This window comes from Streptomyces sp. NPDC050997 (genome assembly GCF_040660135.1).
GTDB lineage: Bacteria > Actinomycetota > Actinomycetes > Streptomycetales > Streptomycetaceae > Streptomyces.
Genome location: NZ_JBFAGK010000004.1, coordinates 152821 through 210491, shown reverse-complemented (window position 1 = coordinate 210491; position 57671 = coordinate 152821). Strand labels below are relative to the sequence as shown.

The window sequence follows — 57671 nt, the reverse complement described above, 5'->3', positions numbered from 1 at the left end:
GGGTTGCGCACCCGCCCCTTGTACACCGCGAGCGATGTGACGCCCGAGCCCGGCTTCCCTGGTTTTCCCGGGTTCCCCCCGTTCGTACGGGGCGGCCGGGCCGAGGGAAGCATCACCGGCGGCTGGGACGTCCGGCAACGGCACGCCGCGACCGGCGGCGACGCGGTGCTCGGGGATCTGGAGAACGGCGTCACCTCACTGTGGCTGATCGTCGGGGCGGGCGGCCTCCCGCTCGGCTCCCTCGGCCGCGTCCTCGACGGCGTCCACCTCGACCTCGCGCCCGTCGTCCTGGACGCGGGGAGCGATCTCGACTCCGCCGCACGGGAGTTGCTGGGCCTGTACGAGGAGCGGGGCGTCGCCAAGCACGCGGCGCGCGGCAACCTGGGCGCGGACCCGCTGGCCCACGAGGCCCGTACCGGCGATGCGTTCGACTTCGCGCCGGTCGCCGCTCTGGCGCGGCTGTGCGCCGACGAGTACCCGGGGCTGCGGGCACTGACCGTGGACGCCCTGCCGTACCACGAGGCCGGTGGCTCGGCCGCGCAGGAACTGGGCGCCTCCCTGGCGACCGGCGTCGCCTACCTCCGTGAGCTGACCGAGGCGGGTCTCTCCGTCGAACAGGCTTGTGCGCAGCTGGAGTTCCGGTACGCGGCCACCGCCGACCAGTTCCTCACCGTCGCGAAGCTGCGCGCGGCCCGCCGGCTGTGGGCGCGGGTCGCCGAGGTGTGCGGGGCGCCCGGCGCGGGGGCGCAGGTGCAGCACGCCGTGACGTCGCCGGTGATGATGTCGCGCCGCGACCCGTGGGTGAACATGCTGCGCACGACCATCGCCACGCTCGCCGCGGGGGTCGGCGGCGCCGACTCCGTCACCGTGCTGCCCTTCGATCACGCCCTGGGCCTGCCGGACGCGTTCGCGCGCCGCATCGCCCGCAACACCTCGACGATCCTGGTCGAGGAGTCCCATCTGTCGCGGGTGATCGATCCGGCGGGCGGCTCCTGGTACGTGGAGCGGCTGACGGACGAACTCGCCCATGCGGGCTGGGAGTTCTTCCAGTGGATCGAGGGCATCGGCTGTCAGGCCGCCGCCCTGCGCTCGGGCCGTCTCGGCCAGGACCTCGCGAAGACCTGGGAGGCGCGCAGCGCGAAGCTCGCCGAGCGGCGCGAACCCATCACCGGGGTCAGCGAGTTCCCGCACCTCGCCGAACGTCCCGTGGAGCGCGAAGCGGCTCCCGAGCCGCCGTCCGGCGGACTTCCGCGGGTGCGGCGCGACGAGGCGTACGAGGCCCTGCGGGCCCGCTCCGACGCCCACCTCGCGGCCACCGGAACCAGGCCGCGCGTCTATCTGGCCACGATCGGCCCCGCCGCCGCGCACACCGCGCGCGCGACCTTCGCCGCCAACCTCTTCCAGGCCGGCGGCATCGAGCCCGTCACGGAGGGCGCCTTCGAGGACAGCGGCGCCACCGAGGCCTGCCTGTGCTCCAGCGACACGCTGTACGAGGAGCAGGCCGCGAGCACCGCCCAAACCCTCAGGGCGGCCGGTGCCCGCCAGGTGTTCCTGGCCGGCCGTCCCGGGCAGTACACCGGTGTCGACGCCTATGTCTTCGCGGGCTGCGACGCCGTCGCCGTGCTCTCCGCCACCCTCGACCGCATGGGAGTGTCCTGATGGGAATCCCCGACTTCACCGGGATCGAGCTGGGGACGCCCACCACCGACGGCAGCGCCGACGAGTGGCGCAAGGCCGTCGAGAAGGCGACCGGCGGGGACGAGGCGTTCTGGGAGACCCCGGAGGGCATCGCGGTCAAACCGCTGTACACCGGCCGTGACCTGGAGGGCCTGGACTTCCTGGGCACCTACCCCGGCGTCGCCCCGTATCTGCGCGGCCCCTATCCGACGATGTACGTCAACCAGCCGTGGACGATCCGTCAGTACGCGGGTTTCTCCACCGCCGAGGAGTCCAACGCCTTCTACCGCCGCAACCTCGCGGCCGGCCAGAAGGGCCTGTCGGTCGCCTTCGACCTGCCCACCCACCGCGGCTACGACAGCGACCACCCGCGGGTGACCGGCGATGTCGGCATGGCGGGCGTGGCGATCGACTCGATCTACGACATGCGGCAGCTCTTCGACGGCATCCCGCTGGACCGGATGACCGTGTCGATGACGATGAACGGCGCGGTGCTGCCCGTGCTCGCCCTCTACATCGTGGCGGCGGAGGAGCAGGGCGTACCGCCGGAGAAGCTGGCCGGGACCATCCAGAACGACATCCTCAAGGAGTTCATGGTCCGCAACACGTACATCTATCCGCCGAAGCCGTCGATGCGGATCATCTCCGACATCTTCGCGTTCACCTCGCAGCGGATGCCGCGCTACAACTCCATCTCCATCTCGGGCTACCACATCCAGGAGGCGGGTGCGACGGCCGATCTGGAGCTGGCGTACACGCTGGCGGACGGGGTGGAGTACATCCGGGCCGGGCGGGAGGCCGGTCTTGACGTGGACGCGTTCGCGCCCCGGCTCTCCTTCTTCTGGGCGATCGGCATGAACTTCTTCATGGAGATCGCCAAGTTGCGGGCGGCTCGACTGCTCTGGGCCAAGCTGGTCCGGCAGTTCGACCCGCAGAACGCCAAGTCCCTTTCCCTGCGCACCCATTCGCAGACCTCGGGCTGGTCGCTGACCGCGCAGGACGTGTTCAACAACGTGACGCGTACGTGTGTGGAGGCGATGGCCGCGACCCAGGGCCACACCCAGTCGCTGCACACCAACGCCCTCGACGAGGCCCTCGCGCTGCCCACCGACTTCTCGGCGCGCATCGCCCGCAACACGCAGCTGCTGCTCCAGCAGGAGTCGGGCACCAACCGGGTCATCGACCCGTGGGGCGGCAGCGCGTACGTGGAGAAGCTGACGTACGACCTCGCCCGCCGGGCCTGGCAGCACATCGAGGAGGTCGAGGCGGCGGGCGGCATGGCCAAGGCCATCGACGCCGGCATCCCCAAGCTGCGCATCGAGGAGGCCGCGGCCCGCACCCAGGCGCGCATCGACTCCGGGCGCCAACCGGTCATCGGCGTCAACAAGTACCGCGTCGAGACCGACGAGCAGATCGACGTGCTGAAGGTCGACAACTCCTCGGTGCGTACCCAGCAGATCGAGAAGCTACGGCGGCTGCGGGCGGAGCGCGACGAACGGGCCTGCCAGGACGCGCTGGACGCGCTGACCCGGGCGGCCGGGGGCGACGGCAACCTGCTGGAGCTGGCGGTGCGCGCGGCCCGCGCGAAGGCCACCGTCGGGGAGATCTCCGACGCCCTGGAGAAGGTGTACGGCCGGCACGCGAGCCAGATCCGTACCATCTCCGGCGTGTACCGAAACGAAGCAGGCGAGTCCCCGTCCGTGGACCGCACCCGGGCCCTGGTGGACACCTTCGCCGAGGACGAGGGGCGGCGGCCGCGCATCCTGGTCGCCAAGATGGGCCAGGACGGTCACGACCGCGGCCAGAAGGTGATCGCCACCGCCTTCGCCGACCTCGGTTTCGACGTCGACGTCGGCCCGCTGTTCCAGACCCCGGCCGAGGTGGCCCGCCAGGCCGTGGAGGCGGACGTGCACATCGTCGGGGTCTCCTCGCTGGCCGCGGGCCATCTGACCCTCGTACCGGCGCTGCGCGAGCAGCTCGCCGAGGAGGGCCGCGAGGACATCATGATCGTCGTCGGGGGTGTCATCCCGCCGCAGGACGTGCCGACCCTGCTGGAGATGGGCGCCGCGGCCGTGTTCCCGCCCGGGACGGTGATTCCGGACGCGGCCCACGACCTGGTGACGCGGCTGTCGGCCGGCCTCGGGCATCCGCGGTGATCGATCTCGACGCGTATGTGAAGGGCGTGCTCGACGGGAAGCGGGCGATCGTGGCCCGTGCCATCACACTCGTCGAGTCCACCCGCCCTCAACACCGGGCGCTGGCACAGGAGTTGCTGACCGAGCTGCTCCCGCACAGCGGCCGGGCGCGGCGGATCGGGATCAGCGGGGTACCGGGCGTGGGCAAGTCGACCTTCATCGACGCGTTCGGCACCATGCTGACCTCGCTGGGCCACCGGGTGGCCGTGCTGGCGGTCGACCCCTCCTCCACCCGGACCGGCGGCTCGATCCTGGGCGACAAGACCCGTATGGAGCGGCTGGCCGTCGACCCGGCGGCCTTCGTCCGCCCCTCCCCCAGCGCGGGCACCCTCGGCGGGGTCGCGAAGGCCACCCGCGAGTCGATGGTGGTGATGGAGGCGGCGGGCTACGACGTCGTCGTGGTGGAGACGGTCGGCGTCGGCCAGTCCGAGACCGCCGTCGCCGACATGGTCGACTCGTTCCTCCTGCTCACCCTGGCCCGCACCGGGGACCAGCTGCAGGGCATCAAGAAGGGTGTCCTGGAGCTGGCCGACGTCATCGCCGTCAACAAGGCGGACGGCCCGCACGAGCGCGACGCCCGCGCGGCGGCACGGGAGTTGACGGGTGCGCTGCGCCTCATGCACGGCAGGGACGCCGCCTGGACCCCGCCGGTCCTCAGTTGCAGCGCCCGTGAGTCGACCGGGCTGGACACCGTCTGGGAGCGCCTGGAGCAGCACCGCACCCTGTTGGACTCCACCGGGCGGCTGGCCGCCAAGCGCAGCGAACAGCAGGTCGACTGGGCGTGGTCGATGGTCCGCGACGAGTTGCTCGGCCGACTGCACGCCGACCCGGCCGTGCGGGAGATCGCACCCGGTCTCGAACAGCAGCTGCGCGACGGCGCGTTGACGGCGACGCTGGCCGCCGAGCGCATCCTGAAGGCGTTCGGCGGCTCGGGCAGCTGACGGCGCTTTTTCTTGAGGGGGCCCGGCCTCAGGTCGCCGTGGCCGCTGCCGCCGCGCGGCCCGCCTGGCGGCCGGAGAAGAGGCAGCCGCCGAGGAAGGTGCCTTCCAGGGAGCGGTAGCCGTGGACTCCGCCGCCGCCGAAGCCGGCCACCTCGCCGGCCGCGTACAGGCCGGCGACCGGTGTGCCGGAGGCGTCCAGGACGCGGCCGGAGAGGTCGGTCTGGAGGCCGCCCAGGGTCTTGCGGGTGAGGACGTTCAGACGGACGGCGATCAGCGGGCCGGCCCCGGAGTCCAGGATCTTGTGCGCCGACGCCGTACGACTCAACGAGTCCCCGGGATAGTTGAGCGCGTTGCGGATGCCCATGACCTGGACGTCCTTGGTGTACGGGTTGTCGATCTCGCGGTCACGGGCCTCGATCTGCCGCTTGAGGGCGGCGAGTTCGACCAGATTGTCGCCGGTCAGCTTGTTCATCCCGGCGACGAGGTCGGACAGGGTGGTGGCGACCACGAAGTCCTCGCCCTTGTTCTTGAACCTCTCGATCGGCTCGGGGGTCTGCCAGATGCGGGACAGCAGCATCCACACGTTCTTGTCGGTCAGATCGGGGTTCTGCTCGGAGCCGGAGAGCGCGAACTCCTTGGCGATGATCTTCTGGGTGGTGACGAACCAGGAGTAGTCATAGCCGGTGTCGGTGATCGACTTCAGGGTGTGGAGGGTGTCGTAGCCAGGGATGTCGGGGCTGGAGAAGCGCTTGCCGGTGGCGTCGAACCACATCGAGGACGGGCCCGGCAGGATACGGATGCCGTGCCCCGGCCAGATCGGGTCGTAGTTGCGCAGGCCCTCGGTGTAGTGCCACATCCGGTCGGGGTTCACGATCCGGCCGCCGGCCTTCTCGGTGATCGCCAGCATCCGGCCGTCGACGTGCGCGGGCACACCGGTGACCATGAACTTCGGCGGGGTCCCGAGGCGGGCCGGCCAGTTCTGCCGTACCAGATCGTGGTTGGCGCCGATGCCGCCCGAGGTGACGACCACGACGGGGGCGCGCAGTTCGAACTCGCCGACGACGGTACGGGAACTGGGCTTCCCGCGGGCCGCGCCGCTGGGTTCCAGGATCGCGCCGCGGACACCGGTGACCGCGCCGCCGGTCGTCACGATCGAGTCGACCCGGTGCCGGAACCTGAAGGTCACCTTCTTGTCCGCCACCGCGGCCCGGACCTTCTTCTCGAACGGCTCGACCACGGCCGGTCCGGTGCCCCAGGTGACATGGAAGCGGGGTACGGAGTTGCCGTGACCGTCCGCGAGACCGCCGCCGCGTTCCGCCCAGCCCACGATCGGGAACCACTGCACGCCGAGCCCGGACAGCCACGACCGCTTCTCGCCGGAGGCGAAGTCCACGTACGACTCGGCCCACTTGTACGCCCAGTGGTCCTGGCCGGCCGGGTCGGTGACCTCCCGGTCGAAGCCGGCCGTGCCGAGCCAGTCCTGCCAGGCGAGTTCCCGGGAGTCCTTGATGCCCATCAGGCGCTGCTCGTCGGAGTCGACGAGGAACAGTCCGCCGAACGACCAGAAGGCCTGGCCGCCCAGACTGGCCTCGGGTTCCTGGTCCAGGAGCAGTACCTTGCGGCCGGCCGCGGCGAGTTCGGCCGTGGCGACCAGTCCGGCGAGCCCGTGGCCGACCACGATGGCGTCCGCGTCCTGCGACTCGGCGGCGAAGGCCGGGAACGCCTGTGCGGTGAGGGCGGCCCCGGCGAGCGCTCCGCCGGCCACGGTGAGCGCGTGTCGCCGGGTGATCCCGGCGGGGGGTACGGAGTTCGCCATGGGCTGCCTTCCGGAGGAGGTGCACAGGGTGCGGGAGACACCAGGGATGTCCCTGCGACGACTGCACTGTTACCGTCGGTAGCCCAGAGGGAATCAGATCGTCATGACCATGTGGTAGTGGCCGGTCGCCAACGTGATCACCCCTTCGTTGTGGCCCGGCGACAGCGCGGACGGAGAACGAGCTCATGACTGTCGTCCAAGAACGCGAGCCGGTCACCGAGATCCTGCGGACGATGGCCGTCGACGGGGAGGTGTGCGGCGAACTCGTCCGCGCGGCACGGACCCACTCCCCCGAAGTCGCGCGGCTCACCGAGGCGGAGAGCCTCTCCCACGTCACCTCCCTGGTACGGGCCGCCGGTGAGTGGTTCGGCACCTTCGACCGGGTCGAGCAACAGGACTTCACCGCCGCCCTGCTGCTGGGAGCCGACCGTGCGGACCAGGGTGTTCCGATGACCGCGGTCCTGCGCGGTGTCCAGGCCGGCCTCACCCGCACCGTGGAGATCACCCTTGACCGCTGTCGAGCGGCCGGGGTGCCCGACAGCGCCCTGCTCACCGTCGTCCTGCGTCTGAAGGAATACGGCGACGCGGTCGAGCGGCACGTGATCAACGGCTACCGCGCCGCGGAACGGGCCACGCCGCACGAGACCTCCGAGGTCCGCACGAGCGTGCTGCGGCGGCTGCTGGTCGGCGGCGTCGTCCCGTCCCCGCTGGAGATGGCCCGGGCCGGGATGCGGCCGAACGCCCAGGTGCCTCACCACTGCCTCGTCGCGGACGTCGCCGATCCCGCGGCCACGCGGCTTCTCAAGGACGGGCTGTCCGGGCTTCGCGCCGGTTTAGGCCTCGTCGAGGGGCGGCCAGCCGGACTGTGCCGGCGGATGCCCGGGCCCGAGGAGGTGGGGACCTCGGCCCTGGTCGTGGTCTCGCCGGCCGCTCCGCTGGAGGACATCCGCCCGCTGTACCGGCTCTGCGTCCGCGCCCTGGACATCGGCGTACGGCAAGGGCGGCACGGGCTGTACGAACTGACCGACTTCGCCGCCGAGATCGCCCTCGCCGACCAGCCGCTCATGGGATCACATCTGAGTGACCGGCTCCTGGGAGCCCTCGACCGGTCGGACGACTTCCATCGGCAGCTCGCGCTCACCGCGGTCACCTTCCTCGACAACGGCCGACGCCTCGACCAGACCGCGACGGCCCTGTTCACCCACCCCAACACCGTCCGCTACCGGCTCGGCCGACTCCAGCAGATCACCGGCCGCTCACCGAACGACCCCTCGTCGGAGAACCTCTCCGAACCGCTGAGCACCCTGCACTGGTGGTGGGCCCTGACCACCTGGCTCGGCCAGGACCGCGGGCCGTCAGGGCACTGACTCCCCCACTTCCGCTTAGGGAAGCCTTGCCCATCTTGTCCGGTTTTCGGAGGGTGGCCGGTGGGATCCGACCTCGATCACCTGAGGGACAGGGCCCAGGTCGGAGCGGTCGTGAGCAGCGTCGGCCGGCCGCGGCACACCGCCGGCGAGGCCGCGTCCCACCGCGGTCCGTACCTCGTCCGTGGCTTATTCCGTCTATCGTGGAAAATCACGTAATCACGACCCGTGTCGAGGCAGAGAGCACATGAGGAAACCGCAGATCGACTACGCGGCGGTCTTCCGGGCCCTGCCCGGCATGGTGGCGCTGCTCACCCCTGATCTGGTGTACGCCGACGCCAACGAGGACTTCCTGCGCCTGGCCCGCCGCACCCGCGAGCAGCTGCTGGGCCGCTACATCTTCGACGTCTTCCCCGAGAACCCGAACGACCCGGCCGCGGCGGGCATGCAGGAGACGCGGGCGTCGATGCTGCGGGTGGTGGACACCGGCGAGCGCGACACGATGGCGCTGATCCGCTACGACATCGAGGATCCCGCGCGCCCGGGACACTGGCGGGAGCACTACTGGAGCCCGGTCAACGCGCCCGTCCTCGCCGCCGACGGAAAGGTGGCGCTGGTCGTGCACCGGGTGGAGGAGGTCACGGAACTCATCCGCGCCCGCGGCGGCCCGGTCGGCGACGACCGGGCCCGCGTGCTGGAGGCCGAGCTGTACACCCGCGCCCGGGAACTGCAGGACGTCAACGAACGGCTACGCCACGCGCACGCCCGGGAACGCGAGGTCGCCCTCGCGCTGCAGGCGGCGATGCTGCCCGCGCCCGGCCCGATCGGTCCGCACGAGGCGGCCGTACGCTACCGGCCCGCCATCGGCGCCCTGAACGTCTGCGGCGACTGGTACGACCTGGTCGACCTGCCCGGCGACAACCTCGCGGTCGCGGTCGGCGACGTCGTCGGCCACGGCCTGGCGGCGGCCTGTGCCATGGGGCAGCTGCGCAGCGCACTGAGCGCGGCCTGCCGTGTCGCCGACGGTCCGGCCCTGGCCCTGGAGGCCCTCGGCCTGTACGCCCGCTATGTCGAGGGCGCCGAGTCGACCACCGTCGTGACGACCTTCATCGACTGGGACAGCCACACCGTCACCTACAGCTGCGCCGGCCATCCACCGCCTGCCCTCGTGGACCCCGAGGGCACCGTCACCTTCCTGGACCAGGCCACCGATCCCCCGCTCGCCGCCCGCCCCGAACACCTCCCCCGCCCCCAGGCCAGTACCTCCTTCACGGAGGGTTCCACCCTGGTCCTGTACACCGACGGCCTCATCGAACGCCGCGACGAGGACATCGACGCCGGTCTGGCCCGTCTCGCCGACTCCCTGACCCGCCACCGGCACGCCGACCCCGAGCCGCTGTCCGACGCCCTCCTGGCCGACCTCCTCCCCTCCAGCGGCAACACCGACGACTCGGCTCTGATCGTCATCCGCCTGTGACCCGTTCCCGCACCTCCGCGTCTCCCCACGTCTGCGCATCCCTGGCGGCTCGTTCGTCACCGCTGGTGACCGGCAGGCACTGACCGCCATCGGTGCGCGGATTCCCCTCCGGTTACCCGGCCCGACGACGGACGCGGACGGCCTGGGCGCGGTCGCCGGAGTGAGCCTCGGGCCAGACCGCGGACGTGCGCACGGGCCGCTGTCCGACGCCTTCCTCGACGGACCGCGGCCGTGCCCGGTCATCGCCGCCGTGCCGACGCTGTCCGACGGCGGTCGTGGGCGCGGTCCCGCTGCCTCGCGGCCGCCGGACAGGCCGTAGCCTCGGTGGTGTGATCCGTTTCCCCGCGCCCGACCGAAGCCCGCGATGAGCGTCGTCGACTCCTTCCCGCTCGGTGCCACGACCACGCTCGCCGAACTCGCCGGGGATCCGCATCCGCGGCTGGCGCTGCTCCGCGCGCGCGAACCGGTGTCCTGGCTGCCCGAGTTGGACGGCTGGCTGGTGACCCGTCGCGACCTCGCGGTCAGTGTGATGCGGGACGCCGCGACCTTCACCGTCGACGACCCCCGGTTCTCCACGGCGCGGGTCGTCGGCCCCAGCATGCTGTCCCTGGACGGAGACTCGCACACCCGACATCGCGAGCCCTTCACCGCCCCGTTCCGCCCCCGGGCGGTACGCGACGGCTTCGCCTCGTTCATCGAGCGGGAGACCGACCGGCTGATCACCGCGTGGGAACCGGCCGGCGCCGTCGAACTGCGACGCACGTTCGCCGGGCCGCTCGCGGTCGCCGTCATGACCGAGGCGCTGGGGCTGGCCGACACCACCCCAGACACGGTGCTCTCCTGGTACGACGCCATCGTGCGCTCGGTCTCGGACATCACCGCCGGACAGCCGGCGGGGCCAGCGGGCGCCGCGGCGTACGCGCGGCTGCGGACCGCCGTGGAGGCCACCGTCGCCGACCGGGACACCGCCTCGCTCCTGGTCTCGGCCGCCGGGCAGTTGGCGGTGCCGGAGGTGGCGTCCAATGCCGCGGTGCTGCTGTTCGGCGGCATCGAGACGACCGAGGCGATGATCACCAACGCGCTGTTGCACCTGCTGCGGCACCCCGGCCAACTCGCCCTCGTCCGGGCCGATTCCGATCTGCTGGACGGCGTGATCGAGGAGTCGCTGCGCCTCGAACCCGGCGCGGCGGTCGTGGACCGCTACGCCACCCGCGACACCGTCCTCGGCCCGGCCACGATCCGGCGGGGCGACCTGGTCACCGTCTCCCTGACCGGCGCGAACCGCGACCCCGCCGTCTTCCCCGACCCCGACCGGTTCGACGTCCGCCGCGAGAACGCGCGTCTCCAACTGGCCTTCGCACACGGCCCGCACCACTGCATCGCCGCGCACCTCGCCCGCCTGGAAACCCGAATCGCCCTCCACCGGCTGCTCGAACGCCTCCCCGCCCTGCGCCTGGACCCGGACCGCCCCAGCGCTCCGGACGGTCTGGTCTTCCGCAAACCCCCCACCCTGCATGTGCTGTGGGACGTCCCTGCCTGACTCCCCACCGGGGGCGGGCGGACGATGTCACTCCGGCTGAATTCCACACGGTCGGACATCTGAGCCAGGTCGTTGTATGTGGAAAAGGACTACGGAAGACGACTGAAGACAGCCGAGGGACAGAAGAACATCGGCCGTCGGGCCGTACCGGCGAAACACGATTCCCCCAATGCTTCCCCGCGCTCCCGTGCGCCCCCACGAAGAAAGGGTTCGGCACATCGGCAGGCAGGTTGAACTGGGCAGGACATGGGTCAAGTGCCACGTCGGTGGAACATCACCGAATTCCGCCGCCGGTCCAGACGGAGGTATTTGATGAACGCCTTTGTTCCCGAACCAGAGCGAAAATGGACTGTGGGAATTGCTCCCAGCATATTCCCCTCCCTCGCTCACGGTATCGCCTTGTTCCGTCGCCCGCTGCAGTTTCTGAATTCCTTGCCCGCACACGGTGATCTGGTGGAGATTCGGCTGGGTCCGCTGCGCGCCTGGATGGTGTGCCACCCGGACCTGGTCCACGAGATGCTCAGGGACACCCGCACGTTCGACAAGGGAGGCACGCAGTACGACAGGCTGCGGCTGCTGATGGGCAACGGCGTCGTCACCTGCCCGCACGCGGAACACCGCAGGCAACGCAGGCTGGTCCAGCCCGCGTTCCGCCCCTTCCAGGTCGCCGAGCACACCCGACTGATGCTGGACGACGCCGAGTTGGTGTGCCGTGAGTGGCGCCCCGGCCAGGAGGTCGACGTCAGCGCGGCCATGTTCGCCATGACCACCCGGGTGATCAGTAGAGTCCTCTTCTCCGACTCTCTCGACGCCACGGCGACCGCCGAGGTGCGCCACTGTCTCGCCGAGGTCGTACGGGGCCTGTTCCTGCGCACGGTCGTACCGGTCGACGCCGTCTTCCGCTTCCCCACGCCCGCGAACCGCCGCTATCGGCACGCGATCGCCCGTCTGCACACGATCATCGACGGCGTGATCGACGAGCGTCGCCGACGCGCTCCGGACGCTCCCCGCGACGATCTGCTGGAGACACTGCTGGACGCCGCACGAGGTGACGGCGACGCGGTACCCGCGGTCAGTGAGCAGGAGATCCACGACCAGCTCATCACTCTTCTGCTGACCGGAGTGGAGACCACCGCCCTGTGCCTGGCCTCCGCCTTCGACCTGCTGGCCCGGAATCCGGAAGCAGAGGAACGCCTGCACGCGGAGATCGACACCGTGGTCGCCGGGCGCCCACGCCTGACCCCCGAGGACCTCCCGCGCCTCGTACAGACCCGCGCCGTCATCACCGAGACACTCGCCACTCCCCGCCGGGCTGGCTCTTCACCCGCGTCACGACCCGCGACACGAAGCTCGCCGGGCACCGGCTCCCCAAGGGATCAATGGTTCTGTACAGCCCCTACCTCCTGCATCACGACCCCGCGTCGTTCCCCGACCCCGGCCGGTTCCTGCCCGAGCGATGGCTGCCCGCACAGGAGCCGGCCGGTTCACGGACCGCGCTGATCCCGTTCGCCGCGGGGAGCCGTAAGTGCCTGGGCGACGCGTTCGCCGTCACGGAGGCGATCGCAGCCGTCGCGGTCATCGCGGGCCGCCGGCGGCTGCGGCACCTGGCCGGTCCGGTCGAACGGCAGCGCCCGGTGGTGACGTTGGGGCCGAGGTCGCTGGTGATGATCTGTGAACCACGTGCGCGTCGTACGACTGACGCACCGACACGTGGGGACGCGCCCGCACTCAGGGCCGATGCCGCACTTCGAGTTCCGGATACCCGAACGGCAGGTGACAACGGTGTCGACGACGCATGAGGAGATCACGATCGCCCCGCACGGTTCACTGCACCCCTCGACCCTCAAGGAGTTGGTCGACGCCCACCTCCGCATGCCCTTCGGGTTCCTCAGGAATCCCCACGAGTCGGTGGCGGTGGCAGGCGTCGAGGAGTGGCTCCGCGCGCAGGGCCTGAGCCGCGAACCGGGTGTGCCGGAGATGCTCCGCTCCACCCGCCCCGCCGAGCTCGCGTCCTATACCAGTCCGGGTGTGGACGCGGACATCCTCCAGATCGTGGCGAACCAGATCGCCTATCAGTTCGTCTTCGACGACCGGGCGGAGGAGGTCGGCCGTCGGTGGCCGGACCGGCTGCTGCCCATGCTCTGCGAGAGCGTGGCGATCCTGCGGGACGGTCAGCCGCCCACCACCGTCCTCGGGGCCGCCCTGGCCGACCTGTACCGCCAGGTCCAGGAGCGGTGCACCCCGGCCCAGGCGGCGCGCTGGGCCTGGACAAGCCGGGAGTACGTCCATGGGCTGCTGTACGAATCGGTGGCCCAGAACGGCTCCTTCCCGCTGGCGACCGGACTGTGCACCTCCATCCGTTCGCTGACCGCGGGGGTCGAGCCCTTCTACCCGCTGTACGAGGCCGCGCGGCGCGGCGAGTCCGCCCCCGAGGAGCTTCATCATCCGGTCATGCGGCGCATGCGGCGCCTGTCGGTCGACGCGGCCGTATGGACGGCGGATCTGTTCTCCGCGGTGAAGGAACAACGAGCGGGGGACATGATCAATCTGGCGCTGGCCCACCAGCGCGCGCAGGGGTGCTCCCTGCCGGTCGCCATCACCCTGGCCATCCGTCAGATCAACAGCGCCATCAACGAGTTCGAGGGGCTCTACGCGCAGATCGAGCCGGTGCTGAGTCCCGCGGGACGCGACTGTGTGGAGGGCATGGCCGGCTGGATCGGCGGGTGCTACCACTGGTCCCGCAACGTGCCGCGCTACGCGGACACGGCGAGGGTGTCCGCGTCGTGAGACCGTCCGTCGCCGCGCCATAGGGCGGCACATTCAGTCGACCGTACCCATGAGGCGAACGTGGCAAGCCACGAGAGCGGGTGATTCATCCATACTTGGCCTGCTCGTTCGCGAATTCGTCCATACCGCATGTCGTGGGGCGTACGCTCTCGCTGCCTCCCGGTGGTCGAACGACAGGAAGCGGTAGGGCACATGGCACATGGGTCACGGCAACCGATCACCCAGTCCCGGCAGTTGCTCGAACGCAAACAGGAGCTCGATGCGCTCGACGCGGCGCTGTCGGATCTGCGGGCCGTCGCCGACGGCGGCCCGTGCACCCGGCACAGCGGTCTGCTCGCCTTCACGGGACCGGCGGGACTGGGCAAGACGGCGCTCATGACGGAGGCCCGCGCCCGCGCCACGGCCGACGGGTTCAGGGTGCTCTCGGGCAGGGGCGGCGAGGCGGACCAGGAGCTGGCGTTCCACGTGGTCCGCCAGCTCGTCCAGCCCACGCTGGCGTCGATGGACGAGGCGGAACGCCAGGCGTTCCTGGGCAGTTGGTACGGCATCGTCGCCGCCGCGCTCGGCCTGGAGGCGGCTGACACCTCGCAGGCGCCGGATCCGACGGGTGTGCGCGACGGGCTCGACTGGGTCGTGACGCGCCTGACGGTGATGAAGAAGGCGCCCGTCGTACTGCTCCTGGACGATCTGCACTGGGCCGACATCGAGTCCCTCGGCTGGCTCGCCTCCTTCGCTCCCCGGGCCGCGGACCTGCCGCTGCTGATCGTGGTCGCCTACCGGCCCGACGAACTGCCCTACGAGGCAACCGCGTTCCGCGCCCTGGTCGACGGTCACGGCACCCGCCCCCACCCCCTCGCACCGCTCACCACCGCGGGCGTGGCGCGGATCGTGCGGGAGCAGGTGGGGGACCGCGCCGAGGACGCGTTCTGCGCGGAGTGCTGGACGGTCACCGGCGGCAGCCCGTTCGAGACCGTGGAACTCGCCATCAGGCTCGGCCAGCGCGATCTCAAGGGCGCCCGGAACGAGCTGCCGACGATGCGGGCCCTGGCCGCAGCCGTGAAGGGTCCCGGGCTCATCGAGCGCCTCCATCGGCTCGGCACGAGCACCGTCCGCTTCACGTACGCGGGGGCCGTCCTGGGTGCGCCGTTCTCCGCGGACCTCGCCGCCACCATCGCGGCGATCGGCCGCGAGGCCGCCGCCGAGGCGACCGAGAAGCTGCGCGCCGCCCGCATCCTGGCCGACGACGACGGGCCGGGCGGCGGCCTGGGTTTCGTCCATCCACTGATCGCCACCACGATCTACCAGTCGATCCCGTCAGGTCTGCGGGTCGGCATGCACAACGCGGCCGCCGAGTCCCTCCGCGCGGCCGGGTTCGGTCCGACCGCGTCCGCCCGGCACCTGCTGGAGGTCCCGTGCGACGGCAAGTCCGAAGCGGTCGACTGCCTCCGAGAAGCCGCCCGTGAATCCCTGCGGGCGGGCGCTCCGGAGGCGGCCCGCCGCCTGCTGACCCGGGCGTTGCAGGAGCCGCCCCTGCCGGAGGAGCGCGCCGCCCTCCTGCACGAACTCGCGGGCTCGACCTTCCTCCTCGAACCCACGGCCACCGTGAACCATCTCCGTGCGGCCCTGGCGGAGCCCGGGGTCGACCCCGAACTGGGCGCCTCCATCGTCTACCGGCTCACCCAGGCACTCGCCCACACGGACCGGACGGCCGAGGCCGCGAAGGTGGCCGCCGAGGGAGCCCGGACGGCCGCCAACGCCCGGGTCCGGTTGCGGATGCAGGCCGATCACTTCGCCTGGAGCATGTTCCGCACCGACGAACCCGACTCGTCCGCCCGCTCCCGCAGGCTGACCCGGCTGGCCGCGCAGCTGGCGAGCCGGGGGCGGCCGACCGGCCGCGGACTGGAGGAACGCTGCATCCTGGGGCTGCGCGCGTGGGACGCCCTGCTGCGTGGCGAGCCACGGCGGACCGTCCTCGAACACGCCGAGAGTGCCCTGCGCGGCGGGATGAGCTGGACCGACGAGAACCGTGGTTTCGAGGTTCCGGTCTCGGTGGCCCTGGCCTTCATGTACTGCGACCAGCCGCGACGGGCCGAGGAGTTGTTCACCAAGGGGATGGCCGAGTGCGAGACCAAGGGGTGGCGGGGCTCTCATCTGGCCGTCGGCCAGACCCTGTTCGCCTACATCCGCTACCGGCGGGGCTGTCTGGCGGAGGCGGAGCACTGGGTGCGCGAGGGCCTGCGCACGGCCGAGCGGGTCGAAGGGGCGGTGCCCGCGCAGTGGTTCGCGATCGGCATTCTCATCCAGACGCTGCTGGCCCGCGGGCGCGTCGGTGACGCGCGCCGGCTCGCCGACCGTCACGACTACGGCGAGGTCGTTCCGAACGCCGTCATCTACCCCGATCCCCGCACGGTGTATGCCGAGTTGCTCCTGGCGGAGGGGCGCCCTGCCGAGGCGGAGCGCCTGTTGACCGAGGTCGGGAGCTGGCTGGACGGGCGGGACTGGCGCAATCCCGCCTGGTGTCCCTGGCAGCTGCGTCTGGCGTCCGCCCTGGCTCGCTCCGCTCCCGACCGGGCCGTCCGGCATGCCCAGGACGCCCTCGAACGTGCCCGGGACTTCGGTGCGGCGTCCGTGATCGGACAGGCGCTGCACACCTTGGCCGAGGTGACCGGCGGAAGGGCGGCGCTCGCTCTGCACGCGGACGCAGTGGACCATCTGGAACGGTCGCCCGCCGCCTACGACCTGGCCCGCGCGCTGGTCGGCCACGGTGCCTCGTTGTCCCGCCACGGTCGGCTCCACGACGCCGCGGACCGGCTCTACCAGGGACTCGAAGGAGCCGTGCACTGCGGTGCCGAGGCGCTTGCGGCCCGGGCCAGGGCGGAACTCTCCGCGGCCGGACTGCGCCCGCTGCCGCTGCGGTACGCGCAGACGGACACGCTGACGGCCCACGAACGGAAAGCGGCCGAGATGACGGCTCAGGGCCACCAGGCAGCCGTGGTCGCGAAGGATCTGCGGCTCACGGAACAGGGTGTACGACAACTGCTCTCCTCCGTGTACCGCAAGGTCGGCACCGATCCGGCGGGCCTGGCCGAGGCCCTGGAGACCTTCCCGCGTCCCCGGTCGTGACCCCGCGTTCCCGGTCGTGATGCCGGCCGCCGGGCCAGGACCGGCGGTCGCTCGGTCATCATGGGGAGGTCACGGGGCCCCTTGGTTCCTTTCGGTTCCCCTTGGTTCCCAACGGTTCCCTTGGTTCCCCTCGGTCCCCGTACACAGGAGGCAGCTTGCGGCCGCAGACCTTCCGTCCCGACGACGCCGGAGCACGGTTCGACTGGGGTTTCCCGGGTGCCGGCCCGGGGGCCGGGATCCTCGGCGACCTCTCGGGCCGGCGGGTGCTCGACCTCGGGTGCGGCACGGCCCGGCACGCCGCGTATCTCGTCCACGCCTACGGCGCCTCGGTGGACGCGGTCGACTCGGGGCCGCACGAGCGGGCTCGTGCCGAGCACGGTGCGCTGCCGGGACTGCGCCTGGTGCGGGCCGACGCGGTGGAGTACCTGAGCACCACGGAGCCGTACGACGTCATCTACTCCGTCGACGCCGTCGCGTCCATCGATCCCCGCCGCCTGCTGCCCGCCCTCGCGTCGGCGCTCCGGCCCGGCGGGACGCTGTGCTTCGGCGTACCGCACACGGACTCCCGCGGCGGCGGCCCCTCGTCGGTCGTCGAACCGCGCCGCGCGGACGGTGTCCGGACGTGGGTGCTCACGCCGGACCTCTGGACGGACCTGCTCGCCGAGCAAGGGCTGCGCGTCGAACACGTCGAGGTCCTCGACGCGCCGGACGAGCCCGGCCACGCCTCTCACCGGATCCTCCGCGCCACCCGGCCGCTGCGAGTCTCCTCCCGTCCGCGCGGCGCCGGCCCGCCGGTCCCGCACGGGGCGCTCGGCGTGGGCGCCATCCTGCACGGCCCCCGGGGCCTGCTGCTGGGCCGGCACCGCCGGGGAACCTGGGAGCTGCCCGGCGGCACGGTGGAACCCGGTGAGTCGCTCCAGGAGACGGTGGTGCGCGAGCTCGCCGAGGAGACGGGGATCGAGGCGAGCCCCGCCGACGTACGCCTCCTGGGCACACTCCTCGACCATGTCGGTGACGTCGTACGGGTGACCGTGCCCGCCCTGGTCACGGCATGGCGGGGCGAGCCGGCCGACCAGCCCGGCGAACGCGTCGGCGACTGGCGCTGGTTCGCCCTGGACCGGCTGCCGGAGAACCTGTTCGTGTGCAGCGCCCAGGGCCTCACCGCGTGGCGCTCGGACCTGCCGATCGACCACATGCCCGCCCACTTCACCCCGTACGCCCCGTGACCGCGAAGGCGCGTGCAACCCTCTCGCAACCTTGCCCGTGCTGCACTCGACGACCATGGACGAGGAATCCGCACGCGCCGTGTACGACGAGGTCCCGCGCGTCGAGCTGACCCCCGCGGCCGCCGACCTGCTGCGCCGACTGCGTGAGACGCACGGCCCGCTGATGTTCCACCAGTCCGGCGGCTGTTGCGACGGCAGCGCTCCGATGTGCTTTCCGGCGGGCGAGTTCCGTACCGGTGGCTCGGACGTGCTGCTCGCGGAGCTGGTCGTGGAGGGGGTCGAGGAGCCGGTGACGTTCTGGATGTCGCGCAGCCAGTTCGAGGTGTGGAGCCATACCCGGCTGATCGTCGACGTCGTCGAGGGCCGGGGCAGCGGCTTCTCGCTGGAGGCACCCGAGGGGGTGCGTTTCCTCACCCGTTCGCGGGTCCTCGGCGCATAGACACCGTACGGCTCACGACCGTCTGGTGCACTTCCCCTGAGTCCTGGGACAGTTGACGAGACATCAGGGGGGACAGTGACGCGTCGTCAAGGACGGTTCGGAGCGGGCGGAAACGTACTGGCGTTGCTCGCGGCGCTCGGCACGCTGGCCGGTGCGACCCTGGTGGGAGCGGCACCGGCCGGCGCCGTACCGGACGGGACCGCGCTCGCGCCGGGGGTCTCCTACCGGGAGTTCGACGTCCCGGCGGCCAAGGGGGTCGCACACGCCCATGTGCTGACCGTCGACCTGCGCGATCCCCGGGTCCGCCTGGACCTGCTGTATCCGGGGGCGGTGGCCGCGCGTTCCCCCGTCTCCGGCATGGCCGACGCCGCCGGGGCCGTGGCGGGTGTCAACGGCGACTTCTTCAACATCACCGAGACCCAGCACCCGGGTGTCGAGGCCACAGGCGCGACCGTGGGCCCGGCCATCACACGGGGCCATGTCCTCAAGGCGGCGGTGCCGGACGGCCAGCGCTTCGGCCCCGCGCTGCCGCCCGGCACCGGCACCGAGGACGTGTTCGGCGTGGGCGTGGACCGGCGGGCCCGGCTGGACGCCCTCGCCCTCGACGGGTCGATCCGCACGCCGATGGGACGGCTGCCGCTCGGCGGGCTGAACCAGTACGCGCTGCCTGAGGGGTCCATCGGCGCGTTCACCTCCGACTGGGGCAGCGCCTCCCGGGTGCGCGCGATCTGCGGCACGGACACGGACCGGGCCGCTCCGTGCGGCACGGACACCTATGAGGTGACGGTCCGTCACCATCGGGTCGTGTCGCTGTCCGACACCCCAGGCGGTGGCCCCATCGCCGCGGGGACCACGGTGCTGGTCGGCCGGGAGGCGGGCGCGCGGCAGCTGCGGACGTTCTTCCAGGGCGAGTCGGTGACGGTGCGCCACCGCCTGGTGTCGTCCTCGACCCGGATCCCCTACCGCTTCGCGCTCGGCGGCTACCCCGTCCTGCGGGGCGGGCTGCCCCTGCCCGGCCTCGACGCCAGGACCTCCGCCGTGCGTACCGCCGTGGGTGTCGCGGACGGCGGGCGGCGCCTGCTGCTGCTCGCGCTGGACGGCGCGCCCCAGTACCGCACCGGGCTCACCATCGCCGAAGTCGCGGACACCATGCGGGAGTTGGGATCGGTCGACGCCTTCAGCCTGGACGGCGGCGGCTCCACGACCCTGGCCGCCCGGGTGCCGGGCGGAAGCGCCGTCACCGTACGCAACCATCCCACGGAGGGCGCGGAACGGCCCGTTCCGAACGGCATCGGGATCTTCACGACCCGGTGACGCTCACGGCCTGAGGCCGCTGACGATGTCCGCCGTCGCCTCCAGACCACTGTTGATGCTGGGTGCGATGTTCGTGCCGGCCAGGTAGAAACCGAGCAGCAGGCACACCAGCGCGTGGGAGACCTTCAGCCCGCCACTGCGCAGGAAGACCGTTGCCAGGATCACCAGCAGCAGCACCACAGAGATGGAAATCGCCATCGTCAACCTCCTCCGCCACGTCCGCTTCGCGGCGTTCGGCCGCAAGTGTGGCGTAGCGGAGGGTTCGTCCGGGCGGCTGACCTGTCCGCCGAACGTGTGATGTCCGGCGGGTTGTGGCTACGCCGGCCGGTGGGCGTCGAGGAACGTCTCCAGTCCGGCGAGGTCGTCCGTGTTGATGTGGTCGACGCCTGCGGCGAGCAGTTCGGTCCATACGGCGTCCCGCGCCGGGCCCGCCAGGTCAGGCGTGGCCCACAGCCGCACCGTCTGACCGCGCCGGTGCGCCGTCCCGACGATGCCGCGCAGCTTCTGCCGTTCGGCGTCGGGGAAGGCGCCGACGCCCGCCCAGGTGAAGTTGAGCGTCCAGTTGTCGCTGATCAGCGGGATGAAGGAGGCGGGCGCCGCGCTGCCGAGGTCGGCGAGCCGGCCGTCGTAGAAGGCCCGGCGGACGGTCTGTGCCTCCATCGGGGTACGGGCCGCACGGTCGCCGGAGATGACAGCCGTGACCGCGCCCGGGTGCACCCGGCCATGGGCGTAGGTCGTGAACAGGTGCTGGTAGCGCCGCAGATGACGGTCGAGTTCGAGGTAGGTCGACGAACCCTCCGTCTTGATGTCGATCAGCAGTTGCAGCGGCCGCCGGTAACCCCGGTACACGGAACCGTGGTTGGCCCTGACGCGGGCGGCCAGCGGGTCGAGGTAGAGGGATTCGAGGGTGCGGGTCGGGTCGAGGTCGACGGGGTCGTGGGCGACGAGAAGCTGGTCGCCGACGAGGTAGATGTCGGCCTCGACACTGCCGAAGCGGTGGTCGAGGGCGTCGAGAAGGGGCCGCGGATGCTCGTAGTCGTTGTGCGCGTGGGCACGCCACAACGGGCGAGGCCGGTGCTGGTGTTCGCCCGCGAACGCGTCGGCGGCGGGCAGGGCGACCGCGCCCGCGAGGGCGGCGCCGAGGGTGGTGAGGGCTCTGCGTCGGGTGGTGAGGGCCATGCTCTGCCTCCCTGGTAGGCCGTACGGGATCGCTGCGAGTATGCGATCCGAACGGCCCCTGGAGGCAGTGCCGGGACAGGAGTTGGCCGGACTGCCGCTGTCCGTTCATCTCGTCCGCGCGGGGCACACGAAAAAGCCCGCCCCAGGTCGGGCGGGCTTTCCCAGGTGAACGTCAGGGGGCCTGGAGGTCGACCAGTTCGGCCAGGGTCGCGCGGTGGGCGCCCGCGGTGCCGTAGGCGATCGAGTCGGCCTTGGCCCGCTTCAGGTTCAGGTGGACCGGGTGTTCCCAGGTCATACCGATGCCGCCGTGCAGTTGCAGGGCCTCCTCGGCGGCGCGGACCGCGACGGGGGCGGCGTAGGCCTGGGCGACGGCGACCGCCACGTCGACGTCCTCGCCGGTCGTGAGCGCGTCCGCCGCGCCCCGGGCCGCCGCCCGCAGGCTGACGACCTCCAGCCACAGCTGGGCGAGCCGGTGCTTGAGGGCCTGGAAGCCGCCGACGGGCCGGTTGAACTGCTTGCGTTCCTTGAGGTAGCGGACCGTCTCGGTCAACGACCATTCCGCCAGGCCGAGTTGCTCGGAGGCCAGCAGCCCGGCCGCGGTGCGCAGAGCACGGCGTACGGCGGGTTCGGCGTCGCCGATCCGGCGGGCCGACGCACCGTCCAGGGTGACGGTCGCGAGCGGTCGGGTCAGATCCAGCGGCACCTGCGGGGTGACGGTCACGGCGTCCACGTCGACGGCGTACAGCCCGCCGTCCTCGGCCGGGACGAGCAGCACATCGGCGACGGCCGCGTCCGCGATCCCGGGCAGCTCCCCGTGCAGTGTGCCGTTCTCCAGGCGTACGGACGTGAAGGCGGCGTCCGGTGCGGTGTGCAGCGCGACGGCGAGGGCACCGATCGTCCGGCCGGATGCCAGCAGGGCGAGCAGGTCGGCGTCCGCGCACGCCAGCAGCGCCTCGGTGGCGACGACGGCACTGGTCAGGTAGGGCACGGGGGCGACGGCCCGCCCCAACTCCTCCAGGACGACGGCGACTTCGCGGTGGGTGGCGCCCTGGCCGCCCCGCGCCTCGGGCACCAGCAGTCCCGCGAGGCCCATGCCTTCGGTGAGCGCCTTCCATGTCTCGCGATCGTGGGGCGTGGCCGACTCGGTCCGCACGATCACGCCCGCCGGGTCGCAGTGGTCGGTGAGCAGGTCGCGGACGGCGGCGCGCAGCGCCTCTTCCTCCTCCGAGTACAGCAGGTCGGGCTCGGTGCTCATCGGGCGAGGTCCTTCCAGGCGACGTCCTTGTCGTTGCGCGGCTCGCTGGGCAGTCCCAGGACGCGCTCGGCGACGATGTTCAGCAGGACCTCGCTGGTCCCGCCCTCGATGCTGTTGCCCTTGGAGCGGAGGTATCGGTAGCCGGCGTCGCGGCCGGTGAAGTCGACCAGCTCCGGTCGGCGCATGGTCCAGTCGTCGTACAACAGGCCTTCCCCGCCGAGGAGTTCGACCTCCAGGCCGCTGATCTCCTGGTTGAGGCGGGCGAACGCCAGCTTCATGCCGGCGCCCTCCGGGCCGGGCTGGCCGACGGCCATCTGCTGTCGCAGGCGTTCACCGGTGAGACGGGCGACCTCGGCGTCGACCCACAGCTTCAGCAGGCGCTGGTGCAGGTCGTGGGTGCGCAGTTCGGGGCGCTCACGCCAGGTCGTGGAGACCGGGCCGATCATGCCGCCCTCGCGGGGCAGCCGCATGCCGCCGATGGCGACGCGTTCGTTGTTCAGGGTGGTCTGGGCGACCCGCCAGCCGTCGCCTGCCTCACCGAGCCGACGCGAGTCGGGGATGCGGACGTCGGTGAGGAAGACCTCGTTGAACTCGGCCTCGCCGGTGATCTGGCGCAACGGCCGGACCTCGACGCCCGGGTCGGTCATGTCGCAGATGAAGTACGTGATGCCCCGGTGCTTGGGCGCGTCCGGGTCGGTGCGGGCGATGAGGATGGCCCAGCGGGCGAGGTGCGCGCTGGACGTCCACACCTTCTGCCCGTTGACGACCCAGCTGTCGCCTTCACGGACGGCCCGGGTGCGGAGGGCGGCCAGGTCGGATCCGGCGCCGGGCTCGCTGAAGAGCTGGCACCAGACCTCCTCGCCCACCCACAGCGGCCGCAGGAGTCGCTTCTGCTCGTCGGTGCCGTACTTCAGGATCGTCGGCGCGGCCATTCCCAGGCCGATGCCGATGCGCCGCGGGTCGTTGTCGGGGGCTTCGGCGGCCTCCAGTTCGGCGTCCACGACGGCCTGGAGGGAGCGCGGGGCTCCGAGGCCACCGAGGCCCTCGGGATAGTGCACCCAGGCGAGTCCGGCGTCGAAGCGGGCGCCGAGGAAGTCCAGGCGGTCGGTGGAGGCAGGCGGGTACGCGGCCAGCAACTGGGCGGTGCGGCGCTTGAGTTCGGCTGCGTCGGTCATGCCGCCGCTCCTTCCGTGAGGCCGGGGACGACGACGACCCGGCCGGTCGTCACACCGTCCCCGACCCGCTGCACGGCGGCCGCGGCGCCGCTCAGCGGCACGCGCTCGCTGACCAGCGGCTTGATCGCGCCCCGCGCGGCCAGTTCGGTGAGCTGCTCGTGGCAGTGCTGGACCAGCTTCGGGTTCTTGGTGTTGTACAGGCCCCAGTGCAGGCCGAGGATCGCGTAGTTCTTCACGAGGGCGTGGTTGAGCGACGGGCTGGGGATGGTGCCGCTCGCGAAGCCGACGACGACGATCCGGCCCTCGAAGGCGACGACCTTGGTCGACTGGGTGAAGGCCTCGCCGCCGACGGGATCGTAGATCACGTCGGCGCCCCGGCCGCCGGTGGCCTCCTTCACGGCGGCGATGACGTCCTCGGCGCGCCGGTCGATCACCACGTCACAACCCAGTTGCCGGGCGACGGAGACCTTGTCGGCGCCGCCGACGACACCGATCACCGTCGCTCCGGCAGCCTTGCCGAGCTGCACGGCCGCGCTGCCGACCCCTCCTGCGGCAGCGTGGACGAGCAGCGTCTCGCCGGCTTCCAGATCGGCCCGCCGGTGCAGACCGAACCAGCCGGTCTGGTACCCGATGTGCAGGGCGGCCGCCTCGGCGTCGTCCAGCGAGTCGGGGGCGGGCAGGACAGCGGCGGCGTCCGCGACGGCGTACTCGGCGAAACCGCCGTACGGCAGGGCGGGGTTGGCGATGACCCGGCGCCCGTCCTGCGTCTCGCCGCAGATCTCCACCCCCGGCGTGAACGGCAGCGGCGGCCTGACCTGGTAGTGCCCCCGGGCCATCAGCACGTCCGGGAAGTTGATGTTCGCGGCGCGCACCTTCAGCAGGACCTGGCCGTCACCGGGCGTGGGCCGCGCCACGTCCGCCAGGCGCATCACCTCGCCCGGCTCGCCGTTCTCGTGCACTTGCCATGCCTGCATGCGGGGCCTCCACGGGACTGCTTCGTCTGACCGGGGTCCTTCGCATACTAAGCGGTCGCTTGCCGATCAGGGAACAGTTCCCGGCCGCCGTCTTCGGTCGCGCCTCAGTCGTCCTCGTCACCCTCGCGTGCCGACCGTTTCGACTGCTTCGACGGCTTCGGCCGCGCCCGTACGTGCATGCGCTCCCCCTGCGGCCCGAACAGAGTGAGGAACTCCGCCGGCCCCTCCCCCGCCGCTCCGAACCAGTGCGGCACCCGGGTGTCGAACTCGACGACCTCCCCTGCCGTCAGGACGGCCTCCTGCCCGCCCAGCACCAGCCGGAGTCGCCCCGACAGTACGTACAGCCACTCGTAGCCCTCGTGGGTGCGCAGTTCCGGTTTCTCGTTCGTCTGCGGAGCCAGCACCTTGAAGGCCTGGAGTCCGCCGGGCTGGCGGGTGAGCGGCCAGTAGGTACGCCCGTGCCGGGAGATCGGCGCGGCCCGTACCCGCGGATCGCGCGCCGAGGGAGTGCCCACCAGCTCGTCGAGCGCCACGTCGTGCGCCCGTGCGATCGGCAGCAGCAGTTCCAGGCTTGGCTTGCGCAGACCCGATTCCAGCCGGGAGAGCGTGCTCACCGAGATACCGGTCGCCTCGGACAACCCGGCCAGCGTCGCGCCACGCTCCTTGCGGATCCGCCGCAGGCGCGTGCCGACCTCCGCCAGAACCTCGACCATGTCGTCGTCACTCATGATGTCCATTGCAGTTTCGGCAAACACATTTGTCAACACGGCAGGGGGCGAGCGACTGTCCAAGTGGAGGTGGTCACCATGACCGAGAAGCACACCGAGAAGTACGGCGACACGTACGAGGTGGTCGTCGTCGGAGGCGGCGCGGCCGGACTGTCCGCCGCGCTGGTCCTGGGCCGGGCCCGGCGCCGGACGCTGGTCGTCGACGCGGGCGAGCCGCGCAACGCGCCCGCCGCGCACATGCAGGGCTATCTGACCCGGGACGGCATGTCCCCCGCCGACTTCCTGGCGAAGGGCCGCGAGGAGATCGCGCGATACGGGGTGGAACTCGTCCGGGACCGGGCGGTGGACGTCACCAGGGACGGGGACTTCACCGTGGCCCTGGCGGGCGGCCGGACCGTGCGCGCCCGGCGCCTGGTGATCGCCACCGGCCTCCGGGACGAGCTGCCGGACGTCGCCGGCCTGGCCGAACGCTTCGGGCGGGATGTGCTGCACTGCCCGTACTGCCACGGCTGGGAGGTGCGGGACCAGGCCTTCGGTGTGCTCGCCACGACGCCGATGAGTGTGCACCAGGCGCTGATCGTCTCCCAGTGGTCGAAGGACGTGACGCTCTTCCTGCACCGGACCGCCGAGGAGGAGCTGTCCGACGAGGACCTGCGCAGGCTGGCCGCGGCCGGGGTCGCGGTGGTGCCGGGCGAGGTCTCCGGACTGGTCGTGGCGGACGACCGGCTCACCGGGGTCCGTCTCGCTGGGGGCGCCCCCTCCAGGGAAGGCACGACCCACGCCCTCGAGGTGCTGTTCGTGGCACCCCGTGCCGTCCCGCAGACCGATCTGCTGCGACGGCTGGGCGCTCAGCTGCGGGAGACCCCGTTCGGCGCGTACGCCGAGGTGGACGAGACGGGCCTGACCACCGTGCCCGGCGTGTGGTCCGCGGGCAACGTGATGGGCATGGCCGAGCAGGTCGTGAACGCGGCGGCCGGCGGGTACCGCGCGGGTGTCACGATCAACGGGGAGCTGCTGATGGCGGACCTCGACGCGGCCGTGCGGGTGTAGAGCGGGCGCCCGCGGTGCACCATGGCTGCATGCTGCTGACCCGGCTGGCCCAGGTGTCCCAGGAGGTGGCCGCCACCTCGGCGCGCTCCCGGAAGATCGCGCTTCTCGCCGAGCTGTTCCGGGACGCGGAGGCCGAGGACGTGCCGATCGTCATCCCGTACCTCGCCGGACGGCTGCCCCAGGGGCGGCTCGGCGTCGGCTGGAAGGTGCTGAGCCGACCCGTCGCCCCGGCCGCCGAGCCGAGCCTGACCGTGCGCGACACGCACGGCCTGCTGAGCGCGCTCGGCGAGGTCTCGGGCGCCGGGTCGCAGGCCGAGCGGGCCCGTCTGGTCGGTGAGCTGATGGGCGCGGCCACGGAGCACGAGCAGCGGTTCCTGCTCGGACTGATCAGCGGCGAGGTGCGGCAGGGCGCGCTGGACGCCGTCGCGATCGAGGGCCTCGCCCAGGCCACGCGGGCGCCGGCGGCGGACGTACGACGGGCCGTGATGCTCGCGGGTTCGCTCCAGCCGGTCGCCGAGGCCCTGCTCTCGGACGGCCCCGGCGCCCTCGACCGCTTCCGGCTCACCGTCGGCCGCCCGGTCCTGCCGATGCTGGCGCACAGCGCCTCCTCGGTGTCCGAGGCGGTCGACAAGCTCGGCGCGTGCGCGGTGGAGGAGAAGCTGGACGGCATCCGCGTCCAGGTGCACCGGGACGGCGACACCGTACGGCTGTACACCCGCACCCTCGACGACATCACCGACCGGTTGCCCGAACTGACCTCGGCGGCCCTGGAGTTGAGGGGCGACCGGTTCATCCTGGACGGCGAGGTGATCGCCTTCGACGCCGCCGGACGGCCCCGGTCCTTCCAGGAGACCGCCGGGCGGGTCGGCTCCCGGGTGGACGTGGCGACGGCCGCCCGGACGGTCCCCGTCTCCCCCGTCTTCTTCGACGTGCTGTCCCTCGACGACCGCGACCTGCTGGATCTGCCGTTCGCCGAGCGGCACGCGGAGCTGGCCCGGCTGGTTCCGGAGCCGATGCGGGTGCGGCGGACCCTGGTGTCCGGCCCGCAGGAGGCGCGGGCGGCCGAGGAGTTCCTCGCCGAGACCCTGGAGCGCGGCCACGAGGGCGTGGTCGCGAAGTCCCTCGACGCCCCCTACAGCGCGGGCCGGCGGGGTGCCTCCTGGCTGAAGGTCAAGCCCGTGCACACGCTCGACCTGGTGGTCCTGGCCGCCGAGTGGGGTCACGGCCGCCGCACCGGGAAGCTGTCCAACCTGCATCTCGGAGCACGCGCCGCGGACGGTTCGTTCGCGATGCTCGGCAAGACCTTCAAAGGCATGACCGACGCGATGCTGACCTGGCAGACCGGGCGGCTCCAGGAACTGGCCGTGGACACCGACGGATACACGGTGACCGTACGTCCCGAACTCGTCGTCGAGATCGCCTACGACGGGCTGCAGAAGTCCACCCGCTACCCGGCCGGCGTCACCCTCCGCTTCGCCCGCGTGGTCCGCTACCGCGAGGACAAACGCCCCGAGGACGCCGACACGGTCGAGACGCTCCTCGCCGCCCACCCCGAGGTGAGGCCGTGAAGCGCAGCGCGGGGCTCCTGCTGTTCCGGCACACCGATCACGGGCTGGAGGTGCTGCTCGGCCATATGGGCGGCCCCTTCTTCGCGCGGCGCGACGCCGGGGCCTGGACGGTGCCGAAGGGCGAGTACGAACCCGACGAGCCCGCCTGGGACGCGGCCCGGCGCGAGTTCCGGGAGGAGCTCGGCCTTGCGCCGCCCGACGGCGAGGCCGTACCGCTGGGCGAGGTCCGGCAGACCAACGGCAAGATCGTCACCGTGTGGGCGGTGGCGGCGGACCTCGACCCGGCGACGATCAGGCCGGGCACGTTCCGCATGGAGTGGCCGCCGAAGTCCGGGCAGATCCAGGAGTTCCCGGAGCTGGACCGCGTGGCGTGGTTCGACCTCGACGGGGCCCGGGCGGTGATCGTGAAGGCGCAGGCCGCGTTTCTAGACCGGCTGGCGGAGCACTCGGCCTAGGAGGGTGCTGAAGATCTTGGCCGGATCAGCGAGCGGCGGCTGGTGCGTGCAGTTGCCAGGCGGCAGATGTGCGTGCCAGGCGTCGGGAGCCCGGCCAAGATCTTCAGCGCCCTCCTAAGACGCAACCGCGTTGCGATCCCCGCCGCCGCGCGGGAAGGTCGGAAACACAGCCCGTCCCAGGGAGGTCAGCCATGCCCATCGCAACGGTCAACCCGGCGAACGGCGAGACATTCAAGACGTACGAGGCCATGGGCGAGGAGGAGATCGAGCGCCGGCTCCAGCTCGCGGAGGCCACGTTCCGCACGTATCGGACGACGACCCTCGCGGAGCGCGCCCGCCTGCTGCACCGGGCCGCCGATCTCCTCGGCGAGGACCAGCAGGACATCGCCCGCGTGATGACACTGGAGATGGGCAAGCCGGTCAAGCAGGCCCGCGCTGAGGCCGCGAAGTGCGCCAAGGCGATGCACTGGTACGCCGACCACGCCGAGGAACTGCTCGCCGACGAGGAGCCCGCCGCCTCCGACGTGAAGGACTCCGGCGCCTCCCGAGCCCTGGTCCGCTACCGGCCGCTGGGCCCGGTACTCGCGGTGATGCCGTGGAACTTCCCGCTGTGGCAGGTGATCCGCTTCGCGGCCCCGGCCCTGATGGCGGGCAACGTGGGCCTGCTCAAGCACGCCTCCAACGTCCCGCAGACCGCCCTCTACCTGGAGGACCTCTTCCACCGCGCGGGCTTCACCGAGGGCACCTTCCAGACCCTCCTGGTCGGCTCCGGCGCGGTCGACGAGATCCTGCGTGACGACCGGGTCAAGGCGGCCACTCTCACGGGCAGCGAGCCCGCGGGACGGGCGGTCGCGTCCACCGCCGGAGAGATGATCAAGAAGACGGTGCTGGAGCTGGGCGGCAGCGACCCGTACGTCGTGATGCCCTCCGCCGACATCGACCGGGCCGCCCAGGTGGCGGTGACCGCGCGGGTGCAGAACAACGGGCAGTCCTGTATCGCCGCCAAGCGCTTCATCGTCCACACGGACGTGTACGACGCCTTCGCCGAGCGGTTCGTCGCGGGCATGAAGGCGCTGAAGGTCGGCGATCCGCTGGCGGAGGACACCGAGGTCGGACCCCTGGCCAGCGAGCAGGGGCGGTCCGACCTGGAGGAACTCGTCGACGACGCCAGGCGCGGTGGCGCGAGTGTGCTGTGCGGGGGCGAACGGCCCGACGGGGACGGCTGGTACTACCCGCCGACCGTCCTGGCCGGCATCACCCGCGAGATGCGCATCCATCGCGAGGAGGCCTTCGGACCGGTCGCCACGCTGTATCGCGCGGCCGACCTGGACGAGGCGGTCCTCATCGCCAACGACTCGCCGTTCGGACTGAGTTCCAACGTGTGGACGCGGGACGAGACGGACGTCGACCGGTTCGTACGGGACCTGGAGGCCGGCGGTGTGTACGTCAACGGGATGACCGCGTCCCACCCGGCGTTCCCGTTCGGCGGGGTGAAGAGGTCCGGGTACGGGCGTGAGCTGTCCGGGCACGGAATCCGGGAGTTCTGCAACATCACCACCGTATGGCACGGAGCGTGACGCTTCCGCGACTACGATCCCCTCTGTGAACCGCGAAGTGACTCTGCCTCTGATCGTCGACGACCGCGGGACCTTGCAGGTGGCTGCCGCCGAGGTCAGCAAATTGTTGCGGACCGTGGGTGGCCGGTGGCTGCACCTTGTCGAGGCCGGTGAGGACGGGCTCGACGAGGACACGGTGGCGGCCCTGACGATCGAGCTCGCGAAGCTCGCCGACCGGATCGACGTGGCGTGTATCGCGCACAGCAGCGGGACCACGCCGTAGCGGTCGCCCCTCTGATCGGCCGGCTTCCCGGCGACGAGGGGTGTGGGGCTGTATCCCACACCCCTGACGGCGCTACCGAATGGGCATCCCCGACAGGGTCCGGGCGATCACCAACCGCTGGATCTCGCTGGTCCCCTCGAAGATCGTGTAGATCGCCGCGTCCCGGTGCATCCGCTCCACCGGGTACTCCCGCGTGTAGCCGTTCCCGCCCAGGATCTGCACCGCCTGAGCCGTCACCTTCTTCGCCGTCTCGCTCGCGAACAGCTTCGACATCGACCCCTCGGCCGCCGTGAACTGCTTGCCGTTGACCGCCATCCAGGACGCCCGCCAGACCAACAGCCGGGCCGCGTCGATGGATGTCCGCATGTCCGCGAGCTGGAAGGCCACACCCTGGTTGTCGATGATGGGCCGGCCGAACTGCTCACGCGTCTTGGCGTACTCGAGGGCCTCCTCGTACGCGGCACGGGCCGTACCGACGGCCATCGCGCCAACAGCCGGACGCGAAGCCTCGAACGTGGCCATCGCCGCGTTCTTGACCCGCTCGCCACCCCCCGCCCTGGCCCGCTCCCGGGCCCGCGCCAGCCGCTCGTCCAGCTTCTCCTTGCCGCCGAGCAGGCAGGACGCGGGGACGCGCACGTTGTCGAGAACGACCTCGGCGGTGTGCGAGGCACGGATCCCGTGCTTCTTGAACTTCTGGCCCTGCGCCAGACCCGGCGTGCCCGGCGGGACGATGAAGGAGGCGTGGCCCTTGGAGCCCAGTTCCGTGTCGACGACCGCGACGACGACATGGACGTTGGCGATGCCGCCGTTGGTCGCCCAGGTCTTGGTGCCGTTGAGCACCCACTCGTCCTTGGCCTCGTCGTACACCGCGCGGGTACGCATCGAGGCGACGTCCGAGCCGGCGTCGGGCTCGGAGGAGCAGAACGCGGCGACCTTGACGTCGTCGGCGTCGCCGTACATCTGCGGGATCCAGGTGCCGATCTGCTCCTCGGTGCCGTTGGCGAGGACGCCGACGGCGGCGAGGCCGGTGCCGACGATGGAGAGGGCGATGCCCGCGTCACCCCAGAACAGTTCCTCCATGGCCATCGGGATGCCGAGGCCGGTGGGGTCGAAGTACTGCTGGGCGTAGAAGTCGAGGGAGTAGATCCCGACCTTGGCGGCCTCCTGGATCACCGGCCAGGGAGTCTCCTCACGCTCGTCCCATTCGGCGGCCGCGGGGCGGATGACGTCGGCCGCGAAGCCGTGCAGCCAGTCCCTGACCTCTTTCTGCTCGTCATTGAGCTCCATGGTGAATTCGGCCATGTCCCCTCCAGCGGCGACGCACGTGCGTGTTACTTACGGTAACACCGAGTCTGTTACCGGCGGGTAGGAAAAGTCAACTCCTGATGACCGCCCGGCCGCCCGTTCGATGTGCGGTGCATGCTTGGTGTTAGTTTGCGCAGGCGTTACCTAATCAGCACGGGTGGGGAGAGCAACATGGACACCACGCAGCGGACCGATCAGCAACGGTCCGCCGACCGCCGCCGGCGCGAGCTGTTGGAGGCCGCGGACAGGGTGGTGCTGCGCGACGGCCCTCATGCATCGATGAACGCGATCGCCGCGGAAGCCGGCATCACGAAGCCGATTCTCTACCGCCACTTCGGCGACAAGGGCGGACTTTACGCCGCGTTGGCCAAGCGGCACACCGACGCCCTGCTCAATTCGCTGCGGGCGGCGCTCGACGCTCCCGCGGAGCGGCGGGAGCGGGTCGAGGCCACGTTGGACACCTATCTCGCGGCGATCGAGGCCCGGCCCCAGGTGTACCGGTTCCTGATGCATCCGGCGGACGGCGGCCAGGCCGACGGGGGACACGCCGGGGAGCCGGGGTTCGATGTCGGCAAGCATTCCATTCCGCTGTTGCGGCGGATGGGCGAGGAGTTGGCCCAGGTCATCGAGGATCGGCTGGATCTCGGGCCCGGGGGGCAGCAGTTGGCCCGGGTGTGGGGCCACGGGATCGTCGGGATGATGCACGCGGCCGGTGACTGGTGGCTCGGAGAACGACCGTGCTCGCGAGCCGAGTTGGTGCGGAGTCTGGCGGATCTGCTGTGGGGGCGGCTGGCCGCGGCGGGGGACAAGATCGGCGGCCCGGGGTTCTGAAGGTTGTGGGGCGGCCGCGGGTTCACGGGGGCTGGTCGCGCAGTTCCCCGCGCCCCTGGGTGAGTCTGCCGCGCCGCCAGCCTTCACGCGGTCCGCACAGACCTTGCCGTCCGGGTGGTCGCACTCGTGCGTGGGCGGCTGCGGGATGTCGGGGGTGGTCGCGCAGTTCCCCGCGCCCCTAGGTGGGATCAGTCCCCCTGTGCCAAGAGGCTCGCCTTGCTTGTCGCCGCAGTCTGGTGCGGCGCCAGCCCTTCACGCGGTCCGCGTAGACCTGGCCTTCCAGGTGGTCGCACTCGTGCTGCAGGCATCTCGCGAAGAAGCCCGTGCCGTGGATCGTCAGTGGCTCGCCCGTCACCGTGAAACCCTCGATCACCGCGTGGTCGTAGCGTTCCAGGCCCGCCTCCAGCCCTGGGAGGGACAGGCAGCCCTCGGGGCCCCGCAGCACCAGCCCGTCCGCTTCCACCAGGCGCGGATTCACCACGTGGCCCAGGTGGCGGACCTCCTCGTCGTCCGGGCAGTCGTAGACGAACACCCGTAGCGGCTCGCCGATCTGGTTGGCGGCGAGGCCCACGCCCTGGGCGGCGTACATGGTCGCGAACAAGTCCTCGACGAGAAGAGCGAGTTCGGGGCCGAAGTCGGTGACCTCCGCGCAGGGGGTGTGGAGTGCAGGATCGCCGAGCAGGGCGAGGGGCCTCACGCGCCCTCGGGCGCCCGGGATGGAGCCGTTTCGCATGGCGGCAAGGGTACGGTCCTCACTGTCACGCGAATGTCGTACGGGCGCCGCGATTCGGGAGTGTGAATGGATCTCGATAGGCTGAGGTCCACACCACGTTGCCGGAGGCAGGAGCGCGGCGCGTACGCAAGGAGGATCGAGAACTGATGGCAGGCAACTCGGACCCGCTTTCGCCGCGGGCCAAGATCGCCGTGACCGCGGGCAAGGCGGTCGCGGCGGCATCGCGCGCCGCAGGGCGCGGCAGCGGTTCCGTGATCGGCGGCCGGGTGGCACTCAAACTCGACCCCGACCTTCTCGCCCGGCTCGCCCAGCACCTGGACGTCGTGCTGGTGTCGGCGACCAACGGCAAGACCACGACGACCCGGCTGATCGCCGAGGCGTTGCGGGCCGCGGGCCCGGTCGTCTCGAACGCGCTCGGCGCCAACATGCCGGCCGGCATCACCTCGGCGCTGGCGGGCAGCTCGGACGCGCGCTACGGCGTCATCGAGGTCGACGAGAAGTACCTGGCCGGGGTCGCGCGGGACACCGACCCCAAGTGCATCGCGCTGCTCAACCTCTCGCGCGACCAGCTCGACCGCGCCGCCGAGACCCGCATGCTCGCCGAGAACTGGCGGGAGGGCCTGGCCGGTTCCAAGGCCGTGATCGTGGCCAACGCGGACGACCCGCTGGTGGTGTGGGCCGCGTCCTCCTCCCCCAACGTGATCTGGGTCGCCGCCGGACAGATGTGGAAGGACGACGCCTGGTCCTGCCCGGCCTGCGGTGGCGTGATGCAGCGGCCGGGCGACGACTGGTTCTGCGGCGAGTGCGGATTCCGCCGGCCGACGCCCAGCTGGGCCCTGTCCGGAGACCATGTCCTCGATCCGCACGGGTCCGCCTGGCCGATCCACCTCCAGCTGCCGGGCCGCGCCAACAAGGCCAACGCCGCCTCCTCGGCCGCCGTCGCCGCCGTCTTCGGGGTGCCGCCGCAGGTCGCCCTGGAGCGCATGTACCAGGTACAGGCGGTGGCCGGACGGTACGACGTGGTCCAGTTCATGGAGCGCGACCTCAGACTCCTGCTCGCGAAGAACCCGGCCGGCTGGCTCGAAACGTTCAGCCTGATCGATCCGCCGCCGACCCCGGTGATCCTCTCGGTGAACGCGCGCGGCGCCGACGGCACGGACACCTCCTGGCTGTGGGACGTCGACTACACGCGTCTGACCGGCCACCCCATCTGCGTGGTCGGTGAACGGAAGCTGGACCTCGCGGTGCGTCTGGAGGTGGCCAACCAGCACTTCCAGGTCTGCGAGAACCTCGACCAGGCGGTGCAGCTGAGCCCACCGGGCCGCATCGAGGTCATCGCCAACTACACCGCCTTCCAGGACCTGCGCCGCCGCGTCGGCAACTGAGCACCGGACTTCAGGGGACTTTTGTGAGCGACAACCAACTGCGGGTCGTCTGGATCTATCCTGACCTGCTCAGCACCTACGGCGACCAGGGCAACGTCCTCGTGGTGGAGCGCCGGGCCCGGCAGCGCGGCCTCGACGTGGCCCGCCTCGACGTGCGCAGCGACCAGCCGATCCCGACCTCCGGCGACATCTACCTGATCGGCGGCGGCGAGGACCGGCCGCAGCGGCTCGCGTCCGAGCGGCTGCGCCGGGACGGCGGTCTGCAACGGGCGGTGGAGAACGGCGCCATCGTGTTCTCGGTGTGCGCCGGCTACCAGATCCTCGGCCAGGAGTTCATCAACGACCTCGGCCAGCGCGAGCCGGGCCTCGGTCTGCTCGACGTGGTGTCGGTGCGCGGCGAGGGCGAGAGGTGCGTCGGTGACGTGCTGGGCGACATCGACGCCCGGCTGGGCCTGCCGCCGCTGACCGGCTTCGAGAACCATCAGGGCGTCACCCACCTCGGCCCCACCGCCCGCCCGCTCGCCCAGGTCCGTATGGGCAACGGCAACGGCACCGGTGACGGCACGGAGGGGGCGTACAACGACACGGTCTTCGGTACCTACATGCACGGTCCCGTGCTGGCGCGCAACCCGCTGATCGCCGACCTGCTGCTGAAGCTGGCGCTCGACGTGAACGCGCTGCCGCCGACCGACGACCGGTGGTACGAGGCGCTGCGCAACGAGCGCATCGCCTCCGCTCAGCAGCCCGCGTGAGGACAGCCGCGCGGCGGCCCACGTGAGGACTTCGGTCGGTTTCGCCACGGGCGCGTACGAGGGAGACCTCGGGCGCGCCCGTCGTGCGTTCCAGGGGAAGTCCAGGCGGCCGCTGGTGCCGTCCGGCATCGTCTTCATCGAGATCGAGCCCGCCTGACGCCTCGTCCGCTCACCTGTGCGGCCGCGTCCATCAGGCGGACGCCTGCTACGGAGCCACCCCCAGACGCCGATAAGGTGGCCGGAAATCCAGCCGGACGACGTGGTCCGGACCCGGCCCACGTGGAGAAGGTATTTCGGGCTATGCGCATTGGTGTCCTGACGTCCGGCGGCGATTGCCCCGGTCTGAACGCGGTCATTCGGTCCGTCGTGCACCGTGCCGTCGCCGACCACGGCGACGAGGTCATCGGTTTCCGGGACGGCTGGAAGGGCCTCCTGGAGTGCGACTACCTCAAACTCGACCTCGACGCGGTGAGCGGAATCCTGGCTCGCGGCGGCACGATCCTCGGCTCCTCCCGGGTCCAGCCCTCGCATCTGCGGGACGGCGTGGAGCGGGCCCGGGGCCATCTGGAGGAGCTCGGGCTCGACGCGGTCATCCCGATCGGGGGCGAGGGCACGCTCAAGGCGGCCCGGCTGATGTCGGACGGCGGTCTGCCCATCGTGGGCGTGCCGAAGACGATCGACAACGACATCGCTGTCACCGACGTCACCTTCGGCTTCGACACGGCCGTGGGCGTCGCGACGGACGCCCTCGACCGGCTCAAGACCACCGCCGAGTCCCACCAGCGTGTCCTGGTCGTCGAGGTCATGGGCCGGCACACCGGCTGGATAGCGCTGACGTCCGGTATGGCGGCCGGCGCCCACGCCATCGTCGTACCGGAACGGCCCTTCGACATCGAGGAGTTGGCCCGCCGGGTCGGCGAGCGGTTCGAGGCGGGCAAGCGGTTCGCGATCGTGGTCGCGGCGGAGGGAGCCAAGCCGGCGCCGGGCACCATGACCTTCGACGAGGGCGGCAAGGACATCTACGGGCACGAGCGGTTCGCGGGGATCGCCCGGCAGCTGTCGATCGAGCTGGAGCAGCGGCTGGGCAAGGAAGCGCGACCGGTGATCCTCGGGCATGTGCAGCGGGGTGGCACGCCCACCGCGTACGACCGGGTGCTGGCGACCCGGTTCGGGTGGCATGCGGTGGAGGCCGTGCACCGGGGGGAGTTCGGGAAGATGACGGCCCTGCAGGGGACGGACATCGTGATGGTGCCGCTGGCGAAGGCGGTGGAGACGTTGAAGACGGTTCCGGCGGAGCGGTACGCGGAAGCGGAGTGCGTGCTCTGACGTGCCGATGAGAGCTCGGCGCGTTCGGTCGAGTCGTTGTCCTGCCCCCGGTCACATCAGTGGCCGGGGGCGGTTCTAGTCTTGGGGCGGACAGAAACCGTGCAACCCCCACGAATCAGGAGCCGGCGGAAATGGATCACAGCGGGCACGGCATGATCATGGATCTGCCGCCGTTCACGCTGGGGCGGGGTCTTCAGTGGTCGGCTGACCCGTTCTTCCTGGTGGCCTGCCTGGTGGGCCTCGGTCTGTACGGGTGGGGGGTCGTGCGGCTGCGGCGGCGTGGGGACGCGTGGCCGGTGGGGCGGACGGTCGCGTATGTCGCCGGCGTGCTGACCATCGCGCTCGTGATGTGCACCGGGCTGAACGACTACGGCATGGTCATGTTCAGCGTGCACATGGTGCAGCACATGGTGATCAGCATGCTGTCGCCGATCCTGATCCTGCTCGGCGCCCCGATCACGCTGGCGCTGCGCGCGATGCCGCCGGCGGGGCGCGGCCGCAAGGGCCCGCGCGAACTGCTGCTGATGTTCCTGCACAGCCGTTACATGCGGATCATCACGCACCCCGCGTTCACCATCCCGCTGTTCATCGCGAGCCTGTACGCGCTGTACTTCACCCCGATATTCGACTTCCTGATGGGGTCCAGGACCGGGCACATCGCGATGATGGTGCACTTCCTCGCCGTCGGCGTGGTCTTCTTCTGGCCGATCATCGGAGTGGACCCGGGCCCGAACCGCCCCGGCTATCTGATGCGGATGCTGGAGCTGTTCGCCGGCATGCCCTTCCACGCCTTCTTCGGCATCGCGCTCATGATGGCGTCCACGCCGATGGTCAAGACGTTCGAGAACCCGCCCGCCTCGCTCGGTATCGACGCCCTGTCGGACCAGAACGCGGCCGGCGGAATCGCGTGGGCGTTCAGTGAGATTCCGTCTGTACTGGTGCTGATCGCACTGCTGTTCCAGTGGTACGGATCCGAGCAGCGGCAGGCCAAGCGCCAGGACCGGGCCGCCGACCGGGACGGCGACAAGGAACTCGAGGCATACAACGCCTATTTGGCCTCATTGAACGCACGCGGGCGTTGAAGGGCCGCTCATTCAGTAGCATGAAGCGCGATGGGGGAACCGCCGGGGGGAGCGGTGATGACACTTCGCGCATTGATGCAAAGGCTCGCGAAAAGGATTGCGTGTCTACTGGTTCTCGTTCTCGTACTGAGCGGATGCGACAGAGACACGTCCTTGTCGGTGGTGAAGGCGGTCGCCGTGGGAGTGCCCTCCCTGGCGCCGTTCTTCGACGAGCACAGCGGGCTCGGCCAGGACGCCCAGGTCCGGTCGCGTCCCGCACACGGCGGGTTGCAGCAGGGCGACACACCGGGACTGTACGGGGGCTCGAAACAGCCGACGCTCTGTGATGTCGAACGGCTCGAACAGTTCCTCACGGATCCCGCGAACGAGCGGAAGGCCCAGGCGTGGGCAAGGGCGCTGGGGATAGCCAGGGAAGAGATCCCGGATTATCTGGAACGACTCACACCCGTTCTGTTGCGTCACGACACTCTTGTGAAGAACCACGACTACAAAAAGGGAAAGGCCGTCCCCTACGACTCCCTGCTCCAGGCGGGAATCGCGATTCTGGTCGATCCGCGTGGGCTTCCCGCCGCGAAGTGCTCGTGCGGAAATCCACTACGTCCTTTCCAGGGCGACACGAGCCGGATCTCCGTCAGGTTCGAGGACGGCAACAAGAAGTGGCGGGGATACGAGCGTTCGTCGGTGGTGGCCGTACGGCCCGCCTCCCGGACACTGGACCGGATCGCCCTCGTCGACGTCCACACACCCGAGCGGGGCATCAACCGGCCGGTCGGCACGACGGGCGAGGACGACTCCGCCTTCGACACCCGGAAGCGGCGCGCGGTGCCGAACCTCGCCGGGACGACGTTCGGGCAGGCGAGCCGACGGCTGGCCGACGCGGGGCTGGCGGCCGGCTATGACGGGCAGGTGCCGCCGGACGCGGCCAGGGTCACGGCCACGGATCCGCCCGCGGGGACCGAGCTGCGGTTCGGGGAGTACGTGACGCTGAGCGTGGCCGGGGGTGAGTCCGGACGCGGGCAGGAGGGCACGTCCGGGGTCCCCCCGGAGAAATCCTCCAAGGGCCCCTCCGTGGGCCCGTCCGAGGGCACGTCTGGTGGGACGACCGGTGGGACGACCACTCCCCCGTCGTCCGGGTCCTCAGGTGCGACGAGCACACCACCGCCGTCCAGCGATGGACCAAAGCCCCCCTCGTCCGGTACGTCCGGTACACCTGGTATGCCCGGTACCTCGCCCGGCTCGCAGCCCCCGGCGTCCGACCCGCCGCCCGGCTCCAGGCCCCCGTCCCCGGACCCGCCGCCCGCCTCCGAGCCCGCCGCCGCCTCGCCCCCGGCCGACGCGCCGCCCGCGTCCGTTCCTCCGGCCAGTTCGCCGCCGCAGGTGACGAGCGCGCGCCCGCCCAGTGATCCGCCCCCGCCCGGCACCCCGGTCACCACCAGTGCCCCGCCCCCGACGAGCGCCCCCGTCACCAGTGAACCCGCCGGCAGTGAACCGGCGAGCGGCGAGCCGACCGTCGGCGCGTTTCTGTAGCGCCTCCGTAGAACCCGGGAGTCACCGGATGCCCCAAGGATCATCGACGTCGGGAGTGGGCCGGGTCATCGCCGGCCGCTATGTGCTGCTGAACCGGCTCGGCAGTGGCGGTATGGGCCATGTGTGGCTCGCCCACGACCAGAGACTCGCCTGCGAGGTCGCGCTCAAGGAGATCGTGTTCCGCGACCCGGCCGAGGCGCGTCACGAGCGGGAGGCGCGGGTGGCGCGGGCCCGCGCCGAGGCTCGGTACGCGGCCGGGCTGCGCGGCCATCCGCACGTGGTGACCGTGCACGACGTACTGGAGCACGACGGGCTGCCGTGGATCGTCATGGAGTACGTGGCGGGCGCCGTCGACCTGCGGGACCTGGTCGGGACGCGGGGGCCGCTCGCCCCCGCCGAGTGCGCCCGGATCGGCCTGGCCGTGCTCGACGCGCTGACCGCGGGGCACGAACGGGGCGTGCTGCACCGGGACGTGAAACCGGCGAACATCCTGCTGGCGCCGGATCGCACGGGGGCTCCGTACGGACGTGTCCTGCTCATGGACTACGGCATCTCCGTGCAGCCGGACGCCGGTGAGACGCGGTACACGCTGGCGTCCGTCCTCGTGGGCACGGCCGGCTATCTGGCGCCCGAGCGGGCCACGGGCGAGGCGCCCACCCCGGCCGCCGACCTGTTCTCGCTGGGCTGCACGCTCTACCACGCCGTGGAGGGCGAGGGGCCCTTCGAGCGTGAGTCGCATCTCGCCGAGATCACCGCGGTGGTCATGGAGGAGCCACGGCCGGCCGTGCGGGCCGGGGCGCTGGCGCCCGTGCTGCGGGCCCTGCTCGCGAAGGACCCGGACCGGCGGCTGACGGCGCCGGAGACCGAGGCGGCGCTGTCGCGGATCGTCACCCCGCAGGCGGAGGCGTACGCCCGCACCCAGACCGACCTGGGGTCGCAGCCGCCGTGGGCGGGCGTACCCGCGCCGCCGACGGATCCGCAGGGGTACGGGTCTCAGCCCGCGGGGTCGCTGGGACACGGGCCGCCGCCCGTCGGATCGCTTGAGCACGGGTCGGCCGCGGGTTCGCGGGGATACCGGTCGTCGAGGAGCGTGGGCTCGCAGGGGTACGGGGCGGACGCGGACGGGTTCGGGCCGTCGGTGCTGCCCACCGCCGAACCCGGCCGGCGGCGGCGTGAGCGCTCGCACGGCCTGCGGGCCGCCCTCGCCTGCGGACTGGGGCTGGCGCTCGCGCTGGGCGGTGTCTGGTACGCCATGGCCGACCGATCGGGCGGCGGTTCCGAGACCGGGACCGGGCCGCCGTACGGCGAGACCGTCGGGCTGGCCCAGCCGTTGCGCGAGGGCGACTGTGTCCTCGCCCAGTGGGCGGGCGCCCGTTTCCACGGTGTGCCCCGGCTGACCCTGGACACCACCTGCGGGACCACGGCGGCACCGGACGGGCAGGTGCTGGCCCTTGTGGCGGCCGCGTCGGCGGACGAGGCGCGGCGGCTGGGGCCGGCCCGGTGCGAGGAGCGGACGCGGGAGATCCGGGACAAGCTCGCCGATGTGCGCAGTCTCGCCGTCGTGCCGTCGCAGGACGGTTTCCGGGCCGCCGGGCGGCGCAGCGCCTGTCTGGTGCTGGGCGCGCACGGGCCGGTGTACGGGCCGCTGGGCGGCCACCGCGGGCCCGGCTCGGCGTTCGCGGACACGGCGACCATGCAGAAGCGGGACTGTCTGGACGTCCGCTCCAACCGGGACGCCAGGCTGGTGGCCTGCGGCGGACCGCACGACGAGGAGGTGCTCGGGTTCACCCGGCTCGGCGCCGAGGTCACGCTCCCCGAGGCGCGCACCGAGTCGGACGTGGCGTGCGGGCGGGAGGTGCCGCCGGGCGACTACGGATTCGACCCGTCGGCCTATACGGCGGGCTCCTGGACCAGCGAGGGGCCCTGGAAGAACGGCACACATTTCGTCGTGTGCACCGTCCGGAGGCAGAACGGGGGCACCATGGAGTCAGACGAACCATGAGGAGGGTGTTGCGATGCCCGGTTCCCCGGACGGCTCGACCAGAACGATGGGGGTGCTCACCGTAGGCGGACTCGTCGCGGTGACCGCCTACACGGTGGCTCTCGGCAGTAACGGCTGGCTGTGGTTCGGCTGGGTCGTGCTGGGGCTGATCACCCTCGGGATGGTGGCCACCCGCAGCACCTGACCGTCAGCCGTCGCTGAGGCGGCTCGCGGAGTGCACCCCCGGCTGGTACTTCGGCAACCGGGCGGTGATCTTCATGCCCGCTCCCACGGCGGTCTCGATGACCAGGCCGTAGGCGTCGCCGTAGACCTGGCGGAGCCGGTCGTCCACGTTGGACAGGCCGATGCCGCCGGACGGGCTGATCTCGCCCGCGAGGATGCGGCGCAGCAGGGCGGGGTCCATTCCGGCGCCGTCGTCCTCGATGACGACCAGGGCCTCGGCGCCGGAGTCCTGTGCGGTGATGCTGATGTGGCTCTTGCCGGACGCCGCCTTGCCCTCCAGGCCGTGCTTGACGGCGTTCTCGACGAGGGGCTGGAGGCACAGGAACGGCAGGGCGACCGGCAGCACCTCCGGGGCGATCTGCAGGGTCACCGAGAGGCGGTCGCCGAAGCGTGCCCGTACGAGCGCCAAGTAGTGGTCGATGGCGTGCAGTTCGTCGGCCAGGGTGGTGAAGTCGCCGTGTCTGCGGAACGAGTAGCGGGTGAAGTCGGCGAACTCCAGGAGCAGTTCGCGGGCCCGCTCGGGGTCGGTGCGCACGAACGAGGCGATCACCGCGAGCGAGTTGAAGATGAAGTGCGGGGATATCTGGGCGCGCAGGGCCCTGATCTCGGCCTCGATGAGGCGGGTGCGGGACTGGTCGAGGTCGGCGAGTTCCAGCTGTACGGAGACCCAGCGGGCGACCTCTCCGGCGGCCCTGACCAGGACGGCGGACTCGCGGGGCGCGCAGGCGACCAGGGCGCCGTGGACGCGGTCGTCGACGGTGAGGGGGGCGACGACCGCCCAGCGCACCGGGCAGTCGGGGGTGTCGCATCCGAGCCGGAACGCCTCTCCGCGGCCGGTCTCCAGGGGGCCCGCCAGCCGTTCCATGATCTCGGAGCGGTGGTGGCCGCCCACGCCGTCCCAGACCAGGACCTCCTGGTGGTCGGTCAGACACAGCGCGTCCGTGCCGAGCAGGGTGCGCAGCCGGCGGGCCGACTTGCGGGCGGTCTCCTCGGTCAGGCCGGCCCGCAGCGGCGGCGCGGCGAGGGAGGCGGTGTGCAGGGTCTCGAAGGTGGCGTGCTCGACGGGGGTGCCGAGTCCGCCGAGGTTCTGCGGGCGCGCGGTGCGCCTGCCGAGCCAGAAACCGGCGGCGAGCAGGGGCAGGATCGCCACGCACAGCCCGGCGAGGAAGCCGCTCATGTCGTCACCGTCACCGGGTGAGGCACGCTCATGCCTTCACCTCCGCCCGCAGTTCCTCCGGCAGATGGAAGCGCGCCAGGATCGCCGCCGTGCCCGCCGGTACCCGTCCCGCCGTCGCCAGGGACACCAGCACCATGGTGAGGAAGCCCAGCGGCACCGACCACAGCGCGGGCCAGGCGAGCAGGGCGTGCAGCGGGCCGGTGCGCGGGAAGCCCGCCATGGTCGCGGCCACGGCGACGAACGCGGAGCCGCCGCCGACCAGCATCCCGGCGGCGGCGCCCGGCGGGGTCAGCCTGCGCCACCAGATGCCGAGGACGAGGAGCGGGCAGAACGACGAGGCGGACACGGCGAAGGCCAGGCCCACCGCGTCCGCGACGGGCAGTCCGCCGACCAGGACGCTCGCGGCGAGCGGTACGGCCATGGCGAGGACCGTGCCGAGCCGGAAGTGCCGTACGCCGCGCGAGGGCAGGACGTCCTGGGTGAGGACGCCCGCGACGGCCATGGTCAGCCCGGAGGCCGTGGACAGGAACGCGGCGAAGGCGCCGCCCGCCACCAGCGCGCCGAGGAGGTCGCCGCCGAGGCCGCCGATCATGCGGTCGGGCAGCAGCAGGACGGCGGCGTCCGCGTTGCCGGTGAGGGTGAGTTCGGGGGTGTAGAGCCTGCCGAGGGCGCCGTAGACCGGCGGCAGGAGGTAGAAGACGCCGATGAGTCCGAGCACGGCCACCGTGGTGCGCCGGGCGGCGACGCCGTGCGGGCTGGTGTAGAAGCGGACGACGACGTGCGGCAGGCCCATGGTGCCGAGGAAGGTGGCGAGGATCAGTCCGTACGTGGCGTACAGCGGGCGTTCCTCGCGGCTCGCGGCCAGGGAGGTCGACATGCCGCCGTTGGTGCCGCGGTCGGCGGCCGGGACGGTGGCGCCCTTGGCGAAGGTGAGCCGGGTGCCCTGCTCGATGTGATGGGTGCCGGCCGGGAGCCGCAGCCGCTGCCGGTCGTGCGGGCGGCCGTCGACGGTGCCGGTGACCGTGACGGTCAGGGGCCCCTCGAGCTTGAGGTCGAGGCTGTCGTCGACACGGACGACCCGCTGCTCACGGAGGGTCACCGGTTCCTCGAAGGCGTGCCGGGGTGCTCCGTCGCCCTGCCAGGCGAGCAGCAGGAAGAGGGCGGGGACCAGCAGGGCGGTGAGCTTGAGCCAGTACTGGAAGGCCTGCACGAAGGTGATGCTGCGCATGCCGCCGGCGGCGACGGTGGCCACCACGACGACCGCGACAATCACTCCGCCGGACCATTCGGGCGCCCCGGTCAGCACGGTCAACGTCAGTCCGGCGCCCTGGAGTTGAGGCAGCAGGTACAGCCAGCCGACCCCGACGACGAAGGCGCCCGCCAGCCGCCGTACGGCCTGGGAGGCGAGCCTGGCCTCGGCGAAGTCGGGCAGCGTGTAGGCGCCGGAGCGGCGCAGCGGGGCGGCGACGAACAGGAGCAGGACCAGATAGCCGGCGGTGTAGCCGACGGGGTACCAGAGCATGTCCGGGCCCTGGACCAGGACCAGTCCGGCGATACCGAGGAAGGAGGCGGCGGAGAGGTACTCGCCGCTGATGGCGGCCGCGTTCAGTCGGGGACCGACGGTGCGGGAGGCGACGTAGAAGTCGGAGGTGGTGCGGGAGATGCGCAGGCCGAAGGCGCCGACGAGGACGGTCGCGACGACGACGAGGGCGACGGCGGGGACGGCGTAGTTCGAGTTCATCCGCGGTCGGTTCAGCGGTCTTCGACGAGGCGCACGAAGTCCCGTTCGTTGCGTTCGGCGCGCCGCACGTACCAGCGGGCGAGCAGCACCAGGGGGATGTAGAGGCCGAAGCCGAGGACGGCCCATTCCAGGCGGCGGGCGTCCGGCATCGCCGCGAAGAGCAGGGGCAGCGGGCCCACCAGGAGGCCGAGGACCGCGAACACGGTGAGGGCGGCGCGCAGTTGGCTGCGCATCAGGGAGCGGACGTAGGTGTGGCCGAGGGTGGTCTGTTCGTCGATCTCGGTGCGCGGGCGGTAGTAGCCCAGGACGCGGCGTTCGCGCCGGGGTGGGCCGGTGACGACGACTCGGCGTTCGGTGGGGTTCTGGGGCACCGTCACGGCCTCCTCATCAGCAGGTCCCGCAGCTCACGGGTGTGGCGACGGCTGACCTGGAGCTCCTCGGAGCCGACCCGGACGCTCACCGTGCCCGCGTCCAGGCGGAGTTCGCCGATGTGGCGCAGGGCGACCAGGTGGCGGCGGTGGATGCGGACGAAGCCTCGGAAGCGCCAGCGTTCCTCCAGGGTCGACAGCGGGATCCGTACGAGATGGCTGCCCTTGTCGGTGTGCAGCCGGGCGTAGTCGCCCTGCGCCTCGACGTGCGTGATGTCGTCGACGGAGACGAAGCGGGTCACACCGCCGAGCTCGACGGGTATGTGGTCCGGGTCGGGTTCGTGCACGGGGATGCGGGGGCCCAGGTCGCTGCGCTCGGCGGCCCGGCGGACGGCCTCCGCGAGACGTTCCTTGCGGACGGGTTTGAGGACGTAGTCGACGGCCTTGAGGTCGAAGGCCTGGACGGCGAAGTCCTCGTGCGCGGTGACGAACACGACCAGCGGCGGTTCGGCGAACCCGGTCAGCAGGCGGGCGAGGTCCAGGCCGTCGAGGCCGGGCATGTTGATGTCGAGGAAGACCACGTCGATGGCCTCCGGCCCGTGCGGCCCGGACTCCAGCGCCCGGTTGATCCGGCGCAGCGCCTCGGTCGCGTCACCCGCGCCCTCCGCACTGCCGATGCGGGGGTCGGCGTTCAGGAGATAGAGCAGCTCCTCCAGTGAGGGGCGTTCGTCGTCGACAGCCAGGGCGCGCAGCATGAAGGTGGAGTCTAGGAGCAATTCGTACGACTGGACATGTGCCGGGGTGTGCACGTGCGCGCTGGGCGGGGTGCCCTTGGGGTGCTGGATACAGTGCCCGCATGAACAGCAGGCTCACACCGTTCGACGAGCTCGACCGGAAGATCGTCACCGCGCTGATGGCGAACGCCAGGACCAGTTTCGCCGAGATCGGCGCGGTGGTCGGGCTGTCCGCGACGGCGGTGAAGCGGCGGGTGGACCGGCTGCGCGACACCGGTGTGATCACCGGGTTCACGGCGACGGTGCGGCCGTCGGCGCTGGGCTGGCTCACGGAGGCCTACGTCGAGGTGTACTGCGAGGGCGCGGCCCCGCCCCGGCGGCTCGCGGAAATGGTCCGCCACCATCCGGAGATCACCGCGGCCATGACGGTGACGGGCGGGGCGGACGCGCTGTTGCATGTGCGGGCGCGGGACGTGGACCATTTCGAGGAGGTGCTGGAGCGGATCCGGACGGAGCCGTTCATCCGGAAGACGATCAGTGTGATGGTGCTGTCCCACCTCCTCCCGGAGAGCCCGGAGGCGGGTGCCAGCCAGCCCGTTCCGGAGGAAACGCCGGGGGACGCAGCAAACATGCGTTGAACCGGCTGAAGACGCAGCGATCCTGCGCAGACACGCAATTTTTGTTTCTTGTCGGGTGTATCCACCTCTTCCTACCTTGGTGTCAACCCTCAGTCGACACCGCAGGAAGCGGAGGAACCCCTCTGTGACCGATACCCGTGTGCCGCGCCGACGGCGCTTCCTCGTCTGCGAACCCAGACACTTCGCCGTGCAGTACGCGATCAACCCCTGGATGCATCCCGACAACCGAGTCGACGCCGATCTGGCCCACGAGCAGTGGCAGGAACTGATCCGCGCCTACCGGGCCCACGGCCATGAGGTCGACACCCTGGAGCCGGTCCCGGGTCTCCCGGACATGGTCTTCGCCGCCAACTCGGCGGTCGTGGTCGGCGGCCGGGTCTTCGGCTCGCTCTTCCACGCGCCCGAGCGCCGTCCCGAGTCCACGCACTACGACACCTGGTTCAAGGCGGCGGGCTACGACGTCCACCGCCCCGAGTCCGTCTGCGAGGGCGAGGGGGACCTGGTGTGGACGGGCCGCTACCTGCTGGCCGGCACCGGCTTCCGCACGACCCGCGAGGCGCACCGCGAGGTGCAGGAGTTCTTCGGCCACCCGGTGATCAGCCTGACGCTGGTGGACCCGTACTTCTACCACCTCGACACGGCCCTGTTCGTCCTGGACGGCGGGCACGACGGAAACATCGTGTACTACCCGGAGGCCTTCTCCCACGGCAGCCGCGCGGTCCTCGCGCGGCTGTATCCGGACGCGGTGCTCGCCACCCGCGACGACGCGATGACGTTCGGACTGAACTCCGTCTCCGACGGCCGGAACGTCTTCATCGCACCCCGGGCCGAGGCGCTGGCCACCCGCCTCGCCGACCGCGGCTATGTCCCCGTCCCCGTCGACCTCTCGGAGTTCCAGAAGGCCGGCGGTGGCATCAAGTGCTGCACTCAGGAGATCCGCTCATGACCGCTCCCGTCCGCACGCGTTCGTCCGCCGATCTGATCATCGCCGAGGAGCCGGTGCTGGCGCACAACTACCATCCGCTTCCCGTGGTCGTCGCCCGCGCGGAGGGCACCTGGGTGGAGGACGTGGAGGGCCGCCGCTACCTCGACCTGCTGGCCGGCTACTCGGCCCTCAACTTCGGTCACCGGCACCCCGCCCTGATCGAGGCGGCGCACCGCCAGCTGGACCGGCTGACGCTCACCTCGCGCGCCTTCCACAACGACCGGCTCGCCGAATTCGCCGAGCGGCTGGCGGAGTTGACCGGCCTCGACATGGTGCTGCCCATGAACACCGGCGCCGAGGCGGTGGAGAGCGCGATCAAGGTGGCCCGCAAGTGGGCGTACGAGGTGAAGGGCGTCCCGGCGGACCGGGCCACGATCGTGGTGGCGGCGGACAACTTCCACGGCCGTACGACGACGATCGTGTCGTTCTCCACGGACGAGACGGCCCGGGCGGGCTTCGGCCCCTTCACACCGGGTTTCCGTGTGGTGCCGTACAACGATCTGGCCGCGCTGGAGGCGGCGGTCGACGAGACGACGGCGGCGGTGCTGATCGAGCCCATCCAGGGCGAGGCCGGCGTGGTCATCCCGGACGAGGGCTATCTGACCGGCGTACGTGAGCTGACCCGCCGCCGGGGCTGTCTCCTCGTCGCCGACGAGATCCAGTCGGGGCTCGGCCGCACGGGCCGCACGCTCGCCGTGGAGCACGAGGGTGTGGTGCCGGACGTGCTGCTGCTGGGCAAGGCGCTGGGCGGCGGCATCGTCCCGGTGTCCGCGGTCGTCGCCCGCAGGGACGTGCTCGGTGTACTGCGGCCGGGCGAGCACGGGTCGACGTTCGGCGGCAACCCGCTCTCGGCCGCTGTCGGCACGGCGGTGATCGAGTTGCTGGAGACGGGCGAGTTCCAGCGCCATGCCGCCGACCTGGGCACGGTGCTCCGCGACGGGCTCACGGGACTGGTCGGCAAGGGCGTCGTCGGCTTCCGCGCGCGCGGACTGTGGGCGGGCGTCGACGTGGACCCGGCCGTGGGCACCGGCCGTGAGATCAGCGAGCGTCTGCTCCGCGAGGGCGTCCTGGTCAAGGACACCCACGGCTCGACCATCCGCCTGGCCCCACCCCTGACGATCACCGGCGAGGAGCTCGCCATGGCGCTGGGGGCGCTGAAGAGGGTACTGACCCGGGGGTGACCCGGGCGGGGCGCCCGGCGCGGTGATGGCGTACGGGGGCGGGCGCCCAGTACTAAGAGTTCCGGCTCGACCGCCGGTTCAGGGGTGCGGGTGCGCTGTAGCTTGTGGCGCAGTTCCCCGCGCCCCTTCCGGTGCGCCCCTTCGGGGCTGCCCCGGACTTCGACAGACAACCGTTGTCGGTTTCTTCGATCCGTCCGAGCGGACGCCGGTCGACCGCGCGATTCCCTCCTAAAGGGGCAGGATTGAGTCAAGTAGTGGTAGACCACTCTCAGCGACAGAGAGGTCGGCCGTGGGCACAGACGAGGAGCGTGACGTCGCCCGTCGGCGGTTCGACGTGGCGGATGCCGCACCCGTGCTGCTCGACGCGGCGGGGGTGGTGACGAGCTGGAGCACGGAGGCGGAGCGGCTGCTGGACCACCCCGCCGCCGAGGTGGTGGGCACGAGCCTGGCCGAGCTGGTGTCCGCCGAGGACGCCGGGCGGGTGCCGGGCCTGGTCGAGCGGTGGCACCGGGACGGCGGCTGGGCGGGGCTGCTGGTGGTCCGGCACGCCGACGGACGGCCGGTCAGGGTCATGGCGCGGGTCGCCTCCACCGAGGAGGCCCACGGACCCTCGCGGTGGCTGATGCTGCTGTCCGAACTGGCCGAGGCCTCCGGCTGGGACATGCACCGCACCGTGCTGGAGCAGATGGCCGCCCGCTCGCCCATCGGGATCGCCATCGTCGACACGGACCTGCGGTTCGTCTGGTCGAACGACGCGATGGCACAGTTCGGTGGCGGCCCGCCCGGGCAGCGGCTGGGGCTGCGGCTGGGGGACGTACAGCCGGGCGTGGACGCCGACGAGGCCGAGGCGCACATGCGACACGTCCTGGCGACCGGGGAGTCGGTCGTCGGGTACGAGCAGATCGGCAACCTGCGGTCCTCACCGCACCGGGAGACCGCGCAGGTGCTGTCGTTCACCCGGCTCGACGACGAGCGGGGTCACCCGATGGGCGTCTACTACACCGTCGTGGACATCACCGCTCACCACCGCGCCCGGCAGCGGCTGGCCCTCCTGGACCGGGCCGGTGAGCGGATCGGCCGCGGTCTGGACATCGTGCGGACCGCGCAGGAGCTGGCCGACGTGGCGGTCCCGGCGTTCGCCGACCTCGTCGTCGTGGACCTGCTGGAGTCGGTGCTGCGAGGCGCGGAACCGGACCCCGGGCCGGTGGACGGGGGCGCTCCGGTGCGGCTGCGACGGGCCGGACGGCAGTCGGCGGACGCCGACCCCGCCTGGACCGTCGGTATCGGCGAGGACATCGTCCACCCGCCGGGGTCGCCACCGATCCGCTGTATGGCCACAGGCCGGTCCTGGCGCCAGGAGCGGCCCGACCCGCTCGACCCGGAATGGGACACCGACTCCCCCAGTGGTCCCGAGGCAACTCTTCCGGGGCTGGGCCCGCACAGCCTTCTGGTGGTGCCGGTCCGGGCGCGGGGCGTCACCCTGGGGGTCACCACGTTCTTCAGGCGGCGCGACCAGGAGCCCTTCGACGAGGACGACCTGCACCTGGCCGAGGATCTCGTCTCACGGGCGGCCGTATGCGTGGACAACGCCCGCCGCTACACCCGCGAACGGGATGCCGCCCTGATCCTGCAGCGCAACCTGCTGCCGCACCGGCTGCCCGAACAGTGCGCGGTGGACGTGGCCGCCTGCTACCGCCCGGCCGACGAGCTGACCGGCCTGGGCGGCGACTGGTACGACCTGATCCCGCTGTCCGGCGCGCGGGTCGCCCTCGTGGTGGGCGAGGTGCCCGGGCACGGCATCGGCGCCGCTGCCGCGATGGGGCGCCTGCGGACCGCCGTACGGACCCTCGCGGCGCTGGAGCTGCCGCCCGAGGAGGTGCTCGCCCACCTGGACGACCTGGTGGCGCGGGCCGCCCGCGAGGAGGGCGTCGAGTCGGATCCGGTCGGCGCCGACAGCACCCAGGCCGTGGGATCCGGGTGTGTCTACGTCGTCTACGACCCCGTCGACGGGAGTTGCTCGATGGCCGCCGCGGGCCATCCCGCGCCCGCCGTCGTGCTGCCCGACGGCAGCGTGATGTTCGTCGATCTTCCGCAGGGGCCGCCGCTCGGCGCGGGCGGGCCGCCCTTCGAGGCGGTCGAGCTGGCGCTGGTGGAGGGCAGCACGCTGGCCCTGCACACCGACGGTCTGCTGGCCCGTGGGCCACAGTTGACCCCGGAAACGGACCGGGACCGGCTGCGGCGGGTCCTGGAGCGGGAGGCGCCCTCGCTGGACGTGCGCTGCCGGAGCGTGGTCGACGCGCTGGTGCCGGAGCATCCGCACGACGACGTGGCCCTGCTGATGGCGCGGACCCGGCTCCTCGGTGCCGACCAGGTCGCGGACTGGGACCTGACCGGTGACCCGGCCGTCGTCGCGGAGGCCCGCAAGTCGGCCGCCCGGCAGCTCACCGAGTGGAACCTGGAGGAGCTGGCCTTCACCACGGAGCTGGTCGTCAGCGAACTGGTCACCAACGCCATCCGGTACGGCACCGGCCCCATCCGGCTGCGTCTGATCAAGGAGCGGGCGCTGATCTGCGAGGTGTTCGACGGCGGCGCCACCGCGCCGCATCTGCGTCATCCGCGCACCACGGACGAGGGCGGGCGCGGGCTGCTGCTGGTCTCCCAGTTCACCCAGCGGTGGGGAACCCGCTTCACCCCCGAGGGGAAGATCATCTGGGCGGAGCAGTCCCTGACGGAGCCGCCCGTATGACGTAGAACAGCACATATCGTGGGAAACTGTAATGATCCCGGTGGCGAGAGCGGGAGCCATGAACGATACGGCGGTCGACTACGCGGCGGCGTTCCAGGCCCTGCCCGGAATGGTGGCCCTGCTCACGCCTGACCTCGTGTACGCGGACGTCAACGAGGAGTTCCTGCGCACGGCCGGCCGCGCGCGCGAACAGTTGATCGGACACCACCTGTTCGAGGTCTTCCCGGACAACCCCAACGACCCCGCGGCGACGGGTATGCGCAATCTGCAGGCCTCCCTGCGGCGCGTGCTGGCCACCGGCGAGCGCGACGCGATGGCACTTCAGCGCTACGACCTCGAGGACCCGGAGCGGCCCGGGCACTGGCAGGAGCGGTACTGGAGTCCGTGCAACGCGCCGGTTTTCGGCGAGGACGGCGAGGTGGTGCTGCTGGTGCACCGGGTCGAGGAGGTCACCGAGCTGATCCGGGCCCGCGGCGGCCGGCACCCCGGCAGGGCCCGGGTACTGGAGACCGAGCTGTACACCCGCGCCCGTGAGCTCCAGCAGCTCAACGAGCGGCTGCGGCGCGCACACGCCCGTGAGCGCGAGGTGGCGCTGGCCCTGCAGGAGGCGATGCTGCCCGCCGGCCGGCAGGTGAGCCACCACCTGGCCGCGGTGCGCTACCGGCCCGCGGTCGGCGCGCTGAACGTGTGCGGCGACTGGTACGACCTGGTCGACCTGGTGGGCGGCCGTCGGCTCGGGGTGTCCGTGGGCGACGTGGTCGGCCACGGACTGGCGGCCGCCGGCGTCATGGGCCAGCTGCGCAGCGCCCTCAGCGCCACCTCCCGGGTGGCCGACGGCCCGGCCGAGGCACTGGACGTGCTGGGGCGCTACGCCCATGTGGTCGACGGTGCCGAGTCGGCCACCGCCGTCACCACGTTCATCGACTTCGACCAGCACACCATCGCCTACAGCAGCGCCGGCCATCCGCCACCGGTGCTGGTGCATCCCGACGGCCGGACGGAGTTCCTCGACCGGGCCACCGACCCGCCGCTCGACGCGCGTCCCGACCCGGTCCCGAGACCCCAGGCCGACACGACGTTCACCGACGGCGCCACCCTCGTGCTCTACACCGACGGCCTGATCGAGCGCCGCCATGAGGACATCGACACGGGCCTCGCCCGGCTCGCCGCCTCGCTCACCCGGCATCGCGAGGCGGACCCCGAGGCTCTCGCGGACGCCGTCCTGCTGGAACTGCTGCCCCCGGGAGGTGCAACCGACGACACGGCGCTCATCGTCGTACGGCTGTGATAGCAGAATCCCGGGGCCGGACGGCGACGCCCGGCGGGTCTTATGGGCAAGCCTCAACAGGCCCTTGTCCGGGCCGGGGTGGCCGATCGGGCCCGGTTTCGCCGCTCCCCTCCTGCCTCTACACTTGGCACCCCCACAGCACGCCGGTTGACCTGCTGGAACACGGCGGCCCGGCCCACCCGCCGGAGTGAGGAGCGACCCGTTGTTCTACTACGTGCTCAAGTACGTGTTGTTGGGCCCCCTGCTGAGACTCGTCTTCCGGCCCCGAATAGAGGGCCTCGAACACGTACCGGACACGGGTGCCGCGATCATCGCGGGCAACCATCTCTCCTTCTCGGACCATTTCCTGATGCCCGCCGTTCTGAAGCGGCGCATCACCTTCCTCGCCAAGGCGGAGTACTTCACCGGCCCCGGTGTGAAGGGCCGTCTGACCGCGGCGTTCTTCCGCAGCGCGGGGCAGATCCCGGTGGACCGCTCGGGCAAGGAGGCGGGCCAGGCCGCCATCCGCGAGGGGCTCGGCGTGCTGAGCAAGGACGAGTTGCTCGGCATCTATCCCGAGGGCACGCGCTCCCATGACGGGCGGCTCTACAAGGGCAAGGTCGGCGTCGCGGTGATGGCGCTCCGGGCCGAGGTCCCGGTGATCCCGTGCGCGATGATCGGCACTTTCGAGGCCCAGCCGCCCGGCAAGGTCGTCCCGAACCTGCACCCCGTGGTGATCCGCTTCGGCAAGCCCCTCGACTTCTCCCGCTACGCCGGAATGGAGAACGAGAAGGCCGTCCTGCGCGCGATCACCGACGAGATCATGTACGCGATCCTGACGCTGTCCGACCAGGAGTACGTCGACAAGTACGCGGCCGCGGCGAAGGCGGAGGACACCGCCGCGCGCTCCGACAAGGAGCGCAGGTTCCGCAAACTGCCGCTGAGTTGATCTCTTCGCTGTCGGCAGAGATCCCTGGGACGAGGGCCGCTCGAACCGTACGGTCAGGGCATGCGACGTGCTGTGGTGATCGGAGCGACGGGACAGATCGGACGGGTGGCCGTGGGCGCGCTGGCCCGGGACGACTGGGAGGTGACGGCCCTCTCGCGGGGCGGCGGACGGGACGAGGGCTGGCCCGAGGACGTGCGGGTCGCACGGGCCGACCGCGAGGACGAGGCGGCCCTGGCCGGGGCGGTCGGCGACGGCTGCGACGTACTGGTCGACATGGTGGCCTACGGGCCCGGGCACGCACGGCAGTTGACCTCGCTGGCCGACCGGGTGGGCTCGGCCGTGGTGATCTCCAGCGTCTCGGTGTACGAGGACGACAAGGGCCGCAACTTCGACACCCAGGGCGAGCCGGGCGGCTTTCCCGAGTACCCGCTGCCGATCACGGAGGACCAGCGGACCGTCCGGCCGAGTGACGCCTCGTACAGCACCCGCAAGGCCGGGCTGGAACGTGAACTCCTCGCTGTCGGCTCCGAGTTGCCCACCACGCTGCTGCGGGCCGGCGCGATCCACGGACCGCACTGCATGACCCCGCGCGAGCTCTACTTCGTCAAGCGCAACCTGGACGGCCGGCCCCGGCGGGTCCTCTCGTACGGCGGCGAGAGCCGGTTCCATCCGGCGAGCGTCCACAACCTCGCCGAGCTGATCCGGCTGGCCGCCGCACGACCGGGCGCCCGGGTCCTCAACGCCGTGGACCCGGACGCGCCGACGGTGGCGGAGATCGCCCGCGCGATCGACACGGTCATGGGCGTCGAACGGGAGAGCGTCCTGGTGGACGGCCCGCCGCCCGCGCCCACCGTGGGGGACACCCCGTGGTCGGTGCCGGTGCCCGTGGTCTGCGACATGACCGCCGCCGAACGGGAGTTGGGCTACCGTCCGGTCGCCCGGTACGCCGAGACGCTGCCGGACACCGTCGCCTGGATCGAACGGCACCTGGCCGGACGGGACTGGCGGGAGGCGTACCCGAAGATGTTCCGGGCGTACGGCGACCTCTTCGACTACGCGGCGGAGGACGCGTTCCTCGACGCGTGACGCCTGACGCGTCACGCGTGACGGAGGGGCGGCCGTCGGTCGACGGCCGCCCCTCCCCCTGTCTGTCTGCCTGCCCGTCTGCCTACGGCTTCGGCGTCTCGTGCGGTGCGCAGGTGACGTCGGCGCGGTCCAGCTTGCCGGTGAGCAGGTAGGTGTCCACCCGCGGGTTGATACACGGGTTGACCAGGCTGGTCACGCCGTGGGAGCCCGCGTTCTTCTCGGTGATCAGGCGGGAGCCCTTGAAGCGCTTGTGCAGTTCGACGGCGCCGTCGTACGGCGTGGCGGCGTCACGCTCGGACTGCACGATCAGCACGCCCGGCAGCCCCTTGCCGGTCTTCACGTTCACCGGGGTCTGCTGCTTGACCGGCCAGGTCGCGCAGGGCAGGTTCATCCAGGCGTTGGACCAGGTCAGGAAGGGGTGGTCCTGGTGCAGCCGGGTGTTGTCCCGGTCCCACTTCTTCCAACTGGTGGGCCACTTGGCGTCGGTGCACTCGACGGCCGTGTAGACGGCGTTGCCGTTCTCCGAGGCGATGTTGCCCGCGGTGTCCGACAGGTCCGGGGCGGCCGCGTCGACGAGCGCCTGGGTGTCCCCGGCGAAGTACTTGCTGAAGACCGTGGCGACCGGTACCCACGAGGAGTCGTAGTACGGGGCGCCCTGGAAGAGGCCGAGCAGTTCGGCCGGGCCGACGACCCCGCCGATGGGGCTCTTCTTCGCAGCGGCCCGCAACTCCACCCACTTCGCCTGGACTTCGGCCCGGGTGCCGCCGAGGTGGAAGGCGGCGTCGTTGGCGGCGACCCAGTCCTCCCAGTCCTTCCAGCGGCCCTCGAAGGCGACGTCCTGGTCGAGGTTTGCCTCGTACCAGATCTTGTCGCGGGACGGGTTGACGACGCTGTCGACGACCATCCGGCGGACATGGCCCGGGAACAGCGTGCCGTAGACCGCGCCGAGGTAGGTGCCGTAGGAGACGCCCAGGTAGTTGAGCTTCTTCTCGCCGAGCGCGGCGCGGATCACGTCCAGGTCGCGCGCGGTGTTCGGGGTGGTCATGTGCGGCAGCATCTCGCCGCTGCGCTCGTAGCAGCCCTCTGCGTACTCGCGGGCGAGCTTGCGCTGGGCGGCCTTGTCGGCCTCGGAGTCCGGCACCGGGTCCAGCTTGGGCGCCTTCACGAACTCCTGCGGGTCTACGCAGGAGATGGGCGCGGAGTGGCCGACACCGCGCGGGTCGAAGCCCACGAAGTCGTACGCCTTGGCCGTGTTGGCCCACACGGGGGCCTTGGTGGTGACCCGGCGCGGGAAGCGCATACCGGAACCGCCCGGTCCGCCGGGGTTGTAGATGAGCGCGCCCTGACGCTCCTTTGTGGTGCCGGTGTTGCCGATGCGGTCGACGGCGAGCTTGATCTGCTTGCCGTACGGCTTGGCGTAGTCGAGCGGCACGGTGACATAGCCGCACTGGATGGGCTTCTCCAGGCCCCAGTCGGCCGGGCAGTCCTGCCAGTCGATACCGGTCTTCTCGGCCTTGGCGGCGGCGATCGCGGCGCCGCGGGCCTCACGGTCCTGACCGCCGTGGCGGGAGTCCGCGTTGGCGCTCGCCGTGGGCGCGGCCACGGCGCCGGCTATCAGCGTCGCCGTGACGAGCACTCCGGCTGAACCGAACGCCGCCGTGCGCCGCGTCACTCTCTTGTCCCTCAAGGGGGCCCTCCCCGTACGTTGTTGATGAGTACGGGGATCTTCTCGGCTGTGAGTCGCCTGGGAACAGGGGTGGTCGGCCTTCTTTGCCAATCCGATAAGCGGAGCGTGCCGTTCGCTCGGCGGACTTTCTGTCCTAACCCAGATTTGTCATGGCTTCGTCCAACAGCCGCCGTAGCCGCAGCGCGTCCGGCGCCACGGCGGTCACCAGGGCGGCGGGCCCGGCGAGCGGCAGGACCGCGGCACCGTCCCCCAGTACCCGCGCGGGGACCGGCTCACTCGCGAACTCCGGCCGTACGACGACGAGCTGGCCGACGGCCCGGTGACCGGCGAGAACGGCGGGCCCGTCCCAGCCACCCGGGGCCCCGGGGCCACAGGCCAACTCCTGGTCGAGCACAGTCCGGCCCGCGACGCGCAGGACCAGCCGGCTGCCGAGCCGCCCCGGCTCCTCTCCGGTCCGCCCGAGCACCTGCTCCTCGCGCAGGACGAGCCGGGCCGTCGCCCCGAGGTCGACGCGGGTGACGACCCTCAGATCGCTGCCCCGCGCGCAGATCAACTGCTCTGGCAGCCAGCGCAGTTCACCACCGTCGGCGACGGTGAGCCGGACGTCGTAGCGGGCCTCACCCTTCGCCTGCCCCGGCAGCGCGATGGTGGCGGCGGCCGAGCCGACCCGCAGCCGGGCCCCGGTCTCGACACCGGCCTCCACCGTGAAGTGGTCGCCGCCGAGCGGCCCGCTCATCGCGCCGACGAGCATGACCCGTGCTTCGTCGCCGCTCCCCCGGGTCCGCCGCAGGGCCAGCGGCCCGTCGCCCTCCAGCACCGGCAGGGACGTACCGCCCCGGCCGTCGTCCCGCGCGAGCATCCGGGCGGTGGCCCGCACTCCGGTCACGCCCGCGGTCATGCCGTCCACGCGGCGAGCCGCGCCCGCACCCAGCCGGCGACGTCCGTCACACCGGGTTCGCTCCTGAGCGACTGGAACACGACCGGCAGTTCGGCCCGCTGTGCCTTGGCGTCCGCCGCCATCCGCCCGAGGTCGGAGCCGACGTACGGCGCGAGGTCGGTCTTGTTGACGACGAGCAGGTCCGCGGTGGTGACACCGGGCCCGCCCTTGCGCGGGATGTCGTCTCCGCCGGCCACGTCGATGACGAAGATCTGCGCGTCGACGAGCCCCTTGGAGAAGGTCGCCGTGAGGTTGTCCCCACCGGACTCGACGAGGATCAGATCCAGCGGCCCGACCTCGTCCTCCAGGTCCTCCACCGCTTCCAGGTTGGCGGAGATGTCGTCCCGGATCGCGGTATGCGGACACGCCCCGGTCTCCACGGCAGTGATCCGCTCGGGCGGCAACACGGCCTCCCGCAGCAGGAACTCCGCGTCCTCCCGCGTGTAGATGTCATTGGTCACGACAGCCAACGACAACTCGTCCCGCAGAACCCGACAGAGCGCGGCAACAGTAGCGGTCTTACCCGAACCGACGGGCCCCCCGAGCCCGATCCGCAGAGCACGCCGAGAACCATCGGGACGCCGAGCGTCGGCGCTGACGGCGGCGGGGCCGTCGTGGGAGTGGTCGAGATGCATGTGCGGCTCCTATGCAGTTGGTCGGTGATTCGAGGGGCGGGGCGGAGTCCCGGGGTGCGGGGCGCAGTCTCCGGGGAGGGGTGCAGGGACACAGTCCCGGGGTGCAGGGACACAGCCCCGGGGTGCAGGGACACAGCCCCGGGGTGCAGGGACACAGTCCCGGGGTGCAGGGACACAGTCCCGGGGTGCAGGGACACAGTCCCGGGGTGCAGGGACACAGTCCCGGGGTGCAGGGACGCAGTCCCGGGGTGCA

General features: G+C 71.6%; 48 protein-coding genes and 1 pseudogene (1 of these 49 running past the window's edge). 33 read left to right on the top strand and 16 right to left on the bottom strand.

Features of this window, described 5'->3' with window-relative positions:
* The 3 genes in view from AB0H86_RS10930 to meaB are tightly spaced (each overlapping or abutting the next) and all read left to right on the top strand, a layout consistent with a single transcriptional unit that may run on beyond the window.
* Positions 1-1659, top strand: the 3' portion of a protein-coding gene (locus AB0H86_RS10930; RefSeq protein ID WP_362435743.1) for a methylmalonyl-CoA mutase subunit beta. Its footprint begins 159 nt before the window's first position; 1659 of the gene's 1818 nt are visible here — the last part of the coding sequence; its start codon lies beyond the left edge, outside the window; its stop codon occupies positions 1657-1659.
* Positions 1659-3833 (top strand): methylmalonyl-CoA mutase, encoded by a 2175-nt coding sequence (scpA, locus tag AB0H86_RS10925; protein WP_362435741.1) that lies wholly within the window; start codon positions 1659-1661, stop codon positions 3831-3833. Before AB0H86_RS10930 ends, scpA begins: the two co-directional genes overlap by 1 nt.
* Positions 3830-4813, top strand: coding sequence for a methylmalonyl Co-A mutase-associated GTPase MeaB (meaB, locus tag AB0H86_RS10920; protein WP_362435739.1), 984 nt, complete (start codon positions 3830-3832; stop codon positions 4811-4813). The genes scpA and meaB overlap by 4 nt, the downstream gene beginning before the upstream one ends.
* A gap of 28 nt (positions 4814-4841) precedes the next feature.
* Here meaB and AB0H86_RS10915 read toward each other — a convergent pair whose 3' ends face one another.
* Complete coding sequence (locus tag AB0H86_RS10915; protein WP_362435737.1) at positions 4842-6629, bottom strand: FAD-binding dehydrogenase; 1788 nt, start codon at positions 6627-6629, stop codon at positions 4842-4844.
* A gap of 185 nt (positions 6630-6814) precedes the next feature.
* On the opposite strand from AB0H86_RS10915, the gene AB0H86_RS10910 reads away from it, so the two are divergent.
* From AB0H86_RS10910 to AB0H86_RS10870, 9 genes and pseudogenes are all read left to right on the top strand, one after another.
* Entirely contained in the window at positions 6815-7996 is a 1182-nt protein-coding gene (locus AB0H86_RS10910) for a helix-turn-helix domain-containing protein (protein WP_362435735.1), read from the top strand.
* A gap of 244 nt (positions 7997-8240) precedes the next feature.
* Positions 8241-9470, top strand: a complete 1230-nt coding sequence (locus tag AB0H86_RS10905; RefSeq protein WP_362435733.1) for a SpoIIE family protein phosphatase — start codon at positions 8241-8243, stop codon at positions 9468-9470.
* Between the two features lie 364 nt (positions 9471-9834).
* Complete coding sequence (locus tag AB0H86_RS10900) at positions 9835-11010, top strand: cytochrome P450 (RefSeq protein ID WP_362435731.1); 1176 nt, start codon at positions 9835-9837, stop codon at positions 11008-11010.
* A gap of 246 nt (positions 11011-11256) precedes the next feature.
* Positions 11257-12809 (top strand): annotated as a pseudogene (locus AB0H86_RS10895) (cytochrome P450).
* Positions 12793-13797, top strand: coding sequence for a (-)-alpha-amorphene synthase (locus AB0H86_RS10890; protein WP_362435729.1), 1005 nt, complete (start codon positions 12793-12795; stop codon positions 13795-13797). Before AB0H86_RS10895 ends, AB0H86_RS10890 begins: the two are co-directional and overlap by 17 nt.
* A 192-nt stretch (positions 13798-13989) precedes the next feature.
* Complete coding sequence (locus AB0H86_RS10885) at positions 13990-16920, top strand: AAA family ATPase (protein WP_362435727.1); 2931 nt, start codon at positions 13990-13992, stop codon at positions 16918-16920.
* A gap of 155 nt (positions 16921-17075) precedes the next feature.
* Positions 17076-18146 (top strand): bifunctional class I SAM-dependent methyltransferase/NUDIX hydrolase, encoded by a 1071-nt coding sequence (locus AB0H86_RS10880; RefSeq protein WP_362435725.1) that lies wholly within the window; start codon positions 17076-17078, stop codon positions 18144-18146.
* 55 nt (positions 18147-18201) lie between these two features.
* Positions 18202-18585: a DUF779 domain-containing protein gene (locus AB0H86_RS10875; protein WP_362435723.1), complete on the top strand. Its 384-nt coding sequence runs from the start codon at positions 18202-18204 to the stop codon at positions 18583-18585.
* A gap of 75 nt (positions 18586-18660) precedes the next feature.
* Complete coding sequence (locus AB0H86_RS10870; protein WP_362435721.1) at positions 18661-19899, top strand: phosphodiester glycosidase family protein; 1239 nt, start codon at positions 18661-18663, stop codon at positions 19897-19899.
* Positions 19900-19902: 3 nt separating this feature from the next.
* On the opposite strand, the gene AB0H86_RS10865 is transcribed toward AB0H86_RS10870, so the two are convergent.
* The 6 genes from AB0H86_RS10865 to AB0H86_RS10840 form a co-directional block, all read right to left on the bottom strand.
* Positions 19903-20097 (bottom strand): hypothetical protein, encoded by a 195-nt coding sequence (locus tag AB0H86_RS10865; protein ID WP_362435719.1) that lies wholly within the window; start codon positions 20095-20097, stop codon positions 19903-19905.
* Positions 20098-20214: 117 nt separating this feature from the next.
* Complete coding sequence (locus AB0H86_RS10860; RefSeq protein WP_362435717.1) at positions 20215-21078, bottom strand: phosphatidylinositol-specific phospholipase C/glycerophosphodiester phosphodiesterase family protein; 864 nt, start codon at positions 21076-21078, stop codon at positions 20215-20217.
* A gap of 172 nt (positions 21079-21250) precedes the next feature.
* Complete coding sequence (locus tag AB0H86_RS10855; RefSeq protein ID WP_362435715.1) at positions 21251-22333, bottom strand: acyl-CoA dehydrogenase family protein; 1083 nt, start codon at positions 22331-22333, stop codon at positions 21251-21253.
* A complete protein-coding gene (locus tag AB0H86_RS10850; protein WP_362435713.1) occupies positions 22330-23508 on the bottom strand; it encodes an acyl-CoA dehydrogenase family protein in 1179 nt (392 codons plus the stop codon). The genes AB0H86_RS10855 and AB0H86_RS10850 overlap by 4 nt, the downstream gene beginning before the upstream one ends.
* On the bottom strand, positions 23505-24482 hold the full coding sequence (locus tag AB0H86_RS10845) for an NADPH:quinone oxidoreductase family protein (protein ID WP_362435711.1): 978 nt from the start codon (positions 24480-24482) through the stop codon (positions 23505-23507). The genes AB0H86_RS10850 and AB0H86_RS10845 overlap by 4 nt, the downstream gene beginning before the upstream one ends.
* 104 nt (positions 24483-24586) lie before the next feature.
* The gene (locus AB0H86_RS10840; RefSeq protein WP_362435709.1) at positions 24587-25210 is read right to left on the bottom strand and encodes an XRE family transcriptional regulator; all 624 of its coding nucleotides are present in this window, start codon (positions 25208-25210) and stop codon (positions 24587-24589) included.
* 78 nt (positions 25211-25288) lie between these two features.
* Here AB0H86_RS10840 and AB0H86_RS10835 point away from each other — a divergent pair, with 78 nt between their 5' ends.
* The 5 genes from AB0H86_RS10835 to AB0H86_RS10815 all read left to right on the top strand — a co-directional run bounded on the left by AB0H86_RS10835 (position 25289) and on the right by AB0H86_RS10815 (position 30122).
* On the top strand, positions 25289-26260 hold the full coding sequence (locus AB0H86_RS10835) for an NAD(P)/FAD-dependent oxidoreductase (protein WP_362435707.1): 972 nt from the start codon (positions 25289-25291) through the stop codon (positions 26258-26260).
* 29 nt (positions 26261-26289) lie between these two features.
* On the top strand, positions 26290-27828 hold the full coding sequence (locus tag AB0H86_RS10830) for an ATP-dependent DNA ligase (protein WP_362435705.1): 1539 nt from the start codon (positions 26290-26292) through the stop codon (positions 27826-27828).
* Positions 27825-28283: an NUDIX domain-containing protein gene (locus tag AB0H86_RS10825; protein ID WP_362435703.1), complete on the top strand. Its 459-nt coding sequence runs from the start codon at positions 27825-27827 to the stop codon at positions 28281-28283. Before AB0H86_RS10830 ends, AB0H86_RS10825 begins: the two co-directional genes overlap by 4 nt.
* A 191-nt stretch (positions 28284-28474) precedes the next feature.
* Positions 28475-29860 carry an NADP-dependent succinic semialdehyde dehydrogenase gene (locus tag AB0H86_RS10820; RefSeq protein WP_362435701.1) on the top strand — a complete coding sequence of 462 codons (1386 nt, stop codon included), beginning with the start codon at positions 28475-28477 and terminating at the stop codon, positions 29858-29860.
* 25 nt (positions 29861-29885) lie between these two features.
* Positions 29886-30122: a DUF6213 family protein gene (locus tag AB0H86_RS10815; RefSeq protein ID WP_356770456.1), complete on the top strand. Its 237-nt coding sequence runs from the start codon at positions 29886-29888 to the stop codon at positions 30120-30122.
* 72 nt (positions 30123-30194) lie between these two features.
* On the opposite strand, the gene AB0H86_RS10810 is transcribed toward AB0H86_RS10815, so the two are convergent.
* On the bottom strand, positions 30195-31424 hold the full coding sequence (locus tag AB0H86_RS10810) for an acyl-CoA dehydrogenase family protein (RefSeq protein ID WP_362435699.1): 1230 nt from the start codon (positions 31422-31424) through the stop codon (positions 30195-30197).
* A gap of 174 nt (positions 31425-31598) precedes the next feature.
* Between AB0H86_RS10810 and AB0H86_RS10805 the strand changes: the two genes are divergently transcribed.
* On the top strand, positions 31599-32258 hold the full coding sequence (locus tag AB0H86_RS10805; protein ID WP_362435697.1) for a TetR family transcriptional regulator: 660 nt from the start codon (positions 31599-31601) through the stop codon (positions 32256-32258).
* 178 nt (positions 32259-32436) lie between these two features.
* Here AB0H86_RS10805 and def read toward each other — a convergent pair whose 3' ends face one another.
* The gene (def, locus tag AB0H86_RS10800) at positions 32437-32991 is read right to left on the bottom strand and encodes a peptide deformylase (RefSeq protein ID WP_362435695.1); all 555 of its coding nucleotides are present in this window, start codon (positions 32989-32991) and stop codon (positions 32437-32439) included.
* A gap of 146 nt (positions 32992-33137) precedes the next feature.
* On the opposite strand from def, the gene AB0H86_RS10795 reads away from it, so the two are divergent.
* From AB0H86_RS10795 to AB0H86_RS10760, 8 genes are all read left to right on the top strand, one after another.
* Positions 33138-34376, top strand: coding sequence for a MurT ligase domain-containing protein (locus AB0H86_RS10795; protein WP_362435693.1), 1239 nt, complete (start codon positions 33138-33140; stop codon positions 34374-34376).
* A 23-nt stretch (positions 34377-34399) separates the two neighbouring features.
* The gene (locus AB0H86_RS10790) at positions 34400-35128 is read left to right on the top strand and encodes a glutamine amidotransferase (protein ID WP_362435691.1); all 729 of its coding nucleotides are present in this window, start codon (positions 34400-34402) and stop codon (positions 35126-35128) included.
* Positions 35129-35150: 22 nt separating this feature from the next.
* Positions 35151-35285: a hypothetical protein gene (locus AB0H86_RS10785; protein ID WP_362435689.1), complete on the top strand. Its 135-nt coding sequence runs from the start codon at positions 35151-35153 to the stop codon at positions 35283-35285.
* A gap of 143 nt (positions 35286-35428) precedes the next feature.
* Complete coding sequence (locus AB0H86_RS10780; RefSeq protein WP_362435687.1) at positions 35429-36454, top strand: 6-phosphofructokinase; 1026 nt, start codon at positions 35429-35431, stop codon at positions 36452-36454.
* A 131-nt stretch (positions 36455-36585) separates the two neighbouring features.
* Positions 36586-37536, top strand: a complete 951-nt coding sequence (locus AB0H86_RS10775; RefSeq protein ID WP_362435685.1) for a cytochrome c oxidase assembly protein — start codon at positions 36586-36588, stop codon at positions 37534-37536.
* Positions 37537-37695: 159 nt separating this feature from the next.
* Entirely contained in the window at positions 37696-39063 is a 1368-nt protein-coding gene (locus tag AB0H86_RS10770) for a DUF6777 domain-containing protein (RefSeq protein ID WP_362436458.1), read from the top strand.
* Between the two features lie 28 nt (positions 39064-39091).
* Positions 39092-41065 carry a protein kinase gene (locus AB0H86_RS10765; RefSeq protein WP_362435683.1) on the top strand — a complete coding sequence of 658 codons (1974 nt, stop codon included), beginning with the start codon at positions 39092-39094 and terminating at the stop codon, positions 41063-41065.
* A gap of 13 nt (positions 41066-41078) precedes the next feature.
* Positions 41079-41249, top strand: a complete 171-nt coding sequence (locus AB0H86_RS10760; protein WP_362435681.1) for a hypothetical protein — start codon at positions 41079-41081, stop codon at positions 41247-41249.
* Between the two features lie 3 nt (positions 41250-41252).
* On the opposite strand, the gene AB0H86_RS10755 is transcribed toward AB0H86_RS10760, so the two are convergent.
* Genes AB0H86_RS10755 through AB0H86_RS10740 form a run of 4 tightly spaced genes read right to left on the bottom strand, consistent with a single transcriptional unit; the run spans position 41253 to position 45328 of the window.
* Positions 41253-42464 carry a histidine kinase gene (locus tag AB0H86_RS10755; protein ID WP_362435679.1) on the bottom strand — a complete coding sequence of 404 codons (1212 nt, stop codon included), beginning with the start codon at positions 42462-42464 and terminating at the stop codon, positions 41253-41255.
* A 28-nt stretch (positions 42465-42492) separates the two neighbouring features.
* A complete protein-coding gene (locus AB0H86_RS10750) occupies positions 42493-44205 on the bottom strand; it encodes a cation acetate symporter (protein ID WP_362435677.1) in 1713 nt (570 codons plus the stop codon).
* 11 nt (positions 44206-44216) lie between these two features.
* Positions 44217-44576 (bottom strand): hypothetical protein, encoded by a 360-nt coding sequence (locus AB0H86_RS10745; RefSeq protein WP_362436456.1) that lies wholly within the window; start codon positions 44574-44576, stop codon positions 44217-44219.
* Positions 44577-44578: 2 nt separating this feature from the next.
* Positions 44579-45328 (bottom strand): LytTR family transcriptional regulator DNA-binding domain-containing protein, encoded by a 750-nt coding sequence (locus AB0H86_RS10740; protein ID WP_362435675.1) that lies wholly within the window; start codon positions 45326-45328, stop codon positions 44579-44581.
* A gap of 101 nt (positions 45329-45429) precedes the next feature.
* Between AB0H86_RS10740 and AB0H86_RS10735 the strand changes: the two genes are divergently transcribed.
* From AB0H86_RS10735 to AB0H86_RS10705, 7 genes are all read left to right on the top strand, one after another.
* Positions 45430-45945 (top strand): Lrp/AsnC family transcriptional regulator, encoded by a 516-nt coding sequence (locus AB0H86_RS10735; RefSeq protein WP_362435673.1) that lies wholly within the window; start codon positions 45430-45432, stop codon positions 45943-45945.
* Between the two features lie 124 nt (positions 45946-46069).
* Positions 46070-46891, top strand: coding sequence for a dimethylargininase (gene ddaH / locus AB0H86_RS10730; protein ID WP_362435671.1), 822 nt, complete (start codon positions 46070-46072; stop codon positions 46889-46891).
* Positions 46888-48111 carry an ornithine--oxo-acid transaminase gene (gene rocD, locus AB0H86_RS10725; RefSeq protein ID WP_362435669.1) on the top strand — a complete coding sequence of 408 codons (1224 nt, stop codon included), beginning with the start codon at positions 46888-46890 and terminating at the stop codon, positions 48109-48111. Before ddaH ends, rocD begins: the two co-directional genes overlap by 4 nt.
* 289 nt (positions 48112-48400) lie before the next feature.
* Positions 48401-50857: a SpoIIE family protein phosphatase gene (locus AB0H86_RS10720; protein ID WP_362435668.1), complete on the top strand. Its 2457-nt coding sequence runs from the start codon at positions 48401-48403 to the stop codon at positions 50855-50857.
* 58 nt (positions 50858-50915) lie between these two features.
* On the top strand, positions 50916-52145 hold the full coding sequence (locus AB0H86_RS10715; protein ID WP_362435667.1) for a SpoIIE family protein phosphatase: 1230 nt from the start codon (positions 50916-50918) through the stop codon (positions 52143-52145).
* Positions 52146-52347: 202 nt separating this feature from the next.
* Positions 52348-53073, top strand: coding sequence for a lysophospholipid acyltransferase family protein (locus AB0H86_RS10710; RefSeq protein ID WP_362435666.1), 726 nt, complete (start codon positions 52348-52350; stop codon positions 53071-53073).
* A 60-nt stretch (positions 53074-53133) separates the two neighbouring features.
* Positions 53134-54159, top strand: a complete 1026-nt coding sequence (locus AB0H86_RS10705; RefSeq protein WP_362435665.1) for an NAD(P)-dependent oxidoreductase — start codon at positions 53134-53136, stop codon at positions 54157-54159.
* A gap of 82 nt (positions 54160-54241) precedes the next feature.
* Here the strand turns inward: AB0H86_RS10705 and AB0H86_RS10700 are convergent, their stop codons facing one another.
* The 3 genes from AB0H86_RS10700 to ureG form a co-directional block, all read right to left on the bottom strand.
* Entirely contained in the window at positions 54242-55846 is a 1605-nt protein-coding gene (locus AB0H86_RS10700; protein WP_362435664.1) for an alpha/beta hydrolase, read from the bottom strand.
* Between the two features lie 133 nt (positions 55847-55979).
* Positions 55980-56744, bottom strand: a complete 765-nt coding sequence (locus AB0H86_RS10695) for an urease accessory protein UreD (RefSeq protein WP_362436454.1) — start codon at positions 56742-56744, stop codon at positions 55980-55982.
* Complete coding sequence (gene ureG / locus AB0H86_RS10690; RefSeq protein WP_362435663.1) at positions 56741-57418, bottom strand: urease accessory protein UreG; 678 nt, start codon at positions 57416-57418, stop codon at positions 56741-56743. Before ureG ends, AB0H86_RS10695 begins: the two co-directional genes overlap by 4 nt.
* Between the last annotated feature and the right edge of the window lie 253 nt (positions 57419-57671).

Bases quoted from the DNA above. Each gene is read 5' to 3' on its own strand.
- scpA (WP_362435741.1), top strand. From the start codon at position 1,659: ATGGGAATCCCCGACTTCACCGGGATCGAGCTGGGGACGCCCACCACC.
- AB0H86_RS10915 (WP_362435737.1), bottom strand. From the start codon at position 6,629: ATGGCGAACTCCGTACCCCCCGCCGGGATCACCCGGCGACACGCGCTC.
- AB0H86_RS10910 (WP_362435735.1), top strand. From the start codon at position 6,815: ATGACTGTCGTCCAAGAACGCGAGCCGGTCACCGAGATCCTGCGGACG.
- AB0H86_RS10905 (WP_362435733.1), top strand. From the start codon at position 8,241: ATGAGGAAACCGCAGATCGACTACGCGGCGGTCTTCCGGGCCCTGCCC.
- AB0H86_RS10900 (WP_362435731.1), top strand. From the start codon at position 9,835: ATGAGCGTCGTCGACTCCTTCCCGCTCGGTGCCACGACCACGCTCGCC.
- AB0H86_RS10885 (WP_362435727.1), top strand. From the start codon at position 13,990: ATGGCACATGGGTCACGGCAACCGATCACCCAGTCCCGGCAGTTGCTC.
- AB0H86_RS10875 (WP_362435723.1), top strand. From the start codon at position 18,202: ATGGACGAGGAATCCGCACGCGCCGTGTACGACGAGGTCCCGCGCGTC.
- AB0H86_RS10865 (WP_362435719.1), bottom strand. From the start codon at position 20,097: ATGGCGATTTCCATCTCTGTGGTGCTGCTGCTGGTGATCCTGGCAACG.
- AB0H86_RS10860 (WP_362435717.1), bottom strand. From the start codon at position 21,078: ATGGCCCTCACCACCCGACGCAGAGCCCTCACCACCCTCGGCGCCGCC.
- AB0H86_RS10855 (WP_362435715.1), bottom strand. From the start codon at position 22,333: ATGAGCACCGAGCCCGACCTGCTGTACTCGGAGGAGGAAGAGGCGCTG.
- AB0H86_RS10850 (WP_362435713.1), bottom strand. From the start codon at position 23,508: ATGACCGACGCAGCCGAACTCAAGCGCCGCACCGCCCAGTTGCTGGCC.
- AB0H86_RS10845 (WP_362435711.1), bottom strand. From the start codon at position 24,482: ATGCAGGCATGGCAAGTGCACGAGAACGGCGAGCCGGGCGAGGTGATG.
- AB0H86_RS10840 (WP_362435709.1), bottom strand. From the start codon at position 25,210: ATGAGTGACGACGACATGGTCGAGGTTCTGGCGGAGGTCGGCACGCGC.
- AB0H86_RS10835 (WP_362435707.1), top strand. From the start codon at position 25,289: ATGACCGAGAAGCACACCGAGAAGTACGGCGACACGTACGAGGTGGTC.
- AB0H86_RS10830 (WP_362435705.1), top strand. From the start codon at position 26,290: ATGCTGCTGACCCGGCTGGCCCAGGTGTCCCAGGAGGTGGCCGCCACC.
- AB0H86_RS10820 (WP_362435701.1), top strand. From the start codon at position 28,475: ATGCCCATCGCAACGGTCAACCCGGCGAACGGCGAGACATTCAAGACG.
- AB0H86_RS10810 (WP_362435699.1), bottom strand. From the start codon at position 31,424: ATGGCCGAATTCACCATGGAGCTCAATGACGAGCAGAAAGAGGTCAGG.
- AB0H86_RS10805 (WP_362435697.1), top strand. From the start codon at position 31,599: ATGGACACCACGCAGCGGACCGATCAGCAACGGTCCGCCGACCGCCGC.
- def (WP_362435695.1), bottom strand. From the start codon at position 32,991: ATGCGAAACGGCTCCATCCCGGGCGCCCGAGGGCGCGTGAGGCCCCTC.
- AB0H86_RS10795 (WP_362435693.1), top strand. From the start codon at position 33,138: ATGGCAGGCAACTCGGACCCGCTTTCGCCGCGGGCCAAGATCGCCGTG.
- AB0H86_RS10780 (WP_362435687.1), top strand. From the start codon at position 35,429: ATGCGCATTGGTGTCCTGACGTCCGGCGGCGATTGCCCCGGTCTGAAC.
- AB0H86_RS10775 (WP_362435685.1), top strand. From the start codon at position 36,586: ATGGATCACAGCGGGCACGGCATGATCATGGATCTGCCGCCGTTCACG.
- AB0H86_RS10765 (WP_362435683.1), top strand. From the start codon at position 39,092: ATGCCCCAAGGATCATCGACGTCGGGAGTGGGCCGGGTCATCGCCGGC.
- AB0H86_RS10760 (WP_362435681.1), top strand. From the start codon at position 41,079: ATGCCCGGTTCCCCGGACGGCTCGACCAGAACGATGGGGGTGCTCACC.
- AB0H86_RS10755 (WP_362435679.1), bottom strand. From the start codon at position 42,464: ATGAGCGGCTTCCTCGCCGGGCTGTGCGTGGCGATCCTGCCCCTGCTC.
- AB0H86_RS10750 (WP_362435677.1), bottom strand. From the start codon at position 44,205: ATGAACTCGAACTACGCCGTCCCCGCCGTCGCCCTCGTCGTCGTCGCG.
- AB0H86_RS10740 (WP_362435675.1), bottom strand. From the start codon at position 45,328: ATGCTGCGCGCCCTGGCTGTCGACGACGAACGCCCCTCACTGGAGGAG.
- AB0H86_RS10735 (WP_362435673.1), top strand. From the start codon at position 45,430: ATGAACAGCAGGCTCACACCGTTCGACGAGCTCGACCGGAAGATCGTC.
- rocD (WP_362435669.1), top strand. From the start codon at position 46,888: ATGACCGCTCCCGTCCGCACGCGTTCGTCCGCCGATCTGATCATCGCC.
- AB0H86_RS10715 (WP_362435667.1), top strand. From the start codon at position 50,916: ATGAACGATACGGCGGTCGACTACGCGGCGGCGTTCCAGGCCCTGCCC.
- AB0H86_RS10705 (WP_362435665.1), top strand. From the start codon at position 53,134: ATGCGACGTGCTGTGGTGATCGGAGCGACGGGACAGATCGGACGGGTG.
- AB0H86_RS10695 (WP_362436454.1), bottom strand. From the start codon at position 56,744: ATGACCGCGGGCGTGACCGGAGTGCGGGCCACCGCCCGGATGCTCGCG.
- ureG (WP_362435663.1), bottom strand. From the start codon at position 57,418: ATGCATCTCGACCACTCCCACGACGGCCCCGCCGCCGTCAGCGCCGAC.